Source organism: Pseudomonas sp. G(2018) (assembly GCF_005502415.1).
Taxonomy (GTDB): Bacteria; Pseudomonadota; Gammaproteobacteria; order Pseudomonadales; family Pseudomonadaceae; genus Aquipseudomonas.
In genome coordinates this window covers 1-57,671 of record NZ_SCOO01000004.1, presented here as the reverse complement: position 1 = coordinate 57,671, position 57,671 = coordinate 1, and the positions used below count along the sequence as shown (strand labels likewise).

Below are 57,671 nucleotides of genomic sequence, written 5' to 3'. Positions count from 1 at the left end.
TTCGACCGCCCCAACATTTTTTACCGCATCGTGCCCAAGGAACAGCCGCGCAAGCAGTTGCTGGCCTTCCTGGCCGAGCGGCGCAGTGATGCCGGCATCGTCTATTGCCTGTCGCGCAAAAAGGTCGAGGAAGTCGCTGCATTCCTCACTGAACAAGGCTTCCCGGCGCTGCCGTACCACGCTGGCCTGCCCAATGAGTTACGCGCCTATCACCAGAAACGCTTCCTCAACGAGGAAGGCCTGATCATGGTCGCCACCGTGGCGTTCGGCATGGGCATCGACAAGCCCAACGTGCGTTTCGTCGCGCACCTCGATTTGCCGAAATCCCTGGAGGCCTATTACCAGGAAACCGGACGTGGCGGCCGTGACGGTCTGCCGGCGGATGCCTGGATGGCCTATGGTCTGCAAGATGTGGTGATGCTCAAGCAGATGCTGCAGAACTCCGAGGGCGACGAACGCCACAAGCGCCTGGAACAGCACAAGCTCGACGCCATGCTCTCGTTGTGCGAAGAGACCCGCTGCCGTCGCCAGACCCTGCTGGCCTATTTCGATGAAGACATGCCAGAGCCTTGCGGCCACTGCGACAACTGCACCGATGGCGTGCAGACCTGGGATGCCACCGAGCCTGCGCGTCAGGCGTTGTCGGCGATCTTCCGCACCGGCCAGCGCTACGGTGTGGGGCATCTGGTGGATGTGCTGCTGGGCAAGGACAACGAGAAGGTACGCAGTTTCGGTCATCAGCACCTGTCGGTGTATGGTGTCGGCAAGGCGCTTGGCGAGAGCGAATGGCGCTCGCTGTTCCGCCAGTTGGTGGCCCGTGGCCTGGCCGACGTTGATCATGAAGGCTACGGCGGCCTGCGCTTGAGCGACACGTGCCGGCCGCTGCTCAAGGGGGAAGTGACCCTGGAACTGCGTCGCGACCTCAAGGCGCAAACCACGGCGAAAACCAGCAAGAGCCAAGCCAGCCAATTGGTGCGTGGTGAAGAGCGCGAGCAATGGGAAGCCTTGCGCGCCTTGCGTCGCAAGCTCGCCGAAGAGCATGGCGTGCCGCCGTACGTCATCTTCCCCGATTCGACCTTGCTGGAAATGCTGCGCAGCCAGCCAACCTCGCTGGCGGAAATGGCCCGGGTCAGCGGTGTCGGCGCGCGCAAGCTGGAACGCTATGGCGAGGCCTTCCTGGAAGTACTTGGCGGTCAGGTCGAAGCACCGAAGCCGGTGGCCGATGTGCGCCACGAGCTGATCACCCTGGCGCGGGCCGGCATGACACCGGTGCAAATCGCCGGTCAGTTGCAATGCTCGGAAAAAAACGTCTACACCATGCTCGCCGAGGCCATTGGCAAACAGCAGTTGTCGCTGGAGCAGGCGCTGGATTTGCCCGAAGACTTGATGGGGGAAGTCCAGGATGCATTCCTCGACGGAGAAGGCGAGCTGCCGCCGGTGGCGGAGATTTCAGCATTGTTCGCAGGACGAGTGCCGGAGGGGGTCTTGTACTGTGTTCGGGCCGCGCTGCAGTCTGAATTCGAGATTTAAGTGTCCCGTCTCACTGATGTAACGATTCAGTACAGAACAGGCCTTGCCTCCAGTCGAGGCTCATGCTTAGCTGACTAATAATTAGTATTTCTCTATTTCAGTCTAACCATGAGTGTTTTATGCCGTTAACCGATCAACACCGCTTTGGCATGCAACTGGCCCAGATGTCGCGCGGCTGGCGTGCCGAACTGGACCGCCGTCTGGCTGGCCTCGGTCTATCCCAGGCACGCTGGCTGGTGCTGCTGCATCTGGCGCGTTTCGACGAAGCCCCGACCCAGCGTGAACTGGCGCAAAGCGTCGGCGTCGAAGGGCCAACCCTGGCCCGCCTGCTCGACAGCCTGGAAAGCCAGGGCCTGGTGCAACGCCAATCGGTTCTGGAAGACCGTCGGGCGAAAAAGATTGTCCTCTGTGCTCCCGCGCTTCCTCTGATTGAACAAATTGAAACCATTGCCACCCAACTGCGTCATGAACTGTTCGAAGGCGTCGATGAGGCGGATTTGAAGGTCTGCATGCGGGTTCATGGGCACATATTGGCCAACCTGGAAAAATCTTGAGGCACAACGCCAGGCCAGACTTTTGAGAGACAGCTTTTAGCTGACTATAAGAACTACTGCGCAATATCGTGTTCGTACCGGATGTGCGATCACGTGCAAGTTGGTTCTGGTTACCTAAGGGATGCTCATGCTTGAGAGTCGGCTGGTCGTTGTACGGGGTTGCGTCAGGTGGTTGCTGGCCGGTGCTGCTGTCACTTGGTCAGCCTTGGCGCCAGCACTGGGCCTGGGTGAAATAACCCTGCATTCGGCGCTGAATCAACCGCTACGCGCCGACATCGCCCTGGTGGATGCCGCGGGTCTGGAGGAGGGCGAGCTGTCGGTCAGCCTGGCGGCGGCAGAGGAATTCAGTCGCGCAGGTGTCGAGCGGGTGTTCTTCCTCAACGACCTGAAATTTACACCTGTGCTGCGAGGCAACCGCAGCCTGATTCAGGTGACATCCAGTAAACCTGTCAACGAACCCTTCCTGAATTTCCTCGTGCAGCTCCATCAGCCCAACGGTCGCTTGCTGCGCGAGTACACGGTTTTAATCGATCCCCCGGGAAAACCGGGCATTGAGCCTGCCGCTGATGAGCCGGTGGCCAGTCTTCCGGCTTCCGCCTTTTCCAGTGTCCAGCCCGCCGTTGCGCCTGTGCCCAAGGAACCGTTGCCAAAACCTGCCGCCGCACCCGCGCCGGATCCTCTTGCCGAGCAATTGGCGGCGAGTGTCTTGCAGAGCCAGCAGTTGCAATCAACTGTCGATGAACTCAACGCGAAGCTTCAGGCACAGGATGAGCAGATCGCCGTCGAGAAAAAGCAGGTGACCGAGCTGCAAACCCGATTGGCCGAGGTCGAGCAAGCCAGAACAGAACCGGCTGCACCCGTTGCCGTGACTCCCGTACCAGTGATCGCCGAGGAACCCGGGACTGACTGGTTGTTGATCGGCGGACTGTTGGTGCTGTTGGCGTTGCTGTTGCTGGCCGTATGGGGTCGCCGTCAACGGCAACAGGTTCAGGCAACGTTCGGATCGGCAGCCGCTCAGCCGTCCCCGCATGAGCCGCTGTCCAGTCGCGCAGAACCGGTACAGCACGCTTTGGTGCTGCAATCGATGCACGCTCAGCATGAAGAGGCGCCTGCGAATGATGTGCCGGAAGCGCAGACGCAAGAAAACAGCCTGCGTAATGCCGGGTTTGATGCGCAAAAGCTTCTCGCCGTCGCGGCCTCCAGCGCATTGCCCTTCGCCCCGATACCCAAGACCATTGCCAACGACGAGTTCCATTTGAACCTGGATGATCTGTCGATGGATGCGAATTGGGACCTGATCGATCCGTTTGAAACCCCGTCATCCAGCGAACCGGCACTGCCGCAGCCCGAGATCGAATGGGCAATCGAACCAGCCTCCCGGCCTCTGGATGACAGCTTTCTCGACGAATTCAGGGCGCCAGGATCGTCACTTGAGCTTGAACCGCCAAGCCTGGGTCCGGCCGACCCCAGTAACGCGGGCAAACTGGAACAAGCCCGGACTTGCATTGATGACGGTGATATGGACAGCGCCATCGAACTGCTCAACGAGTTGCTCAAAGAAGCCAATGAGCCATTGAAACAGACGGCCCGCAGTCTGTTGGCCGGCATCGGATAATGCCGCACCGCCGTTCCCGCTTTGGTTATCATGATGGTGCCCACTGCCTCAGGAATTTCGCCGATCATGACCGCGCCAAAACCCGAAATCGTCATTACCTATTGCACCCAGTGCCAGTGGCTGTTGCGTGCAGCCTGGCTGGCCCAGGAGCTGCTCAGTACCTTTGGCGACGACCTCGGCAAGGTGTCTCTGGTGCCCGGCACCGGAGGAGTCTTTCACATTTTCTGTGACGATGCGCAGATCTGGGAGCGCAAGGCCGACGGCGGTTTCCCCGAGGCGAAGGTGCTCAAGCAGCGGGTCCGCGACCGGATCGATCCGGACCGCGACCTGGGGCACAACGACCGTACTCAGTGAGACGCTGCTTCCGCGGCAACGGCTTTCTTGCTCGAGCTGCTTGATAGCCTGCTGGACACCACGATTGCGACGATGATCAACGCACCGCCAAGCAGCATGCGCAGGGTCGGGTTTTCATTGAACAACAGCCAGGCCATGGCGATGCCATACACCGGCTCGAGGGCGAAGACCACCGCGGCGGTCCGCGCCTTGATCACCGCCAGGCTGGCGACGAACAGGCTGTGGGCGACGCCGGTGCAGAATACCCCGAGCAGGCCGATCCACAGCCAGTCGATGGTGCGCACAGCGCTCAATTGCGGTGCCGCCACCGGCAACAGGCACAGGGCAACCACCACGTTCTGACACAACGCCGCCTGCACTGGCGGGATGCGTGCGGAACTGGCGCGATTTGTCAGAGACAGTAGGGAGAACAGCAAGCCGGAAACCACCGCCCAGAGCAGACCGGTGGTGGCGCCGCTGGCCAGATCGAACTCCGGCGTAACGAGTACCAGTCCGACACTGACCAGCACCACCAGCAGTATTTCATTGGCGCGAATCCGCTCGCGGAAGATCAGCCCTTCGAGGATGACGGTAAAGGCCGGGAAGCTGGCAAAGCCCAGGGTCGCGATGGCCACGCCGGCAACCTTCACTGCAATAAAGAAACTTACCCAATGTCCGGCCAGCAACAAGCCGCTGAGCAACAATCGACGCCAATCAACGGCTTCGAGTTTTTGCCAGCGGGTGTTACTGGCCAAGCGTGCGAAGACCGCCAGCGCCAACACCGCGAACGCCGCCCGGCCGAAGACGATGATGGCCGGTGAAGCGGCGGCAAGTTTGCCGAACACACCGGTGAGGCCGAACATCAGTGCGCCGATATGCAAAGCGCCAAGGGCGGTACGGGGAGTCATGGCAATCCTTGGTAAACGTATTGAACCCGGCCATTTAACCGCGCCCGCCGCCGTTGTGTCTGTCGCCAGACTCGCGTTATTTGTCGCCAGCCTCGCGCCGCAGTTTGCCGGGCGATGCACCGAACTCGCGCAGCACCGCGGCGGCAAAAGCACTTTGGGAACTGTAGCCGACTCGACTGGCAATCTCGCCAATGGGTAGGGCAGAGTCGCGCAGCAACCCCACCGCCTTGTGCAGGCGTCGGCTGCGGATGTAATCCATCGGCGTTTGCCCGCATTCGGCCACGAACCGTGCGTGCAAGCGAGCGCTGGAGAGGCCGGCGACGCGGGCCAGATCCGCCACCTGCAACGGGTAGGCGGCGTATTGGTCGATGTGCGCATTCAGCGCCGCATAGGGCAGGCGCCGGCCGCCGACACTGTCGGGCGTGGCGTTGTTGAGGCTGGCCAGCAACAGGACCGCGCCTTGTTGCGCAATTACTGGATCATCGACCGGACTGTTGGCCAGCCAATTGACCAACTGGCTTTGTCCGGCATTCAGCGACAACCGGCCGGCGTTATCGAGCAAGCGGCGACTGGCCTCGGCATGATCGCCCAGGGACTGGCCAAGCCATTGATCACCCGGCACATCCAGCACCAGGCAACGGCTGCCATTGGTGCTGCCGCAGGCATGATGAAACCCCGAAGGGACCACCACGAAACTCTGCTGAACCACCTGGCTGCCACGCCCGTCGACCTCGAAATCCAGGGCACCCGATAGCCCGAACACCAGTTGCGCGTGTTCGTGACTGTGGACGATCAGGTCTTCGGTGTACTGGCGAAGTGTGAGGATGGGGCGCATCGCAGGTCTCCCGGTCAAGGGGGCCAGTCTACACCGAGGTGGGCTGCGCGCGTTGTCACAGGACTGACTTGCCGTTGTCATGGTCGATTAACCCGACTGGCGCAAGCTTGCCAAAACTTGTCCTGAGGGTTGCCCATGACCAGCGCCGAGCTCGCCAAACCCAGCCGTAAGCAACGTGTGCGGACCTTGTGGATTTCCGACGTGCACCTGGGCACGCGCGATTGCCAGGCCGAACACCTTTCGCAGTTTCTCAAGGGGTATCACGCGGACAAAATCTACCTGGTCGGCGATATCATCGACGGCTGGAAACTGCGTGGCGGCATGTACTGGCCGCAAGCGCACACCAACGTGATCCGGCGCCTGTTGACCATGAGCAAGCGCGGCACCGAGGTGATCTACGTCACCGGCAACCACGACGAATTCCTGCGCCGCTATTCGAAGCTGATCCTGGGCAACATCCAGTTGGTGGACGAAGCGGTGCACGTGACCGCCGATGGTCGGCATCTGCTGGTGATCCACGGCGACCAGTTCGACGTGATTACCCGCTACCACCGCTGGCTGGCGTTTCTCGGCGATTCCGCCTACGAACTCACCTTGACCCTCAACCGCTGGCTCAACCATTGGCGCGCCCGTTATGGCTACGGTTACTGGTCGCTGTCGGCGTACCTCAAGCACAAAGTGAAAACCGCAGTCAGCTTCATCAGCGACTTTGAAGAAGCTATCGCCCATGAATGCGTCAAGCGCGAGCTGCATGGCGTGGTCTGCGGGCACATTCACCATGCCGAGATTCGCAAGGTCGGCGAGGTGGACTACCTCAATTGTGGCGATTGGGTGGAGTCGTGCACGGCGTTGATTGAGCATTGGGATGGCACGATCGAGCTGTATCGGCTGGCGGATGCCCAGGCGTGTGAGGCACAGTTGAAGGCTTTGAAGGTCGGGGAACCGGTCTAGCCTGTTAGGCATGTGGTGTCAGAGCTGGCCTCTTCGCGAGCAAGCCCGCTGGATCTATCAGGCTGGCGAATGCTCCTCCATCGCCGCCTTGTAAATCGAGTTCTTCGGCTGCGCAAACAACCGCTCCATCATCGGTTCGAAAAAACTCAGCGGCAGCGTGTCATAGGCCGGATCAAACGCCGCCGCATCGTATTTGGCGCAAAATTCGATGGTCGCCTGATACTGCGGATGGCCGCTGAATTGCTCACGCAGGTGTCGGTCCATGCCCAGGTGGTGGAAGAAGTAATAGCCCTGGAAGATCCCGTGCTTCTCCACCATCCACAAATTCTCGGCGCTCACGAACGGCTTGAGGATCGCTGCGGCGATATCCGGGTGGTTGTAGGAGCCCAGGGTGTCGCCGATGTCATGGAGCAGGGCGCAGACCACGTACTCTTCATCGCGACCATCACGCCAGGCGCGGGTGGCTGTTTGCAGGGAGTGGGTCAGGCGATCCACCGGGAAGCCGCCGAAATCACCTTCCAGTAGCTTCAGGTGCGCCACGATCCGTGTCGGCAATTGTCGGGCGTAGGCACTGAAATCCGCGGCGATGATCGCCCAGTCTTCCTGCGTGCCATCCTTCATGTGGGTGAAACGGGCATTGGCATTCATCGGCAATCCTCTTTTGATCTAGAACGGCACGCGCCCCAGAATCATGTCCCGATACATGACGAAATCGCCGAGCAGGCTATAGAAGGGATGCTGGAAGGTCGCAGGACGATTTTTTTCGAAGAAGAAATGCCCAACCCAGGCAAAGCTGTAACCCGCCAGCGGCAGGGCCCACAACAGCATCCAGGCGCTTCGGCCGATGGTCAGCGCCAGAATGAAAATGACCAGCGTGGTGCCGATGAAGTGCAATCGGCGGCAGGTACTGTTGCTGTGCTCACTGAGGTAATACGGGTAAAACTCAGCGAAGCTGTTGAATCGTCTGATGTTTTCCACGACTGCGATCTCTGTGGTTATTGTTCTGACTGCAAGTTGTTCTGCGGGTAGCTTATTTAAGTCTAGAGTGATCATAGGCGTCAGCCAGTGACAATCGGCGCCACTTTAGTATCCTTCGGAAATTGGCCGTGACATGCGGCTCATCATGTAAGAACCCAAATGAGCGAACGAACGACTTCTGCAAGCTGGGCGATGGGGATTGTCAAAGCACTGGAAATGGACGGCCTGGATTGCCGGGTTCTGTTCAAACAACTGGGGCTCGACTACGCGGCACTGGATGATCCGGATGCACGCTTCCCGCAAGATTCCATGACACGACTGTGGCAGCGTGCGGTTGAGCTGTCCGGCAACCCTGCAATTGGCCTGAACATGGGCAAGGTGGTGCGACCTGCGCAGTTTCATGTAACCGGTTACGCCTTGATGTCCAGCCAGACCTTGGCCGAGGGCTTTCAGCGCCTGGTGCGTTACCAGCGGATCATTGCCGAAAGTGCCGATCTGAGTTTTCAGCTGCTGGATGAGGGCTACGCGCTGATTTTGACGGTGCATGGCGATCATTTGCCGCCGACCCGTCAAAGTGCCGAAGCCTCGCTGGCGTGCGCCCTGGCGCTGTGCGGCTGGCTGACCGGACGCACCCTGCACCCGCGTAAGGTGCTGGTGCAGGGTGACGAACCCGTCAATATCGAACCCTATAAACAAGCCTTCCATGCGCCGCTGGTGTTCAACGCGCCATACGATGCGTTGATTTTCGAACGCGCGGACATGGAAGCACCGCTACCGACCGCCAACGAGGCCATGGCGCTGCTGCATGACCGGTTTGCCGGTGAATACCTGGCGCGGTTTTCCGAGAGTCGCGTGACCCACAAGGCACGTCAGGTGCTGTGTCGTTTGTTGCCCCAGGGCGAACCCAAGCGTGATGCCGTGGCGCAGACGCTGCACCTGTCACAACGCACCTTGCAGCGACGTTTGCAGGAAGAGGGCACGAGTTTTCAGACGTTGCTCGATGACACCCGGCGAGAACTGGCCGAGCAGTATCTGGTGCAACCGGCCATGACACTGCTGGAAATTGCCTACCTGCTGGGCTTCGCCGATCCGAGCAATTTCTTCCGCGCCTTCCGCCGCTGGTTCGACACCACACCTGGTGAGTACCGGGTGCGGTTGATGCAGATGCCTGCGCCGGTCAGTGACGCCAGAACGCCGGAATACACAACACAAACACCGTAATGATCTCCAATCGGCCCAGCAGCATGCCGAACGAGAGAATCCACTTGGCGGCGTCCGGCAGCGAAGCGAAGTTGCCGGCCGGGCCGATGGTCTCGCCCAGGCCCGGGCCGACGCCGGACACGGTACTGGCCGCGCCGGTGAGGGCGGTCATCCAGTCCACGCCGAGCAGTGACAGCAACAGCGCGATCACACAGATGGTGATAGCGAAGAAGAACGAAAAAGTCAGGATCGAACGCACGATCTCTTCATCGAGACGGTGACCGTTGTACTTCTGCTTGATCACCGCGCGCGGGTGGATCAACTGGTTAAGGTTGGCCTTGAGCAGGATGTAGGCCACCTGGAAACGGAAAATCTTGATCCCGCCGGCGGTCGACCCCGAACAGCCGCCAACGAAGCCCAGATAGAAGAACAGCATCAGCGAGAAGTTGCCCCAAAGGCTGTAGTCCCCCAGGGCGAAACCGGTGGTCGTCACCACCGAGGTCACGTTCAGCGCCACATGCCGCAACGCCTCCAGCCAATGCAGCTGGGTAGTCCACCAATACCAGGTGCCCAGCACCAGCCAGGTCACCAGCAACATGCCGATCAGGCCTTGAACCTGTTCATCCTTGATCAGCGCACGGCGGTTGCCACGCAGGGTCGCCACGTACAGGGTGAACGGCAAGCTGCCGAGAATCATGATGACGATGGCCACCCAGTGCACGGCCGGTTGCGTCCACTTGGCCAGGGACAGGTCCGAGGTGGAAAAGCCACCGGTGGAAATCGCCGACATCGCATGATTGATCGCATCGAATGGACTCATCCCGGCCCACCAGAACGCCAGGCTGCCGAAAATGGTGATGCCGACGTAGGCCGCCACGATCAACCGCGCCACCATGTGCGAACGGGGCATGACTTTTTCGGAGCGGTCCGACGACTCGGTCTGAAACAGCCGCATGCCACCGATGCGCAGCAGTGGCAGGATCGCGACCGCCATGCCGATGAAGCCGATGCCGCCGATCCAGTGCAGCAACGAGCGCCACATCAGAATGCCGGGAGACATGTCGTCGAGGTGATTAAGTACCGTCGCCCCCGTGGCGGTGATGCCGGACATACTTTCGAAGAATGAGTCGGTGTAGCTGATGTGCTGGGTCAATAAAAACGGCAGCGCGGCGAAGATGCACACCACCAGCCAACTGCTGACGGTCAGCAGGTACATGTCCCTCGGCCGCAGGTGGACATGCTCGGGGCGCCCCGGAATGACCAGCGCCAGACCAGCGACAAAGGTGATCATACTGGCCCAGAGGAACGACGGCAGGTCGCCGGTGCGATCGAAGATCACCAGCGTGGCCATGGGCACGACCATGGCGATGGCCAGGGTTATCAGGAAGATGCCGATGATGAAACCAATGAGACGCAAGGTCGGCAACGCCATGTAATCCGCTCGGCTGTAGTAAGGAAGGGCGCCATTCTACCTGTGGGGCAGGGCATGTAAACGGGCATTGCCACGGTAGTTACAGCTAGAATAGCCGCACAATTTTTTCAGGAGGTGGCCGATGCAGGCTCTCGACGTTTTGCTCAACCGTGTTTCCGTCCCGCGCCTGATCGAACCGGCACCTACTCAAGCGCAGCGCGAAGTGCTGTTTGCCGCAGCGATGCGGGCACCGGATCACGGTCATTTGCAGCCGTGGCGGTTCCTGACCGTCGAAGGCGCAGCGCGTGAGCAGATGGGCGAGTTACTGGCTGAAGCGGCGAAGCTGCAGGACAGCGAAGTGACCGAAGCGGCCCTCGACAAGGCGCGCAACGGTCCTTTGCGCGCCCCCTTGGTGGTCGTGGTGATTGCCCGGTTGCAGGATCACGTCAAGTATCCGAAGTCAGAGCAGATGCTGGCGGCTGGCTGCGCGGCGCACGGGATCTTGCTGGCGGCCTATGCACAAGGCATTGGTGCGGTGTGGCGTACGGGGGATCTGGCCTATTCGCCGCATGTGGCTAAAGGGTTGGGGCTGGCGGAAGGGGAGAAAGTGATTGCGTTCCTTTACCTCGGCACGCCGCAGAAGGAGCCACGTGTAGCTGAGAAGGTGGATCTGGCGGAATTCGTCAGCGCCTGGCCCGGTAAAGCCTGAGTACCGCCGTCCAAATGTGGGAGCGGGCTTGCTCGCACAAGGGGTCAGGGTTGGGTGATGGCCCCCGGCACCAACGGCAATTCCAGACTGGCAATAAACCCACCCTCCGGATGATTGGCCAGCACCAGACTCCCTCCATGCCGTTCCGCCGCACGGCGGGCGATGGCCAGGCCCAGACCGTGCCCGGCTGCGGTCTGCCCGGGCGCCCGATAGAACGGCTCCCCAAGCTGATTCAAATGTTCAGCATTGACCCCCGGACCATGGTCACGGACGGTCACCACAATCCGCTCACCCTGGCGCAACGCCTGCATTTCAATCGGTTGCCCGCCTTCCGGGTTGAAGCGCTGGGCATTGCGCAGCAGGTTATCCACAGCGCGCTCGATCATGGTCGGCCAGCCTCTGAGGTTCAGTTGCGGCTCGGCTTCAAGCCGAACGTTCTGCTCCGGCGAACCCAGTTGTGCATCCCGTTGCAGCCCGGTGAGCAACGCATTCAGGTCCACCTCTTCGGCGCTGGCGTTGTCGGCATCAACCCGAGCCAATACCAGGATTTCACTGATCAGCGCTTCGAGTCGGTCACATTCACGGGTCAGGCGTGGCCAGAGTTTTTGCCGTTCTTCCGGTGTAGCTCGTTCGGCCAGGGCCAGCGCAATGCGCAGGCGGGCGAGGGGCGAACGCAGTTCGTGGGACACGTCCCGCAGCAGTTGCCGCTGGCTGCCGATCAGGCTTTGCAAACGCGCGCCCATGCGGTTGAAGTCATTGGCCAGCACCCCGAATTCGTCGCGGCGGTTGGCCAGTTTGACCAGGCTGTTCTGCTGGTAAGTGGTTTGCCCCAGGTCATGCACCGCCCCGCGCAAACGGCTGAGCGGACGGGTGATGGAAAAGGTCACCAACAGGCTGAACAAGGTCAGTACCACCAGGGCGATACCCAGCGCACTCAATGGCCAGAGCAGGCTTTCGCGGTGCCAGGCGTCGAGTTCCGGGTGGGGGATGCGGTAGATCAGCAGATAGGTGTCGCCGGTTTTTTCGCTGGTGTATTCAGCGGTCAGACGCCGCCATGGCAAGCGCCGATCATCATTGTTCTGGCGCGCTTCGAAGGCTGCAGCGCGGCGTGGGAAGGTGCCGCGTACCACCGGATCGCCACTTTCGTTGAGTACCTGAACGTCGATGTGATACTGGCGTTTGCGCTGTTCCAAAATGTCCTGGGCGGCTTCTTCGCCCTGGGCCTCATAGGTTTGCGTCCATTGTTCGGGCAGGGTGTTGAGGCCTGGGTGACGACTGAGAATCCACGCATCCTGGTTGAGCATGTGCCCAAGCAAAATGGACAGCCCTGCAACCAGGGCGATGGCCAGCCAGAAGCTGGCCAGGATACGCCAGAACAATGAGCGCACAGAAAATCCTCTAAAGCCGATGCAAATCCTTGTGGGAGAGAGCCTGTGTGGCGAGGGGATTTATCCCCTCGCCACACAGGCTCTCTCCCACAATAATTTGAGTGGTATCAGGCCCAACGGTGTTCAGCCGTTGGGCCCGGGTTAACGCATTATTGCGCTTTTTGCGCCTGTTGCGCTTTCCACGCCTTGAACTCGGCCCATTCGGCGCGATGTTCAGCCCGTTTTTTCTGGATCTCGTCGAATTTCTTCTGTTGATCCGGTTTCAGCAGCGCCCGCACATCAGCTTCGGCTTTCTTGTGGTTGGCGGCCATCTCGTCTTTCATGGCTTTCTGATCGGCTGGCGAGAGTTTCTCCAGGTACTTGTCGACCACTTGCTTACGCTCATGCATCTGATCGCCCATGATTTTGCGGATCTGCTCGCGCTGTTCGCGGCTCAGGTCCAGCTGGCTGTAGGGGCCTTTGCCGTGCATGCCGTGCATCTGACCTCCGTGGCGCCCTCCATCCATCGGGCCACCCATAGGACCGGCGCCTTCGGGCATGGCCATGGCAACAGTCGGCAGGGTGGCGGCGAACATCAGAGCGATAAGAGTCTTGCGCATGGTGAATCTCCTTGTCTCATTCCCGGTACGTTCCGGATGAGTACAGATTACGGAGATCAAGGTCAGCTGCGGTCAGCGGAGCGTAAAGCTTGGGTAAAGATGATTTTCCGCGGACCTGACAAAACCTACAGGCTGTAGTAATAACCGCGGCTGCGCAGTGCCACGATGCGCGGACGGCCATCGGGGTGCGGGCCGATTTTCTTGCGCAGGTTGCTCACATGCATGTCGAGGCTGCGGTCGTACAGGGTCAGCTTGCGGCCGAGGGCGATCTGCGCCAGTTCCTGTTTGTCCAAAGGTTCGCCGGGTTGCTTGAGCAGGGCTTCAAGCAGACGGCTTTCGGAAACGGTGAGGGTAAACTCCTGCTCGTCGATGCTGACCACACCGCGCACCGGGCTGAAACACAGATCGCCCAGTTCCATCTGGCTGGATACCGCCGCCGGGTGGCTGCGGCGCAGCACGGCGCGCAGGCGGGCTGTCAGTTCCCGGGGATCACAGGGTTTGGCCAGGTAATCGTCGGCACCCAGTTCCAGTCCGAGGATGCGGTCAAGCGGTTCGCCCCGGGCCGAAAGCATCAGTACCGGCAAGTCCGGGTGATCGCTGCGCAGTTGTTTGAGCAGTTCCAGGCCGCTGCCGTCCGGCAGCATGACATCCAGCACCACGGCTGCCGGGGAGGTTTCGGCCAATGCACGACGGGCGCTCTGGCCATTGTGACAGGCACGCACCTGGAAACCTTCCTGGCTCAGCCAACTGCTCAGGAGCTCACACAGCTCCTGGTCATCATCAATCAGTAACAGCTCGCTCATGACTCACTCAATTTAGCCATTGTCGACGTTTTCGATGTGCACCACTGGCGAAGATACCGCAGAGCAGGGCCAATAGCGCAACTCCGGCGCCGATGACGAACCACTGTTGCTGATCGGTCAGCAAGCGCGGAATCGAACTGCCAGCCTGGGCTTCCCGCAGTTGCAGCTTCAGACGCTGGTTTTCCTGGCGCAACCGGGCCAGCTGGGCGCTTTCGTGTTCGCCATCGGCACTCTGCAATTGTTTGTTCAATTCTTCTCGTTGCCGCTCGCTTTCTTTCAAGCGTTGCTGCAACTCGTTTATCTGGCTTCCCGCGCTCAAGGACAGCGGCGTGGAGCTGGCGCCCTCGGCGTGTTCTTCGCCGTGGGCGGGGGCCATGATCGACAACGTGACCAACATCAGACACAACGGACCTTTGCGCATCGCGACTCCTGATTCCAATACGAGTATTGGGAAGTTGTCGGCCGGCAAACGAGAATAATGAGCGATTGAGAGCGCGATGAACCGATAAGGTTCACCACGCGGGGGATTGCGAGAAGAAAGTTACGGCAGGACTTGCTTGAACGGCTTGACCAAAACGTTGGCATAGACACCGGCGGCAATGTACGGATCGGCATCGGCCCAGGCCTGGGCAGCGTTCAGGGAATCGAACTCGGCGACGATCAGGCTGCCGGTGAAACCCGCCGCGCCCGGATCATTGCTGTCGATGGCCGGGTGCGGGCCGGCCAGTACGATGCGACCTTCGCCCTTGAGTACCTGCAGGCGTTCAAGGTGGGCAGGCCGTGCGGCCAGACGGGCTTCCAGGGAGTTGGCGACGTCTGTGGCAATGATTGCGTAAAGCATGTCAGTCCTCGGTTTTAGGCGATGTGGTATCGGCGTCATGCAGGTGGCGGGACAGGTAGATGCCCTGGCCGACCAGGAAAATCAATGTCATGCCCAGGCTGCCGAAGACCTTGAAGTCGACCCAGTAGCTCTGGAAGGTAAACGCAACGAACAGGTTGGCGGCACCGCAAAACAGGAAGAAGGCGATCCAGGCGATGTTCAGGCGCGTCCAGACAGGCTCCGGCAAGGTCAGCGCGTGGCCCATGATGCGTTTGATCAGCAGGCGGTCGCCGATGAAGTGGCTGCCGATGAAACCCAGGGCAAACAGCCAGTTGACCACCGGGGCTTTCCATTTCAGGAAGGTCTCGCTGTGGAAGGCCAGGGTCAGGCTGCCGAAGACCAGGCAGGCGACAAGGGTCAGCCACTGGCTCTTCTCCAGCTTGCGCTGTTTGATGAACAGCGTGCCGTAGACCACCAGCGAACTGATGATCAGCATCGCGGTGGCGCTGTAAATACCGCCTACAGTTACCTCGTGGCCGGCAATGTCGACGACCCGTGGATCGATTTTGAAGACGATGAAAAACAGCAGGAGCGGGATGAAATCGATGAATTGTTTCACAGTGGCAGCCAGAAGCAGGATGTGGCGGCATAATAACAAACATATGGGCGCGCGATAGCGCCAGCTGATTTGAGGTTACAAAGCCCTGTGAATGTTGATTTGCACTGCCATAGCACGGCCTCCGATGGCGCCCTGGCGCCTGCGGTTCTGGTTGCGCGTGCGTTCGAGAACGGCGTGCGAGTCCTGGCCCTGACCGATCACGACACCCTTGAAGGCCTCGATGAGGCGCGACACGCTGCGAATGCGCTGGGGATGCAACTGGTCAACGGCGTCGAATTGTCCTGTACCTGGGGCGGCGCGACCATTCATGTGCTCGGCTACGGTTTCGACGTCAATGCCGCACCATTAGTCGAGGCAATTGCCAAATTGCACGATGGTCGCTGGCTTCGGTCAGAAGAAATAAGTCGCAAACTGGCGTTGAAGGGCATGCCCGGCGCGCTCGAGGGCGCCCGGGAAATCCAGCAGGCTCTGGGTGACAGCGGCAACGCACCGGCCCGGCCGCACTTCGCCGACTGGATGGTGCGCGAAGGTTTCGTCAAGGACCGCGCCGAAGCCTTTCGCAAATGGTTGGGTGCCGGCAAGCTGGGGGACGTCAAGCAACATTGGCCGACCCTGGAAGAAACCGTCGAAACCCTGCGTTCGGCCAAGGCCTGGGTCAGTCTGGCGCACCCCTGGCACTATGAATTCACCCGCAGCAAACGTCGCCGCCTGATTGCCGACTATATTCAAGCAGGGGGCCACGCGATCGAGGTGGTCAATGGTCACCAGCCTGCCGAGCAAGTGGGCAGCCTGGCGATTCTGGCCCGCGAGTTCGGTCTGCTGGTCAGCGCCGGCAGTGATTTTCATGGCCCTGGAGGCTGGTCCGAGATCGGTGAATACCGCCCGCTCCCGGAAGATCTGCCACCACTGTGGTGTCGGTTCAAACATGACCCAATTATTGCCGCCGTCTGAACAGGTAGAGAATGTGAGTCAATTTTTCCAGATTCATCCGGAAAACCCGCAAGCGCGCCTGATCAAACAGGCTGTCGAGATCATCCGCAACGGCGGGGTGGTGATTTATCCCACAGACTCTTCCTACGCAATCGGTTGCCAGATCGGCGACAAGGTTGCCGTGGAGCGTGTTCGGCGCCTGCGTCAGCTCGACGAAAAGCACAACTTCGCATTGATCTGCAGCGATCTGTCGCAACTGGGCCTGTTTGCCAAGATCGATACCGGCACCTTCCGCATTCTCAAGGCGCATCTTCCGGGGCCATACACCTTCATTCTCAACGCTACCCGCGAAGTCCCGCGGCTGCTGTTGCACCCGAAAAAACGCACCATCGGCCTGCGGGTGCCAAGCAATCCGATCGCCTTGGCCTTGCTGGCCGAGTTGGGCGAGCCGCTGATGAGCGTCAGCTTGATCATGCCCGGCGATGAAGATCCGCTCACCGATCCCTATGAAATGCGCCAGTTGCTTGAACATCAGGTCGACCTGATCATCGACGGCGGCTTTGGCGGGATCAAGGCGTCCACCGTGATCAGCCTCGCCGACGGCGAGCCGGAAGTGATCCGCGTCGGTTGCGGCGATCCTGCGCCGTTCATGGCCGAGGCCTAGATGTCCGCAGTAGAACCCGTCGACAGTCAGGCCGGAGCCCAGCAAGAGCTGCCCTTCGCCATGGTCTATGGCCAGGCGGTCATGGAAATGCCGCTGGACCTGTACATCCCGCCGGATGCGCTGGAAGTCTTTCTCGAAGCCTTCGAAGGTCCGCTCGACCTGCTGCTGTACCTGATCCGCAAGCAGAACATCAATATCCTCGATATTCCGGTGGCGGAAATCACCCGCCAGTACATGGGCTATGTCGAGTTGATGCAGTCGGTGCGCCTGGAGCTGGCCGCCGAGTACCTGGTGATGGCCGCGATGCTGGCCGAGATCAAGTCGCGAATGCTGCTGCCTCGGGCGGAAACCGTCGAGGACGAGGAAGAAGACCCGCGCGCTGAACTGATCCGTCGCTTGCAGGAATACGAACGCTTCAAGGCTGCTGCCGAAGGCATCGATGGCCTGAGCCGGGTCGGCCGCGATGTCGTGGTGCCCAAGCTCGATGCCCCCGAAGCCCGGGCGCGCAAGCTGTTGCCGGACGTGCGTTTGTCAGAATTGCTGCTGTCCATGGCCGAGGTGCTGCGCCGTGGCGACATGTTCGAAAGCCACCAGGTCAGTCGCGAGGCGCTGTCCACCCGCGAACGCATGAGCGATGTGCTCGAGAGGCTCAAGGGCGGCGGTTTCGTGCCGTTCGTCGAGCTGTTCACTGCCGAGGAAGGGCGGCTGGGCGTGGTGGTGACCTTTATGGCAGTCCTGGAGTTGGTCAAGGAATCCCTGGTCGAGCTGGTGCAGAATGAGCCGTTCGCCGCAATTCACGTGCGAGCCCGAGCCGAATAACGAGTTGAATCATGAACCTGAGTGAACCCCGCGAGCTGGCGCCGCTGCTTGAAGCCTTTCTATTGGCCTCGGGAAAACCGCAATCCCTGGAGCGCCTGTTCGAACTCTTCGAAGAAGGCGAGCGGCCGGAGCCGGCGGTTTTCAAAAAAGCGCTGACCCTCCTGGGCAAGTCCTGCGATGGCCGCGCATACGAATTGAAGGAAGTCGCTTCCGGCTATCGCCTGCAAATTCGCGAAAAGTTTTCGCCGTGGGTCGGGCGTTTGTGGGAAGAGCGCCCGCAACGTTATTCCCGGGCGATGCTCGAAACCATTGCGCTGATTGCTTATCGCCAGCCGATCACCCGAGGCGAGATCGAAGACGTACGGGGTGTAGCGGTCAACAGCCAGATCGTCAAGACGCTGATGGAGCGCGAGTGGATTCGCATCGTCGGTTACCGCGACGTGCCGGGCAAACCGGCGATGTTCGCCACCACCAAGGCGTTTCTCGATCACTTCAACCTGAAAAACCTCGACGATTTGCCACCGCTGGCCGAGTTGCGCGAGCTGGAGCCTGATCCGGTGCTTGAGTTCGACGACGCGCCGGTACCGGCCTCGTTGCAGGAACTGGCGGATGCCAGTGCCGAGCCGGAGGAGCCCAAGGAAGAAACCAGCTTCCATACTTTGCTGCTGGAGCTGGACAGCATGGAGGAGGGGCTCAAGACCGACTTCGATGATCTGTTGCGTGATGGTGAGGTGCCTGAAGTTGATCCGGAGCAGACCGACGTTGAACCGGACGTCGAACTTGCTCAAGTTGAGCCTGAGCCAGAACCCGAGCAGGGAGACGACATCCTCGGCGTTGCCGAGGCTCGTGAAAAACTGCTTGCCGCCGTTGCCGCGCTTGAACAACCCAAGCCAGAGTTGAGCGACGAAGAAGCAGAAGCCCAAGCCTTGGCTGAAGCCATCGAAGCCGAACGCCGCCAATTCGACGACTGACACCGATCCTGTGGGAGCGAGCCTGCTCGCTCCCACAGGGATTGATTTTGAAACCACCGGTCGGCGGAAAAGCCAGTAACCTTGCATCGATCAGCTAGTCTCTGATGCGCGAACGCCGACATGAGCGTATGATTCGCGACCCTTCGACGATCCCCTCGTCCAGGTTACAGTTTTCAACGTTTCAGGCGCGGCCTGAACAGACCACACCGGGAGGTGCCCAGATGAGTATCAACGACCAGAAAGACGACCAGCCAATCGGCCCAGCAGGCGAAAAGCTGCAGAAAGTCCTCGCCCGTATCGGCGTCGGCTCGCGCCGTGACGTGGAAGCCTGGATCAGCCATGGCCGAATCAAGGTCAACGGCAAAGACGCCACCCTCGGTCAGCGCGTCGATATGCATGACGCCATCACCATCGATGGCAAGGTGATCAAGCGCGAAGAAGCCGCCGAGTCGGTACGCCGCGTGATCATGTACAACAAGCCCGATGGCGAAATCTGCACCCGTGTCGACCCGGAAGGTCGTCCGACCGTGTTCGACAAGATGCCGCGTCCGAAAGAAGGTCGCTGGATCAACATCGGTCGTCTGGACATCAACACCACCGGTCTGCTGATGTTCACCACCGACGGTGAGCTGGCCAACCGCCTGATGCACCCTTCCTACGAAATGGACCGTGAGTACGCGGTGCGTGTGCGTGGCGAAGTAGACGACGAGATGATCGAGCGCCTGAAAGCGGGCGTCGTGCTCGAAGACGGCCCGGCCAAGTTCACCGACATCAAGCAGGCACCCGGTGGCGAAGGTTTCAACCACTGGTATCACTGCGTAGTGATGGAAGGCCGTAACCGTGAGGTTCGTCGTCTGTGGGAATCCCAGGGTCTGGTGGTCAGCCGTCTGAAGCGCGTGCGTTTCGGTCCGGTGTTCCTCAACTCCGACCTGCCGATGGGGCGCTGGCGTGAAATGAGCCAGTACGAAGTCGACATTCTGAGCGCTGAAGTGGGCCTGACCCCGGTGGCCATGCCGCAGATGACCGCCAAAAGCAAAGACAAGCTTGAGCGTATGCAGCGTAAATCGTCGCGGCCAATGGCCAAGACGGATCGTGTGCGGACCCTGCGTCCAGCCACCGGTGAGCCGGCTACCAGCCCGCGATCAAACCGTGAGCCACAGATCGAGGGCGAGCGTCCGGGTCGCAAGCCTGCCGCGCGCCAGGACGGTGAGCGTGGTCCACGTACTCCGCGTCCTGCCAACGGTCGCACCGAGCGTGGCGAAGGCCGTGGCGCTCCAGCCGGTCGCGGTACGCCGGTAGCGGACCGTCCGGCCGACACCAAGCGCCCGGCAAAGCCGGCGCCGAAGCGTCCGGGGATCAAGCTGGTCGATGGCGACAAACCGTCGGGCAAGCGCCGCGGTGCGCCGGCCGGTTCTGGTCAGCGTCCGGGGTTTGGGCGTCGCAAGCCTGAGTGAAGCAGCGGTAAGCTACAAGTGAAAAACGCCAGCCTTCGGGTTGGCGTTTTTTTTTGGCCCGGCTTAAGTGATGTGGTGTTTTTCAGTCCGCTTTCGCGAGCAGGCTCGCTCCCACAGGGGGGGATGTCTCTCTGAAAGAACGCATACCCATGTGGGAGCGAGCCTGCTCGCGAAGGCGTCAGCGGTAGCACCACCATGTCCAGATCGGAAAACCAACGTTACGCCATGTAAAGAAATACTTACGAATTCCATGTGTTGCCCCTGTGAAATCGTCATCTTTCCAATGCTGTAAGAAAATTCTTCCGCCTCTGTCATCCATCGATGCATTGCAGCGCTCTAACCCGCTTGTTTCCCCACCCCCGGCAAGGTGTCATGCGCGCCATGCCTGTCGTGCAGGTGCATAACAAAAAGGAGGCGCAATGAACGCCGCAATCCGTTTCAAGTTCTCAGCGTGGGCCGGTTTTCTTACCGATCCCGTCAATGGCCCGCAAAGGCCTGACTCCCTTTTTGCAGCCGCCCGAGCCTCTCGGGGCGGACACAGGCAATCCCGGCAAATGACTCACTGATCCGTGGTGTCTGGCAGCAGGGGGTTGGCGGTGTACAATGCGCCGCGTTTTACCTGTGACCTCCTGCGCATCTGCGCAAACCTCAAGGCTATCCGCCTTGTTCACTCCGCCACGTCACGAGCGTGTCGGGTTCGATTTCGTCACAGATAAAAACAAACAGGTGACGCATGACCGTTGTAAATACGCTGAACTCCTGGTGCCTGCGCTGGGGTTTGATCGGTGCCGCTTAACGTCTTTACCAAGCAGCAACGTCTACAGAACATCATCAAACCTTGCGTGAGACCCTTTTCATGAGTGGACAAAACTCGCATTCAGGCGAGCTGAAACGCGGCCTGAAAAATCGCCATATTCAACTGATCGCCCTCGGTGGCGCGATTGGTACCGGTTTGTTCCTCGGCTCGGCCGGGGTACTGAAGTCCGCCGGCCCGTCGATGATCCTCGGCTACGCCATCTGCGGCTTCATTGCCTTCATGATCATGCGCCAACTGGGCGAAATGATCGTCGAAGAGCCGGTAGCCGGTTCCTTCAGTCACTTTGCGCACAAGTACTGGGGCGGCTTTGCCGGCTTCCTGTCGGGCTGGAACTGCTGGATTCTGTACATTCTGGTGGGCATGTCGGAGCTGACCGCCGTCGGTAAATACATTCACTACTGGGCGCCGGAGATCCCGACCTGGGCTTCGGCCGCTGCCTTCTTCGTGCTGATCAACGCAATCAACCTGGCCAACGTCAAAGTCTTTGGCGAGGCCGAGTTCTGGTTCGCGATCATCAAGGTCGTAGCGATTGTCGGCATGATCGGCCTGGGCAGCTACCTGCTGGTCAGCGGTCACGGCGGCCCGGAAGCATCGGTGACCAACCTGTGGTCCCATGGTGGTTTCTTCCCGAACGGCGTCAGCGGTCTGGTGATGGCCATGGCGATCATCATGTTCTCCTTCGGCGGCCTGGAAATGCTCGGTTTCACCGCAGCGGAAGCCGACAAGCCGAAAACCGTGATCCCGAAAGCTATCAATCAGGTGATCTACCGGATCCTGATTTTCTACATCGGTGCGTTGGTTATCCTGCTTTCCCTGACCCCATGGGACAGCCTGCTGGCGACGTTGAATGCCTCCGGCGACTCCTACAGCGGCAGCCCGTTCGTCCAGGTGTTCTCGATGCTCGGCAGCAACACTGCCGCGCACATCCTCAACTTCGTGGTCCTGACCGCAGCGTTGTCGGTGTACAACAGTGGCACCTATTGCAACAGCCGCATGTTGCTGGGCATGGCCGAGCAGGGCGATGCACCGAAGGCGCTGGCGAAGATCGACAAGCGCGGCGTGCCGGTGCGTTCGATCCTGGCTTCGGCCGCGGTGACACTGATTGCGGTACTGCTGAACTACCTGATCCCGCACAGTGCGCTGGAACTGCTGATGTCCTTGGTGGTGGCCACCCTGGTGATCAACTGGGCGATGATCAGTTACTCGCACTTCAAGTTCCGCCAGCACATGAACAAGACCCGGCAGACGCCGTTGTTCAAGGCTTTGTGGTACCCGTACGGGAACTACATCTGCCTGGCGTTCGTGGTGTTCATTCTTGGCGTAATGCTGTTGATTCCGGGGATTCAGGTCTCGGTGTACGCGATTCCGGTATGGGTCGTGTTCATGTGGATCTGCTACGGCATCAAGAACAAGCGTCGTGATGCAGGTGCGGCTGTAGTGGGTTCTGCAACCCGATAAGCTGTCAGTAAAAGCAAATGCCCGTATCGCAAGATACGGGCATTTTTTATGGGCGTTCTATTTTTCAGGCTTCAGAAACGCAAATGCCCCGACACGTCGGGGCATTTGTTGTTCAGGCGTTCGGCTTACATGTTCGGGTAAGTCGGGCCGCCAGCGCCTTCCGGCGCCACCCAGGTGATGTTCTGTGCAGGGTCCTTGATGTCGCAGGTCTTGCAGTGAACACAGTTCTGGGCGTTGATCTGGAAGCGCTTCTCGCCGTCTTCCTTGGTCACCACTTCATACACGCCGGCCGGGCAGTAGCGCTGGGCAGGTTCGTCATACAGCGGCAGGTTCTTGCTGATCGGGATGCTCGCGTCGGCCAACTTCAGGTGGCACGGCTGCTCTTCTTCGTGGTTGGTGCCGGAGATGAACACCGAGCTGAGCTTGTCGAAACTGATTTTGCCATCCGGTTTCGGGTAGTCGATCTTCTTGCAGTCGGCCGCCAGTTTCAGGCAAGCGTAATCCGGCTTGGTGTCGTGCAGGGTGAACGGCAGTTTGCCGCCGAAGATGTTCTGGTCGAGCCAGTTGAAACCACCGCCGACGATGGCGCCGAACTTGTGGATCGCCGGGCCGAAGTTGCGGCTGGCGAACAGTTCGTCGTGCAGCCAGCTCTTCTTGAACGCATCGACGTAGGTGGTCAGTTCTTCGGTGCCGTCCTTGTCGGCGAACAACGCGTCAGCCACGGATTCGGCAGCGAGCATGCCCGACTTCATCGCAGTGTGGCTGCCCTTGATCTTGGCGAAGTTCAGGGTGCCGAGATCGCAACCGATCAGCGCGCCGCCCTTGAAGACCATTTTCGGCAGCGAGTTCAGACCGCCCTTGCAGATGGCGCGGGCGCCGTAGCTGATGCGCTTGCCGCCTTCCAGGTACTGCTTGAGCACCGGGTGATGCTTGAGGCGCTGGAACTCGTCGAACGGCGACAGGAAGGTGTTGCTGTAGGACAGGTCGACGATCAGACCGACCACGACCTGGTTGTTTTCCAGGTGATAGAGGAACGAACCACCGGTGTTTTCGGTGCCCATGATGTCCATCGGCCAACCAGCGGTGTGGACCACCAGGCCAGGCTGGTGCTTGGCCGGGTCGACTTCCCAGATTTCCTTGAGGCCGATGCCGTAGTGCTGTACGTCGGAATCGTTGTCGAGGTTGAAGCGCTTGATCAGCTGCTTGCCGATGTGGCCGCGGCAGCCTTCGGCGAACAACGTGTATTTGCCACGCAGCTCCATGCCCGGGGTGTACAGGCCTTCTTTCGGCTGACCTTCGCGGTCAACACCCAGGTCGCCGGTGATGATTCCGCGAACCACGCCGTTTTCGTCGAACAGCGCTTCCTGAGCGGCGAAGCCCGGGTAGATTTCAACGCCCAGGTTCTCGGCCTGCTGGGCCAGCCAGCGGCACAGGTTGCCCAGGGAGATGATGTAGTTGCCTTCGTTGTGCATGGTCTTGGGCACAAAGAAGTCTGGAATTTTCTGCGCGCTTTCGGCGTTTTTCAGCACGAAAATGTCATCGCGGGTGACCGGGGTGTTCAGCGGCGCGCCAAGTTCTTTCCAATCCGGGAACAATTCGTTCAGGGCCCGTGGTTCGAACACGGCACCGGACAGGATGTGAGCACCGACTTCGGAGCCTTTTTCAACCACGCAGACGCTGATTTCCTTACCGGCTTCGGCGGCCTTCTGCTTCAATCGGCAGGCGGCGGACAGGCCAGCGGGGCCGGCACCGACGATGACCACGTCGAATTCCATGTATTCGCGTTCCACAGGCTATCTCCTACTCAAGGCTCAACAGTTTTTTTCTAATTTTGGAGGTTAGGTGTCGCATCCATGAATCCCAGCGCAACGTCGGGAGCGGACAATCGATCAACCACCTTTCTCTTTGGGTGGCGCATTATATCTACACCACTCTCAGGGTCCAATACAAACGTTTGTTTGAATTGGCTCAAAGCCAGAGAAATCAAAGTCACGCGGGTTATGAACGGCTATTTTGCCGTATTGACCGGAATAGGTGTTCCGGTCAAGATACGGGCGGTTTTGCGCTCGCCGTAGGCTGAATGTTGGTTTCAAGAGCACCTCTAAAGACAGGGCGATGGCAGTACAAGGTGATGCGCAGTTGAGGTTAGCCGCGCAGTTTACACGCCGCGATATTGAATGACTTGTCGGTCACCACTGACGAACGGTCATGAGCATCGTGAGCGATGGTCACTTGACACGGATGCCGGCGTTTTTAGAGGTGCCCTTGCGCCCCATGAGCATCAACCGCCAGGTTCGCCTAGGCGACTTTCTTTTCACCGGAGAGTAACGAGGAATCCATGAAGGTTCTTGTAGCTGTCAAACGCGTTGTGGATTACAACGTCAAGGTCCGCGTCAAGGCGGACAATTCCGGCGTCGATCTTGCCAACGTCAAGATGTCGATGAACCCGTTCTGCGAAATCGCAGTGGAAGAAGCCGTGCGCCTGAAAGAGAAAGGTGTTGCGACTGAAATCGTCGTCGTCTCCGTCGGCCCGTCCACCGCTCAAGAGCAACTGCGCACCGCGCTGGCTCTGGGCGCCGACCGCGCCATCCTCGTCGAATCCGCCGAAGATCTGACTTCCCTGGCCGTTGCCAAACTGTTGAAAGCTGTTGTCGACAAGGAACAGCCTCAGCTGGTGATCCTTGGCAAGCAAGCCATCGACAGCGACAACAACCAGACGGGCCAGATGCTTGCCGCCTTGAGCGGTTACGGTCAGGGCACGTTCGCTTCGAAAGTCGAAATCAGCGGTGACAAGGTTGCCGTGACTCGCGAAATCGACGGCGGCGCACAGACGGTTTCCCTGAAACTGCCGGCCATCGTCACCACCGACCTGCGTTTGAACGAGCCGCGCTACGCGTCCCTGCCAAACATCATGAAAGCCAAGAAGAAGCCTCTCGAAGTGCTGACTCCGGACGCTTTGGGCGTTTCCACCGCCTCCACCAACAAAACCGTGAAAGTCGAAGCGCCTGCTGCACGCAGCGCGGGTATCAAGGTCAAGTCGGTGGCTGAACTGGTCGAGAAACTGAAAAACGAAGCGAAGGTAATCTAAATGACTATCTTGGTTATTGCTGAACACGACAACAAAGTGCTGGCCCCGGCCACGCTGAACACCGTGGCTGCCGCTGCCAAAATCGGCGGTGACATCCACGTCCTGGTTGCCGGCCAGGGCGCTGGCGCCGTGGCTGAAGCCGCTGCGAAAATCGCTGGCGTGAGCAAAGTCCTGTCCGCTGACAATGCCGCTTACGCGCATCAGCTGCCGGAAAACGTTGCGCCACTGGTTGCCGAGCTGGGCAAGGGCTACAGCCACATCCTGGCTGCCGCCACTTCCAACGGCAAAAACATCCTGCCACGCGTTGCCGCGCAGCTGGACGTTGATCAGATCTCCGAGATCATCTCGGTAGAAAGCGCTGACACCTTCAAGCGTCCAATCTATGCCGGTAACGCCATCGCTACCGTTCAGTCGAACGCTGCGGTCAAAGTGATCACCGTGCGTGCCACCGGTTTCGACCCGGTTGCCGCGGAAGGTGGTTCCGCGGCCGTTGAAGCCGTTGCCGCTGCTCACGACGCGGGTACTTCCAGCTTCGTCGGCGAAGAGCTTGCTAAATCTGATCGTCCGGAACTGACCGCTGCCAAGATCGTCGTTTCCGGCGGTCGCGGCATGCAGAACGGCGACAACTTCAAACACCTGTACGCCCTGGCCGACAAGCTGGGCGCTGCCGTCGGTGCTTCCCGCGCCGCGGTCGACGCAGGTTTCGTGCCTAACGACATGCAGGTCGGTCAGACCGGCAAGATCGTTGCGCCACAGCTGTACATCGCCGTCGGTATCTCCGGCGCGATCCAGCACCTGGCCGGCATGAAAGACTCCAAAGTGATCGTTGCGATCAACAAGGACGAAGAAGCGCCGATCTTCCAGGTGGCCGATTACGGCCTGGTGGCGGACCTGTTCGAAGCCATCCCTGAGCTGGAGAAGCTGGTCTAATCCGGCGGCTTCACTTATAAAGAGCCCGACCTTTTGGTCGGGCTTTTTTTTGTTCCGGATTTGATTGGGAGATTGTCGCCATGGATCTGCATCGCGTATCTGGCTGGTCAATGCTCGCGGGGTTGGCGTTGCTGCCGGGACTGGCCGTCGCGGCGGGCAAGTGCGAACGCCTGGTGGTGACCGGCAGCCCGGATGCACCACCGTATTTGTGGCAAGACCCGCAAAACCCCAAGCAGCTGGTTGGCGCCAGTGCCGATCTATTGCAGCACGTGGCGGCGGAGTTGGGCATCAAGGTCGAACTGCTTTATGCCGGCAAACGCGCCCAGGCCCTGGACGAAGTACGCAGCGGTCGCATGGACATGCTGGCCGATGCACCGTTGATGGCCGGCGAGCTGCAATCCCTGGACTACATTCATCCTCCGTTGCTGGAGAACGATTACCTGGTCTGGACCCGCAAGGATTCGCCACTGGTCTACAACGATGTGCAGGATCTGCATGGTCATGCCGGCGCTTTGTCGGAAAAGTCTCGAATGACCTCGGCATTCGGCACTTTCGCCGAGCAGCAATTGACCTTGTCCCGCACCGCCAACCTGACCCAGGCCTTTCAGAAATTGCTTTTGGGCGAGGTGGAATTTGTTCTCGCCGGACGCTACTCGGGCATGGCAATGGCGCAGACCCTGGGCATGGCCAACGACCTGATCGCTCGCGCGCAGCCGGTCGACAAGCCGGGACTGTATCTGGCGGTTTCCCATAACTCGGCCTGTAACGATCCGTGGTTGCGCGGACAGCTGGCCAAAAAGATGACAGAATTGCCCGCGTCCGGACTGACCGAGACCGTGCTGCAGCGCAACATCGAACGTTGGAATGCGCAGCAGAAACAATCTGTCAGTACCCCAAAACAGTAGGGATTTTTAGTGAGTATCCGACCTCTTTTCGTTGCCCTGGCCGTTCTGGCTCTGGCGGGTTGTGCAGCCGATCCGGCGCCGAATGAACAAATGCGCCTGACCGAGCAGGCACTTGAGCAAGCCAAGGCCGTTGGCGCCACGGCTGATGAAGTACCGGAAATGAAGCTGGCCCAAGACAAGTTCAACCGTGCCAAGGGCAGCATGAACGACCAATCCTTCAGGAACGCACGCATGCGGGCCGAGCAGGCCGAGCTGGATGCGCGTCTGGCTGAGGCCCGGGTCCTGACCCTCAAGAGCGAGGCGCAATTGGACGTACTCAACACCCGTATCGCCCGCCTGCGCAAGCAATTGGGGGATGCCCAATGAGCCTCGGGTCGAAAGTTGTCGGTGGTTTGATCCTGGCAGGTTGCGCGAGCCTTTACGGCTGCGCGGGTCAACATAGCGAAGCGGCGTTGCAGCAGGCGGGGGCCGACTTCCAGAAGGTCAAGGAAGACTCCAACGTGTTGCGAATCGCGCCGAAGGATGTGATTCGCGCCGGCGAGTCCCTTGCGCGCGCCGACCGTTTGTCCAGCTATTGGGGCAGCGGCTCCGACGTGGCGCATTACGCTTACCTGAGCCAGCGCTACAGCGAAATCGCCCGGGAACACACCAATCAGGTACTCAACGAAGAGCGCGCCGCGAAGCTCGAGCTGGAGAGGCAGCGCCTGCAACTGGCCTTGCGTGAATCCAAGTTGCTCAGCGTGCAGCAGCAGGGCAAATGGCTCGAAGAGCAGATAGTGGCGTTGGCCACCACCCAGACCGACCGTGGTCTGGTGATGACCCTGGGCGACGTGCTGTTCGACACCGGTGAAGCGGAGCTGAAAAACTCGGCTAACCGCGTGGTGTTGAAGATCGTGCAGTTCCTGCAGCTCAACCCCAAGCGTGTGGTGCGTATCGAAGGTTATGCCGACAGCACAGGCGGCAAACAGGAAAACCTCAAGCTGTCCCGTGACCGTGCGCAATCGGTGGCGGATGTGCTGATGGACCTGGGCATCGACGATAAGCGCATCAAGGTCGAAGGTTACGGCGATGAGTACCCGGTGGACGCCAACGCTTCCGAGCGGGGCCGGGCGCAGAACCGTCGGGTGGAAATTGTGTTCTCGGACGAAAAAGGCCAGCTCGGCGCCGCTCGCTAAGGGTTGCGTCACTGGAAAACCCGGCCTGCCAAGTCAGCGCCGGGTTTTTTTGCGCCTGCAGATACCCGTGCTTTCCGAAAAAAGCAGTACAGATTTTGCTGACACTGCACTGTATGGTCGACTATTGTGGCAACTGTCCCAGTACACTTCTAAACTGTTCCGGTATCGTTTCCGACAAGAATAAAATGCCTGTGAAATCGAGTGCTGCGTCATGACCAATCTCTTGCTCTACCAACGTATTGCTCAGCAACTGGCCGAAGACATCCGCCGAGGTGTCTATCAACCGGGGGAGCGCGTACCTTCGGTGCGCAAGATGAGCTCGCAGCTCAATGTCAGCCATGCCACCGTGTTACAGGCCTATGCCAACCTTGAAGATCAGGGGTTGATCCGTGCCCGGCCGCAGTCGGGTTACTACGTGCACCAGACGCCGGCCCTGACCGCGCCGACGCCGGACATCGCCAGGGTAGAACGCCCGGGTCTGGTCACCCGCAGCAGCATCATCCAGCAGGTATTGGTCGAATCCCGCCGCGAAGGTGTATTCCCGTTGGGTGCCGCAGTGCCGAGCGTCGATTATCTGCCGGTACGGGCCCTGCATCAGCAATTGGCCAAGGTCACCCGTTTCCATAGCCCCCGTGCCTTCAGCTATATGTTCAGCCCCGGTTTCGAGCCGCTGCGCCGACAAGTGGCAATCCGCATGCGCGATGCCGGGGTGGTGGTCGATCCGTCGGAAGTGGTGATTACCCATGGCTGTGTAGACGCCTTGCAGATGTCCTTGCGGGTGCTGACCCGGCCGGGTGATCTGATCGCCGCCGAATCGCCGACCTACTACGGTCTGCTGCAGCTGGCCGATCTGTTGGGGCTCAAGGTCATCGAGATCCCCAGCGATCCCTCCACCGGCATGAGTCTCGAAGCCCTGCAACTGGCGGCCAACCAGTGGTCGATCAAGGCGCTGGTGTTGACTACGCGCCTGAGCAATCCATTGGGCGGCACCATGCCGGAAGAGCGGCAGAAACAACTGCTGCGCCTGGCGTCGGATTTCGATATCCAGGTGGTCGAGGACGACATCTACGGCGAGCTGATGTTCGAGCAGGGGCGCACCAAGGCGCTCAAGGCCTATGACCGGCTGGACCGGGTGATCTATTGCTCGAGCTTCTCCAAAACCCTGTCGCCGGGTGTGCGAATCGGCTGGATGATCGCCGGCAAGTATCAGCAGGAAATCCAGCGCCTGCAGACCTTCAGCACCCATTCTGCCTGCAGCGTCACGCAGATGGGCATTGCTGCGTATCTGGAGAATGGCGGTTACGACCGGCATTTGCGTTACATCCGTCAGGAGTACCGCAAGAACCTCAGCGCCTTCCAGTTGGCAGTGCAGCAATATTTCCCCGAAGGCACGCAAATGACCCGGCCGACCGGCGGTTTCATTTTGTGGGTGAGCCTGCCGGGACGGGTCAATACCCAGGAGCTGCACGTGCGAGCGTTGCAACAGGGCATCAGTATCGCGCCGGGGCTGATTTTCAGTAACACCGAGCAGTTCAATCACTGTATTCGGCTGAACTGTGGCATCCCATGGAACCGGGAGGCAGAACGCGCGTTGATGACCTTGGGCATGCTGGCCACCCAACTCTGCCAGGAGACGGCCAGCGGCTTTTGACGGGCGGGCGGGTTCTTGCTGTAGGCGCTTGTCACGGCGCCTGCAACGAGCGAGCATATGTATCCTCTGTCGTTTGCGCGAAGTGCGCCGTTGGATCCATGAAACCGATTCGTACTGCCGCCTGGTTGTTGATCTGCCTGTTAGCCAGCGCTCAGCCGGTATCCGTTGTGGCCGCTTCTGCTCAGGAAAAACCGGCGGCAAGCACATCTTCGAAAAAAAATACGCCCGCAAAAAAAACTGCACCGGTCAAAAAGAAAGCGGCGGCGGTAAAAAAACGCCCACCGATTGCCGCCAAGTCGAAGCCGGCCAGTGAAGTGGTGAAGACCCAACTCCCTCCCGTTGATCTGGATTTGAGTCTGCCAAAGGACATGGCCGAGGAGTTCAAGCCGGTCGGTACTGTGCCATTACCCACGCGAGAACCGGTGTTGCCGCAAATGTTCGGTGACAAAAGCAGCCAGTTCCAGCTCAACGGTCGCTTGATCAGCAACGAAATGCAGTTGCAACTGCGCAATGAAGAGCGCCGGGAAGTCGAAGGCGCGGCGCTGGAGTTCGAGTTCAAGCGCTGAATCCAGTCCGTTTGTAACCCCGCCGGACAGACGCTTTGTCGGAGACTGGTCAGTCACACCCCCCAGTAGGGAAAAACCCACGGCCCGGTAATTTAAAACAACTGTTTTAGCGGTTACTCTGTGCCCCGTCCTTTAACACATTGCCCGTCGCGAGGAACTCGTCGTCATGAAGTGCCGTGAAGGCTGTGGCGCCTGCTGCATTGCCCCATCCATCAGTTCACCTATTCCCGGTATGCCCAATGGCAAAGCCGCCGGTGAACGTTGCCTGCAACTGTCTGCCGATAACCTGTGCAGTATTTTCGGCCAACCGGAACGTCCAGCGGTGTGTTCGGCATTCGACGCCGACCCCGAGGTGTGCGGAAGCAGTAGCGAAGAAGCGATCCGGCTGCTTGGCTGGTGGGAGCAAATGACGGCCGCGTGATGTGTGGGCTCGCACCTGCGATCACCTGCGATCACCTGCGAAAAACCTGGAGGTGATCGGAGGTGCGAGCCCAAGGAACAGAACTTCAACAATAAGGAATAAAACTATGGGTTCGCTGCATCGTATGGCTGTGCTGTGTGGGTTGTTGGCTTTATTGGCCACCCCGGTCGCCCAGGCTGAAGACTGGAAGGTCGCCAAGAATGAAGACGGCATCAAGGTGTCCCTGAGCGAAGTGGCCGGTTCCGATTACAAGGCTTACCAGGGCGTCACTCTGATGAAAACCACCGTGGCAAAACTGCGGGCATTGCAGGATGACGTGTCGGGCGCCTGTGCCTGGATTCACGAATGCAAGACCCAGAAGTTGCTCAAGCACGAGGGCGATCAGAGCTGGACCTATACCCAATTCAATACCCCATGGCCGGTCACCCCGCGTGATTCGGTGCTGCATATCACCACCCTCGAAGGCGCCGACGGCAGTCTGACCCGCAAGCTCGAAGGTGTGCCCAAGTATCTTCCTGAAGAAAAAGGTTTTGTGCGGGTCGCCAAGGTTGATGGCTTCTGGAAGTTCGTTCCGAAGGGCGATCAGGTTGAAGTGACCTATCAGGTGCACACCGAGCCGGGTGGCAGCGTACCGTCGATGGTTGCCAACAAGTTTGTGGTGGATGCGCCGTTCAATACCTTGAAAGCGCTCAAGGCTCGGGCTGAGAAGTAGGTTTTGATTTGATCGGGGGCCTCGATCAAAAGCCAAAGCGCGGCGGCCTGATAGCCGACCTCGCTTTGGCAGATGTGCTCATTTCCCTCTGGGAGCTGCGGATATGCACACAATCAAAAGCCCAGTCGCCACCAAACCACAGTCTTTAATTTGTTTCCGAATATGCGTTGCACAAAATTTTCACAAACACTCCAAGACAATTCGCGCGCGCCGGCATACCCGGACACTAATCAATGGCAATGCCGCGGTTGATCGTGCACCATTTGCGCACCGCGCAAACCCCGGGGTCGAGTACTGGCCAACAGAGGGCAGGGCGCAGCTGTTTTTTTGAAACTTCAACTTCCAATGGGTCCTAATACGACATGGCAATCCCGGACGCCCTGAGTCAGCAGCGAGCCTCGAGTCGCCTGCTGCAACCGACCGTCAAATCGCATCTGGCCTACACGCTGCTGTGCGCTCTGGTCATGATGGTGATGTTTTCCGCGCTGCGCCTCGCGCTGCTGGTCTACAACCGCGAAATGATCCTCGATACTCCAGCCTCGACCTTTATCGAAGCGTTCGCCAACGGCCTGCGTTTCGACCTGCGTCTGGTGGTCTACCTCAGCATTCCGCTGATCCTGGCACTGTTCAGTGCCCGGGCCATGGCGGCGCGTGGGTTCTTCCGTCTGTGGCTGACGGTGGCTTCCAGCATCGCGCTGTTCCTGGGCCTGATGGAGATGGACTTCTACCGTGAATTCCACCAGCGCCTCAACGGCCTGGTCTTCCAGTATGTGAAGGAAGACCCGAAAACCGTGATGAGCATGCTCTGGTACGGTTTTCCGGTGGTTCGCTACCTGCTGGCCTGGGCTGTAGGCACCTGGATCCTCAGCCTGGCGTTCAAGGGCGCCGACCGCGCCACCCGTCCCCGTGGTCCGTTCAGTGGCGGCAGCATCAGCACACGCCGGGTCGCGCCCTGGTACACACGCATTATGGTGTTCGTGGTCTGCCTGCTGATCTGCGTAGTCGCGGCCCGTGGCACTTTGCGCCAGGGCCCGCCAATGCGCTGGGGTGACGTCTACACCACCGATTCCAACTTCGCCAACCAACTGGGCCTCAACGGCACGCTGTCCCTGGTGGCGGCGGCGAAGAGCCGGATGTCCGAAGATCGCGACAACATCTGGAAAGCCACGTTGCCTCAACCGATGGCACAGCAGACCGTGCGCGACATGCTGGTGATGAAGGACGACAAACTGGTGGATGGCGAGACCGCGGCGGTGCGTCGCGACTACCTGCCACCGGCCGACAAGACCCTGCCGATCAAGAACGTCGTTGTGATCCTGATGGAAAGCATGGCCGGTCACTCGGTGGGCGCATTGGGCGCACCGGGCAACATCACGCCCTACCTCGACAAACTGTCGCAGGAAGGCCTGCTGTTCGACCGCTTCTTCTCCAACGGTACCCACACTCACCAGGGCATGTTCGCCACCATGGCGTGCTTCCCGAACCTGCCGGGTTTCGAATACCTGATGCAGACGCCGGAAGGCAGCCACAAGTTGTCTGGCCTGCCGCAGTTGCTCAGCGCCCGTGACTACGACGATGTATACGTCTACAACGGCGACTTCGCCTGGGATAACCAGTCGGGCTTCTTCAGCAATCAGGGCATGACCAACTTCATCGGGCGTAACGATTTCGTCAATCCGGTGTTCTCCGACCCGACCTGGGGCGTGTCCGACCAGGACATGTTCGACCGTGGCCTGGAAGAGCTGAAGGCTCGCGACGGCAAGGACAAGAAACCGTTCTATGCCTTGCTGCAAACGCTGTCCAACCACACCCCATACGCCTTGCCGACGCCATTGCCGGTCGAGCGCGTAACCGATCGCGGCAGTCTGAACGAACATTTGACCGCCATGCGTTACGCGGATTGGGCGCTGGGTCAGTTCTTCGAGAAGGCTCGCAAGGAGCCGTACTTCAAGGAAACCCTGTTTGTCGTTGTCGGCGACCACGGTTTCGGCAACGAGCGTCAGATCACCGAAATGGACCTGGGCCGTTTCAATGTGCCGATGCTGATGATCGCACCGGGCATCCAGGAAAAGTTCGGCAAGCTTGACCACACCGTCGGCACTCAAGTCGACATCGTGCCGACCATCATGGGCCGGATCGGCGGGGAAGTGCGCCATCAGTGCTGGGGGCGCGACCTGCTCAACCTCCCTGAGGGCGATACCGGTTTCGGCGTGATCAAGCCATCGGGCAGCGAGCAGACCACGGCCATCGTGACGGTCGACCAGATTCTGGTGCTGCCAAGGGACAAGGACATGGCGCCGAAGATGTATCGCTACGAACTGGGCGCCAAGCCGCACGCCGAAGTCGTGCCGGATGCACCGGGCACTGCCGAGATGAAAACCAGACTGGAAGCGTTCCTGCAGACGGCGACCAAAAGCCTGATCGATAACACCGCCGGTGTCATCGACGGCAAGCCGGATTAAGCCAAGCTCCGCGGGGGCTGATACCGATCAGTCAAGCCTGCGCGCCTGACCGTTAAAAGCAAAAAAACTGAATCCGATGCCTGTCCGGGCATCGGATTTTTTTATGCCTCTGTGGGACGTGATGGTTGGCAAATCAAGGCTTGTACCTGTCAACGTTGACAGTAGACAGCCCAGGGGGATGGGCGTTTTATACAGGTGCTTGCGCCACCTGAGCCGACGTTTGCAACAGCGACGTTGATAGTGTGCAGTGTGGCAAGGATGAGTGTCGATCTGTTCCTGTCTCTATGGCTTTCGGGCCATGTCTTGGTCATGCAGTGGAACCGCATTGGAAGACATTCCAATAGAAACATCGGGGTTGGCATTGGCTCTTTCTGGCCGGCCACTTCGGTTCAGGTGGTTCACCGCAGGACACCTAATCAGCAGATTTGTCCGACGGGTTGAAGCACTTGGCTGACGAGTGAGGCTTGCTTCATGACTAAGTCTGTCGGTGTGATTCGTTTGCTGTTGCTCCTGGGTCTGGTGGCGCTCGCCGCTGTCATCGCTTTGGTGATGTTCGCCAGAACATCAGATTCAACGCCCTCGCCTCAGTCCTGTACTGCGCCCCCTTATGAAAAGGGTAAGGTCTATGAACAGGGGCAACAGGTCCAGCACACCGGCCGACAGTTTGAATGCTGGAAAGATGAAGAGGCACCGCTGGGTGTCGGCAGTTGGCAATGGTGCCGGCTGCCGGTCTATGAGCCATTGGTGGTCGGCGGTCCGTGGAAGGATGCATGGAAGGAGCTCGGTGAATGCGGCGGCTTCGAGGGCAATCGCCTGACCTTGAGTTTTGCCACCCTCAGCGGCAAGGCACCCTTGAAACCGGCGGTGCCCGGTGTCGCTCGTGCCGATCAGGTGGTCACCGGTACCTTGCGCTGCAAGGCCGAGGAGATTGCAATCAGCGCGAAGGCCAACGAAACGATCCACCTCGATAACCTGAAAGCTTGCGACTACCAACTGGTCATGAACAGCGCCGATGGTTACATCCCGCTGAACACCCCGCGCATTGTCTCGTTCAAGGAGGCTCAGGGGGAAGAACAAGCGGTGGCGGTGAAGTACCGGCCGCCGGTGGAGGTGAGCAAACTCAGTGGTTTGCCGGGGATAAAAGTCGAGCTGTTTGCCCAAGGTCTTGTTCAGCCCCGGCAGATGGCCATGGGCAAGAACGTACTCTATGTCGGTTCCAGCGCGATTCCGTCGTACGTCTATGACGGAAAAATCGCCGACATGATCTACGCGCTGCCACTGGATGGGGCAGGCAAGCCGACGGGGATTTATGTGATCGCCAGCGGTCTGGAAGAACCCCATGGCGTGGCCTATCGCGATGGCGATCTGTATTACTCGACCACGGGTGGCCTGTATGTCTTGCGTAACGCGGACGACCATTACAAGGATCCGAAGCCCGAGCGGGTTTTCAACTTTCCGGCTGACGACAATCTGTTTCCCTTGCCCCCCTTGGCGTCGGGTTCGAACACGCGCATCTGGCACATGAAACACCCCTTGCGTTTCAACCCGCTCGATGCGTCGGACAAGTGGCTTTATACGGCGGTCGGTATTCCCTGCAACCTGTGCATGATCCCCGCCGATAAGCGTTATGGGACGATCTTGCGTTACTCCCTGGAAACCGGCGAGTCCGAGATTCTTGCCTCGGGGGTGCGCAATTCCGTGGGCTTCGACTGGAACCCCCAGGACGGCAAGCTATGGTTCAGCGACAACAATCGCCAGGGTTTTCCCAACCCTGATGAAGTCAACGTAATCAGCGGTCCCAGGTTACTTTTCGGCGTGCCGTATCGGTTCGGCAAAGGCACTCCCGGATTCACCCAAGAGGAATACCAGAACCCGGGCGTGATCCAGCCCCCCTTGGTGCCAGGCGCGATTGTTTCCGACAAGTCGCTCGAGCAGATCAAGCCTTCTGATTATGTGCCAGCCGCTTTTGAGTCGGGGACCAACACGGCGCCGCTCGGCGTCAAATTCTGGAGCGGTTACCCGACCACCCCCGGTACTCAGCGTTTGCTGGTCGCGGTGCATGGTGCGGGCTCCACCGCCCGCCCAGGCATGGATATCCAGATGTTGACCACTCAGGGTTCACGAGTGGTCAGCCAGATCCCGCTGATCAATGACTTTGTGCAGGATCCGGAAAAATTTGATGTCTATTGCCTGGACAACTCATGCATAGGCCGCCCCGTCGAGTTTCTTGAACTGGCCGATGGCAGCCTGCTGATCAGTGACGACGTCGCCGGGGTCATTTATCGCGTGCGTTATGACGCGACAGGGTTGCCGGCGACTCAATTGGCGTTGCTCCCGATGTTGCCCCCCGATGGGCTGGAAAACGAGATGGCCAGCGGTTACCTGATTGGACCCGATGGCAATAGCCGGCTGGTGCAAATGTCATTGAACCCGGCAGATAATGAGGCCGCGCTGGTGCTCAAGGGGCTTGCCTATGGCGAATATCAGTTGCGTCTCAATGACGTGAAAAACTGGATTCCCGTGGTGCGCAACACCTCCGTCACGCTATCGGAAACCAGCCAGAGTCAGAGCATCTATCTGCGATACCGCGAGCGGCCGATCAAGCTTGAGGTCAAGGTTACGATCAAGGCACCGGCCAAACCTGCTTCGGTCACCGACGCTCAATGGCACGTCAGCCTGGTTGACGAAAACCAAAGCAATGCCGAGCCACAGGTCATACAGGTTCCATGGGGCGGTAGTACCACGAAGCTCTTCGACTATGGCAACTACAAGGTCATCTACCCGTTTTACCGAAAAGAAAAACCCGAACCGGAACTGGAACGATTGGCCATTGATGAGTCCAGCGAGGACCAGCAGCTTCCAGCCATGGCCTATCGAAATGTCGAGAGCCTGGGCGAATCGGTCCTGGCGGGCGCCTGTACGAAATGTCACTCGGTCGAGTATTTCGACAGTGCGAGCAAGGCCTTGCTCTGGAGTGTGGCGGGGCGGGACGCGCTGGTCAGTCACATCAAGAGCATGCCGGTATCAGGGCATTGCGATACCACCTGTGCGACCGAGATCAGCAATCACTTGTTCGACTTTGTCTGGAAACGTTACCTGGATCAGGGTGAGTCCTATGGCGCACGGCAGTTGCGATTGCTGACGCCGAGTGAATACACCGCCAGCGTCAGGGACATCCTGGGTGTGGAGATCAATCCCGATAAGCTGCCGCCCGACAAATCGGAAAAAGACTTCAAGTACCCGGGTGAAGCGAACAAGGGCGTTCTGCAGGCGGAGGACGTCAAAGCGCTGTACGACGTGGCTTTGTCGGTGGCCGAAGAGGTTCCGCCAGCACGATTGAAGGCACTGGCCATCTCCCGGGCAGGGACCGATCTGGTGACCTCTCTGGGTTATCAGCTGTTCCGTCGACCCGTGACTGACGTGGAGCGTTCGCGTTACCAGGCACTTCTCGACGAGAAGGGTGCGCCCGCCCTGATTACCGCGCTCTTGATGTCGCCGCATTTTCTTTATCGCTCGGAGCTGGGGACCGCGACAGCACTGGCCAGCAACGTGTACCAGCTAACGCCGTTCGAGGTCGCGACCGCCCTCTCTTACAGCTTCCTGGGCACTACGCCGGATGCTGAACTATTGGCCAAGGCGCAGCGCAATGAATTGCAGACCTCACAACAGATCTCCGCAGAGATCGAGCGAATGATGCAGACGGATCGCGGCATCGAGCAGTTCAATCGCTTCATCAGCTATTACGTCAAAACCGTTCGCGGTGTTCAGGAAAAACCGGGACTCACCAAGCCAATGATTGAGCTCATGGCGCAGGAGCAGTATCTGCTGAGCAAAAACATGATGCTGGATTCAGGCACCCTGAGTAAGTTGTTCAATCCCGGTTTCACCTATTTGAATCAAACGCTGGCTGCGCATTATGGCATCAGCGGTGTGACGGGCAGCACGATGCAAAAGGTCGCGGTGGACGAAAAACGGGGAGGGCTGTTGCATCTGGGGCTGACTCAGGCGGCCACGTCGGACTTGGAGACCACCTCACTGGTCAAGCGCGGAATCATGATTCGCGAGCAAATGTTCTGCCGTGAGTTCGGCGCTCCGGTGGAGCCCGATCCTGTAGGTCCTGTGTATCCAGCTCGGGCCTTTACCACCCGTGAGCGCTGGGATTTGATCAACGGTGAGCAAGCGTCAGGAGGGCGCTGCTGGCAATGTCACCAATTCATGAATAACACCGGCGCCTCCATGGAGCATTACGACGCCGCCGGTCGTTATCGTACTCAGGAAAAAGCCTACAACTATGAGCAATATCCACAGATGTTGCCGATCAACGCCTCCGGTCCCTTCTTGAGTTCGACCGGTACCGAGCACGTCAATGACGTTCGCGGTATCGCCAACATTGTTCCACGGCATCCGGCATCCCAGTACTGCATGGCCGACAGTTACTTCCGGTTCATGTTCGGCAACAAATCGGATGCACAGACCTCGGGTATTGTGAGGGCAATTGCCGATGGCTTGAAAACCTCAGGTTCACTGGCAGAGATGTTACGAACCCTCGGTACTTCCAAAGCGTTCATTTACAAGACCGAGAGGAATTGATCATGGGCATTCTGAAAAGTCGTCGGCGTTTTCTGGCGGGCCTGGCTGCAGCGGGTGTCTATGGTCCCTTGACCCAATTCGGGTTGGCGCGCATGGCGTTGGCGGGGCAGTCAGAGCAAGCGCAGTTGAAGGTCTTGACTGTCGTCATACCCGACGGAACGGCGGTGGATTCCTACCAGGGCGGTGGTTTTGGGGATGGGCGAGGGTTGTGGCATCCCACCGCACAGGGCACGGATACCACGACCTTTACCTTGAATGAAGTCAGTAAAGAACTGGAGGCATATCGCAGCCAATCGTTGTACCTGCGCGGGATTATTTCGGGGCCGGGAAATTCAGGCCATAACAACTGGAACTATGTCTTGCGTGATAGCGCGCAGAGTCAATCATCGATTGATGTCTTGCTGGGGGCAGCGCTGCCGGGTACTGAACCGTCGCATCGCAGTCTCTTTTCCGGCCCCCACGCCGGGATCGACGGTACGCCCTGGTTTGTGTCATTTCAGGGGAATGCGATACGCACGCCCTACCGTGATCCCATGCTGATGGCTGAGTCGTTGTTCAAGGCCCCCTCGAAAACCCGACGTGCACTGGAGCCTGGAGCCGGAAAACTGCTGGAGGCATCCCTGGCAGATATCCTGGAAATCAAAAACAAGCTCTCCCCGGGCCAGCGGCAAAAGCTTGATACCCACCTGGATTCAGTTGAGCAGGTCATCAAGGACCTTGAGGAGACACGGCCGCCCGTGGGGGCGTGCGAGCCTATAACCCTCGAGCCGCTGGATTATCAGTCGGCCGTGCATCGCACGCGTATTCAGGCCGACCACCATAAAGTGGTGGCCACTGCCTTGAGTTGCGGGATCACCCGTGTCGCCACGATTCAGATCGGGCGTTCCGCGGAGTCGCTCAATATCGTAGATGTCAGTGCCACCAAGAATCCCCATGATTGCGCTCATCGCTACGCCGGGGAAGAACTCTGGAGGGGAACACGGCAATGGTATGTCAGGCAGGTCAAACTGTTGATGGATGAGCTGTCCAGATATGCGGACCCGGACATGCCCGGCCAAAGCCTGCTCGACTCTACTCTCGTCATAGTCACCAGCGAAATGGCTGACGGAGCCCCCGAACACTCGATCGATATGCCGCTGGTGTTGATGGGGGGCGCATGTGGCTTATTGAAATGCGGGGATGGCGCAGGACGCTATCTCAATATCACAGCGCAGGCCGATCGCACGCATCATACGGGGAACCCGGTCATCGGCAGGAACTTCGTCGACATGCAGCGAATCTGGGCAACCGTTGCCAAGGCCGCCGGAACCAGTGTGCCTTATGGCGGCAATATCAACCCGGTCAGCGGGATATTCACTAACGTATGAATCAAAAACAGCGATGCCAGTCAGGTTGACTGACTGGCATCGTTTTTTTGCGGGTTTTTGTTGGTTTTTCAGACTTTCATATCTTGCCGAGTAACAACAGGATCAGTATCACCACCAACACCACGCCGATGATACCGGACGGGCCATAACCCCAACTTCTGGAGTGCGGGAAGACCGGCAGACCACCGATCAGTAACAGGATCAGAATGATGAGTAGAATTGTGCCCATGTCTATTTCCTTGCTGTAAGAGTTCAGGAATGACCTAGTCGTTAGTGGTCAGCGGGAATGCAATTAATTCGAGCTGCTTAAAAAATCCGACTGCTGCGCGCCGAAGAAAATTCCAAGTTTTTTTAATGTTTTTCGAACAAGGGATTATTTCCTTTCCAGTGGCATTAGTTGTCGGCGACGCTTCCAGGGTTTGCCCGGGCCATTCAGCAATCTGATGGAGCGTGGGTCGGGCAGTATCCTTCGCTACACTCGACGCATCTTCCCCGGAACAACAAGGCTGTTTGCTATGCAAAATCGCATGATGATCACTGGTGCGGGCTCTGGCCTGGGTCGCGAAATCGCGCTGCGCTGGGCGCGTGAAGGCTGGCAACTGGCCTTGTCCGACGTCAGTGAGCCTGGCTTGCAGGAAACTTTGAAGTTGGTGCGTGAAGCCGGTGGCGACGGTTTTACCCAGCGTTGCGACGTGCGCGATTACAGTCAGCTGACAGCCTTTGCCCAGGCCTGCGAAGTGAAACTCGGCGGTATCGATGTGATCGTCAACAACGCGGGCGTGGCATCGGGCGGGTTCTTCAGCGAACTGTCCCTGGAAGACTGGGACTGGCAGATCGCGATCAACCTGATGGGCGTCGTCAAAGGCTGCAAGGCCTTCCTGCCGCTTCTGGAAAAGAGCAAAGGCAAGATCATCAACATCGCGTCGATGGCTGCCTTGATGCAAGGCCCGGCCATGAGCAACTACAACGTGGCCAAGGCCGGCGTGGTAGCGTTGTCCGAAAGCCTGTTGATCGAACTGGCGCACCAGGAAGTCGGTGTGCATGTGGTTTGTCCGTCATTCTTCCAGACCAACCTGCTGGACTCATTCCGCGGCCCGACCCCGGCCATGAAGGCCCAGGTCGGCAAGTTGCTGGAAAGTTCGCCCATCAGCGCTGCTGACATTGCCGACTACATCTACCGACAGGTCGCTGCCGGCGAGTTCATGATCCTGCCTCATGAGCAGGGTCGTATGGCTTGGGCGCTCAAACAGAAAAACCCGCAGCTGCTGTACAACGAAATGACCGTAATGGCCGACAAGATGCGCGCCAAGGCCAAACAAACCGCCGGCTGATCTTGCCCGCAGGCGACAGCGTCGTTAGGGTGACCGCCATCGGTCATCCTCGCGAGGCGTTCGCATGCTCAATTACCTGTGGTTTTTTCTGGCGGCGCTGTTCGAGATCGCCGGTTGCTTCGCCTTCTGGATGTGGCTGCGTCAGGGCAAGAGTGTCTGGTGGGTGGTCCCGGCGTTGCTCAGCCTGACCTTGTTCGCGCTGTTGCTGACCCGCATTGAAGCCTCCTACGCCGGTCGCGCCTATGCCGCTTACGGCGGTATCTACATCATTGCCTCGATTGGCTGGCTGGCGGTGGTCGAGCGGATTCGTCCACTGGGCTCGGACTGGATCGGCGTGGCGCTGTGCGTGATCGGGGCGAGCGTCATCCTGTTCGGTCCGCGCTTTTCCGCCTCCTGAGGGATTGCAACTTCATACACACGACCTGTCGGACGTTTCCGTCAGGGGAGTTGGTCGTGGGCTGTCAGTTCGGTCTGGATTACCGCCGTTGTCTTGAAGGCTCGCCGTACGCCGGGCATCTTCAGGGTCCGGTAACCCTGAAGGACAAAGGCCATGCTTGTACTCAGTCGCGTTGTGGGCGAATTGATTTCCATCGGTGACACCATTTCCATACGCGTCCTTGCCGTCAACGGAAACAATGTGCGTTTTGGCGTCGAGGCTCCACGGCACATCAATGTGCACCGTTGCGAGATCTACGAGCGGATCCGGCTCAAACTGCCACGCAAGAAAAAATCAGTCGAATAGATGTTTAGGCACGTCGTGCTTGAGCATCAACTGGCATTGCTCGCTTTCCGGGTCGAAGACGATCAGTGCCTGGCCTTTGGTCAGCGCCTGGCGCACGCGCAGGACACGGGTTTCCAGTGGCGTGTCATCGCCATTGTCGGTGCCGTCACGGGTGACGAAATCTTCGATCAGGCGGGTCAGGGTGTCGACTTCAAGTTGGTCGTGGGGAATCAGCATGGGGCACCTCGGCTAAGCAATGGCGCGATGCTACGGCGAATGTTGTGTTGCGGCTAGCCTGGATTCATGTGTCGTCTGATCCACCGCATCGCCGCGAAGGCGTCAGACCAGACGATGAAAATCCCGGATCAACTATCCGACCGCTGCCCCACCAGGCTATCCACCGACGGCACCCGCGTATCATTCTCCATCTGGGTATCGTGTTCGATCTGATGACTGAAGCGGTCCAGCGAGCCCGTGGCCGGTTGCGCGTCGCTGGCGAATACGGGCGGGCTGAGGATGTAAGCGCCAAGCAGACGACTGAGGGCGGCGAGGCTGTCGATGTGGGTGCGTTCGTAGCCGTGGGTCGCGTCGCAGCCGAAAGCGAGCAGGGCGGTGCGGATGTCATGGCCGGCTGTGACCGCCGAGTGGGCATCGCTGAAATAGTAACGAAACAGGTCGCGGCGTACCGGCAACTCGTTGTCGCTGGCCAGGCGCAGCAGATGCCGCGACAAGTGATAGTCATACGGCCCGCCGGAGTCCTGCATCGCAATACTCACGGCGTGTTCGCTGGAATGCTGGCCGGGCGCGACCGGTGCGATGTCGATGCCGACGAATTCGCTGACATCCCATGGCAGCGCGGCCGCCGCGCCACTCCCGGTTTCCTCGGTGATGGTGAACAGCGGGTGGCAGTCGATCAGCAATTCTTCACCGCTGTCGACGATGGCTTTCAATGCCGCCAGCAACGCCGCGACACCGGCCTTGTCGTCGAGGTGACGGGCGCTGATATGGCCGCTTTCGGTGAACTCCGGCAAGGGGTCGAAGGCCACGAAGTCGCCGACGCTGATCCCCAGTGAATCGCAATCGGCACGTGTCGCGCAGTAGGCATCCAGACGCAACTCGACATGATCCCAACTGATCGGCATTTCATCCACAGCGGTGTTGAACGCGTGCCCGGACGCCATCAGCGGCAACACGCTGCCACGGATCACGCCATTGTCGGTGAACAGGCTCACCCGACTGCCTTCGGCAAAACGACTGGACCAGCAACCCACCGGTGCGAGGGTCAGACGGCCGTTGTCCTTTACCGCACGCACGGCTGCGCCAATGGTGTCCAGGTGGGCCGACACGGCGCGGTCGGGGCTGTTCTTCCTGCCCTTGAGCGTGGCGCGGATGGTGCCGCGGCGAGTCATCTCGAACGGAATGTCCAGCTCTTCAAGTCGCTCGGCGACATAGCGCACGATGGTATCGGTGAACCCGGTGGGGCTGGGAATGGCGAGCATCTCCAGCAGGACTTTTTGCAGGTAGGTCAAGTCCGGTTCGGGATATTTAATGGTCATGGAAACTCCTGATGGGTTGAGGGCATCGATGGTTTCGATGAGGAGGAAATTCGTTGCCTGCCAGACCGCTTTCGCGAGCAGGCTCGCTCCCACAGGGAACTGCGGTCAGATGTGGGAGCGAGCCTGCTCGCGAAGGCAATGGCACGGGCAACACATCAATGTCAGGAAACCGGCTGACTGTGCGGAAACAACAAATCCACAAACCGCTCAGCCGTCGGCTGCGGTTCATGATTGGCCAGTCCGGCGCGTTCATTGGCTTCGATAAATACGTACTCCGGTTGATTGGCGGCGGACACCATCAAATCCAGGCCGACCATGGGAATGTCCAATGCCCGCGCGGCTCGCACCGCGGCATCCGCCAGGGTCGGGTGCAGAATGGCGGTGACGTCTTCGAGAATCCCACCTGTGTGCAGATTCGCCGTGCGCCGGACGAACAGATGCTCGCCAGCCGGCAGAATGCTGCCGTAGTCGTAGCCGGCGGCTTTCAGGGTGCGCTCGGTTTCCGGGTCCAGCGGGATCTTGCTTTCACCTCCCGTGGCCGCCTGTCGCCGTCGACTCTGGGCTTCGATCAGGGCACCGATGGAATGCTGACCGTCCCCCACCACTTCGGCGGGGTGACGAATCGCGGCGGCGACCACTTCGAAGCCGATCACCAGAACCCGCAGGTCGAGGCCTTCGTGGAAGCTTTCCAACAGCACGCGATTGTCGAATCGGCGAGCGGCCTCGATGGCCTGCTGGACATCTTCGATGGTCTGCAAATCCACGGCCACGCCTTGTCCCTGTTCACCGTCCAGCGGCTTGACCACCACCCTGTGATGCTCGTCGAGAAACGCCAGGTTGTCATCGGCGTTGCCCGCCAATTGCTGCGCGGGCAGGTTCAGGCCGGCAGCCTTGAGCACTTTGTGGGTCAGGCTCTTGTCCTGGCACAGCGTCATGCTGATGGCGCTGGTCAGGTCGCTAAGGGACTCGCGGCAACGCACCCGGCGTCCGCCATGGCTGAGTGTGAACATCCCGGCATCGGCGTCATCCACTTGCACGTCGATACCACGTCGGTGCGCTTCCTCGACGATGATCCGCGCATAAGGATTGAACTTGGCTTCGGGGCCGGGGCCGAGAAACAGCGGCTGGTTGATGCCGTTCTTGCGTTTGATGGCGAAGGTCGAGAGGTTGCGAAAGCCGAGTTTGGCGTAAAGGTTTTTCGCCTGGCGGTTGTCGTGCAGCACCGACAGATCGAGGTAACTCAGCCCGCGACTCATGAAATGTTCGATCAAATGCCGCACCAGCACTTCACCGACACCCGGTCGCGAACAGTGCGGATCGACCGCTAGGCACCACAGGCTGCAGCCGTTTTCCGGGTCGTTGAACGCCCTGTGATGATTGAGGCCCATGACACTGCCGATCACCGCACCGCTGTCCTCGTCCTCAGCCAGCCAGTACACCGGGCCGCCTGAGTGGCGCGGCGTCAGCAAGGTGGCATCGACCGGCAGCATGCCCCGTGCGTGATACAGCTGGTTGATTGCGTTCCAGTCGGCGTCGCTCTGCACGCGGCGGATACGAAAACCGCGAAACACCCGGGTGGCCTGGCGGTAATCGCTGAACCACAGGCGCAAGGTGTCGGACGGGTCGAGGAACAACTGCGTCGGTTCCAGGCCCAGCACTTGCTGGGGGGCGGCGACATAGAGCGCGATATCGCGTTCGCCGGGTTGCTCGTTGAGCAACTCCCGGGCGAGGCTGGCCGCATCGGCAAAGGTATGGCCGATCAGCAACCGGCCCCAACCGCAATGCACTGCGATCGGTACCGCGCCAAGTGTGCTGCCGTCTTCGGCCAGACGCGCCTGCAAACGCTCGTAAGAGGGCGCCTGACCGCGCAACAGACGTTGGTTGATCGCCGTGGCGTGGGGTTTCATCGATCAGATTCCTTGTTCGCTGAGCCACAGGTTCAGCGCCGCCAGTTGCCACAGCTTGGAGCCACGCAACGGGGTCAACTGACCTTGCGGGTCGGTCAACAGACGGTCGAGCATGGCCGGGGTGAACAGGCCGCGATCCTGGCTCGGATCGAGCAGCAAGTCGCGCACCCAGTTCAGCGTGTCACCCTGCAAATGCTTAAGGCCCGGCACCGGGAAGTAGCCTTTCTTGCGGTCGATCACCTCACTAGGGATCACCAGTCGCGCCGCTTCCTTGAGCACTTGCTTGCCGCCGCCCGGTAGCTTGAACTTGCCGGGTACCCGGGCTGACAACTCCACCAGGCGATAGTCCAGAAACGGCGTGCGCGCTTCCAGGCCCCAGGCCATGGTCATGTTGTCGACACGTTTGACCGGGTCGTCCACCAGCATCACTGTGCTGTCCAGGCGCAGGGCTTTGTCCACGGCGGCGTCGGCACCCGGCAGTGCGAAATGTTCTTTGACGAAGTCGCCGGCGGCGTCATGGGCTGTCAGCCATTTCGGTTGCACGGTGGCGGCGTAGTCGTCGTAGCTGCGGTCGAAAAACGCCTCGCGATAAGCCGCGTAAGGATCGTCGGCACCGTCGACCTGCGGATACCAGTGGTAGCCGGCGAACAGTTCGTCGGCGCCCTGGCCGCTCTGCACCACTTTGCAGTGCTTGGCCACTTCCCGCGACAGCAGGTAAAAGGCGATGCAGTCGTGGCTGACCATGGGTTCGCTCATCGCGCGGAACGCGGCGGGCAGTTGTTCGATGATCTCTTTTTCATCGATGCGCAGTTGGTGATGCTGCGTCCCGTAGTGTTGGGCGATCAGGTCCGAGTATTGAAATTCGTCGCCGCGCTCGCCGCCGGCATCCTGGAATCCGATGGAAAAGGTCGAGAGATTATCCACGCCGACTTCACGCAGCAAACCGACGAGCATGCTCGAGTCGACACCGCCGGACAGCAGCACACCGACATCGACCGCCGCCCGCTGACGAATCGCCACCGCATTGCGAGTACTGTCGAGCACCCGATCGCGCCAGTCTTCGAGGGTCAGGTTCATTTCATCGGCGCGCGGGCCATAGGGCAGGGTCCACCAGGTTTTCTGCTCGGTGGTGCCATCGGCGTCGATACGCATCCAGGTGGCGGGCGGCAGTTTTTCGATACCTGCCAGCAGGGTGCGCGGCGCGGGGACCACGGCGTGGAAGTTCAGGTAGTGGTTGAGTGCGACCGGGTCGAGGATCGGGTTGATGTCCCCACCCTTGAGCAATGCTGGCAAGGACGAGGCAAAGCGCAGGCGCTGGCCGGTGCGCGACAGGTACAGCGGCTTGACGCCGAGGCGGTCGCGGGCGATGAACAGGCGTTTGGCATCGCGATCCCAAATGGCGAACGCGAACATGCCATTGATTTTCGGCAGCAGCGCCTCACCCCAGGCGTGAAAACCTTTGAGCAGCACTTCGGTGTCGCCACCGGAATAGAAGGCATACCCCAGGCTTTCCAGCTCGGTGCGCAATTCCGGGAAGTTATAGATCGCGCCGTTGAAGGCCAAGGACAGGCCCAGTTGATGGTCGATCATCGGCTGCGCCGAGCGGTTCGACAGGTCCATGATTTTCAGGCGTCGGTGGCCCAGGGCAATTGGCCCCTGGCTGTGAAATCCCCAGGCGTCGGGGCCGCGTGGTGCCAGGTGATGGGTGATTCGCTCAACGGCTGCAAGGTTTGCAGGTTGATTGTCAAAACGTAACTCGCCAGCTAATCCGCACATAAATTCCTTACCGGTTTTTCCGTTGGGGAGGGTCACTCAATACCGCGCCAAAACGGCGGGTACTCAGAAACTGACCCGACTCGGTAACGGGAGTTTTAGATCGATCGGTTATAAGAAGGCTTTATCGTCCGAATGGCCAACGCAGCACAGATGCGGATTTCGGTGGTGGTAATTATTGAAGTGATGCATTGGAGTAGCTGCTTGGATGCGCCCCGGTTCGATCCGCTATTCGAGTTATTAATCGGCTGTTGAGCTTCATAAACTGGGGGCCTCTTAACGCAATAAGGATATTGCTCATGCCTCCTGAATTACCCAAGTCTACATCCGCGGCTGTACCCATGACCCCAGAACAACGCCTCGAGGCATTGTTGGAACACACCGGCGATCTGGACAAGGCCGAGGTGTTGCAGGCGTCTATTCCTGAATGGTTGGCCAATGCCGATCTGAAAGTGGTGCAGGCTCTGAAAGCCGCTTTCGAGCAATCATTTCTGGCTCAAGCCAAGGCCAGGACGGCGCTCGAAAAGCTCAAGCCGCTGGACGAGTTCTGCAAAGAGCAACTGACGGCTTTCCTCAAGGGTAAATGGACGATCGATTTCGACGTCGAGCGGGACACGCTGGATATCCCCAAAAAAGAATATTCGTCAACAGGACTGTTTCCTCTCGGCTACTTGAACAACGCGGACACCCTCTCACGCAGCCTGCTTCACGCGGCCATGGAAAACTTCACCTCCGGGGAAGCGAAAATTGACGGAGTGTCGGCGGGCTCAGTGATTCGGATCGATGCAAAGGTCCAGTCAGGCACTGAAATAACCCCCGATAAATTCGCAACACTCTGTCGTGAACTCGACTTGGGCGCCCGCTATCAGCGGCATATTGACGAGGCCCTGGCGTTGCCGGCCAAACCCGAAAAAGGCGCGCCTGTCGATGATCGGGCCTCTGTCGCCGACATCCGGCGGTTGAAGGTGCTGGACCTGCAAGTCGCCCTCCACATGGCCTACCTGAAAAAGGACATCACCCAAGCCGCTTACACAATGCTGCTGAACGTGATCGAACAGGACCTCCCAGCGGGTCAAACCAGGGACGCACTGTTTGATGGCGGGCCGGTGCTTTGGCAAGGGCTGATGATTCATGACACTTGCATCTGTGGGGCACTGGTATTTACCAAGGTCTCCATTGATAGCAATTCGAAGGCCCGTTGTGTGGTTTACATGCCGAACGAACCCCGACGACCGCTGTATGAATATGCCTCTCTGGATGAATTCAAGGTCTACCTGACCCTTCATTTGCAAAGCAAAAGCTACAGAAAATCTTTCGCCGAGCAGTACCTGCACGGTCACGATAAAACCGGATTCTTTACTTCATTCGATAAAGACAAGGTCTTGGGTACGCTTACCGCCACGCTCGCCGACACCTGCTTTGGCGATTTTCTCTTCGGTGCATTCGTCAAAAAGATTCAAGAAGACGCGCGAATCCTTGTCGTTTCAACCGAAGACGTCGATGAGCAACAACGGGAAAAAACTATTCAGTTATTGCTCGAAGGCGGTCTATTGCTGTTGAACGCGGCGGCTTTGTTCGTACCCGTTATCGGCCAACTGATGTTGGCGGTAGCCACTGTCGACATTGTCAGCGAGGTCTATGAAGGTGTGGTTGACTGGACGCACGGTGAGCGAAACGAGGCTTTATCTCATCTGCTGAACGTTGTTGAAAATGTCGCGCAATTGGCTGCGTTTGCGGTGGGCGGCAAAATCGTTACCGCCATCAACAACAGTGTGAAAGAGCAGGCGGCGTTCTTCGATGGATTCGAAACCGTCACCCGTATGGATGGAAAAGCCAGGTTATGGAAACCGAATCTCGAACCCTATCGGCAGTCCACGACACCGCCAGCCGACGTTCAAGCTGACCCGCAAGGGCTCTACCGGCATGCCGGGCTGACGTCGATCGTCATCGGTGGCGCGCCCTATCGAGTGTCCCGCAAAACCGAAGGGGCGCCATGGACCATCGAACACCCTGTGCGGGCCGACGCCTTCCAGCCTGCCATCGAACGAAACGTGGAGGGTGGCTGGCGGCATGTTTATGAACACGCCCACGAGTGGCACGATACGGCTTATGCATTGGGACGCACGAGCCCGCGCCTGAGCGAGCTTGACACTGACCTGGAGGCGTTGGCTGACGTCACCGACCTGTCGACCGACCAGTTGCACTACTTGCATGAAAGCAACCTTAAGTTGCCGCAGCGGCTGAACGATTGTGTCGAGCGGATAAAGCTCGACCGATCCATCACCCGGATGATCGAAGCCATGGAGCGCGCGGAGACCGCGAACACCGACTTCATCCAGGAGCAACTGCATACACTGCCCAGGCTCCCCGGCTGGCCGGAGGAGCGATTCATTGAAGTGCGCGACGAGAATGACCTGGTCGTGTCCCGCTTCCCCGAGTCAGCCCCCCACGACGATGACATCAACAGTGTGCATGTCAGCCAGGCGCAACTGGATTCGGGAGAACTGCTCGACACCGTCATCAGTGGTCTGTACCCGAAAGAAGTCGAGGCCATGATCGGCAGCACGACCACTGAATCGAAAGCGCAGTTGATGGCAAAGCAGATCGCGGCCAGTCTCAAAAGCAATCGCCGGCCGCTGCATGAGTGGCTGTATAAAACCTATGACGGCTCCGCCGCCGGTAACGTTGCGACGCTGCGCAAACAGGCACCCGACCTGCCCACCCGCGTGTGTCAGGAGTTGCTGGAGAATGCCTCTGGCAGGGATCGCCTTTTCCTGCGTGACCGCAAGATCCTGGGCATGGATCTCGCCCGTCAGGTGGCTGAGGCCAGGGCCGCGCTCAGGCAGGACCGTGCACTGACGGGGTTGCGCTTCCCGCAACTGGCCAATGCCGACACTGACAAACTGGCGCTCGGGCTGATGGACCGTGTGCAGGGCTGGGACGATGGTTACCGACTTGAACTGCGACAGGGGTCGGCGACTGGCGTCATGCTCGATAGCGTGGGTGTAGCCGATGCGCTGTCGCACGGGGTCATCGTCAAGACGACTTCCGGCTATCAGTTCACCCAACGCAATGGCAACGTGTCCTCCACCCTGACGAGCAGTACGCTGCTTCAGTCGATAGTCGATGCATTGCCTCCCACCCAACGCACCGACATGGGGCTCACGGGCGACGATTCACTGGACTTGCTGACGCTACGAGTACGGCTTTCAAGGGCGGGCGCTGGCGATCCGGCGCATACCGCGCGAGTGTTGCGGGGAGAGCGCAGTGAAACGGCGAAACATCTGGCGGCTTGTGTCCAGGCGAGTCCGCCTGCTGCGGGTTCTTACTCGAGGGGGTTGATTCGTAAAGTCAGGAAACTCTATCCGCTGTTCACGGATGCCCAGGTTTCGTCGTTTCTCGACAACGCCGGCAGTACTCAGATTGCACGGGTGAATCGAATCAACGAACTGGGGCAGCAACTGAAAAAACTGCGTGGGGTACTGCACACCTGGCTTAACGATGAAACGCAAATGAAGACATTGCCGGGGCCGCTCGACGATATTCGTGTCGGTCGTTGTCAGGTGGCCAATGCCATCGAAAATTGCTGGCGCCGGGTGGCGCGGCAAAATCAGGCCAGTACATCACTCACGCTGGACCGCAACCCGGTGGGGCCGTTACCGGCATTGACCGAGCAGGATGTGGCCCATGTGCGCACCCTCTCGATCAAGGACATGCAGGCCGGCGATGAGCTGGCGTATTTTCTCAAGCCGTTCAAAGGGCTTGTCACGCTGGAACTGGACCGCAATCAACTCACACGCTTGCCCGAAGTGTTGTCGCACATGCCCCACCTTGAGCACTTGCGGCTGGACGGCAATCAGATCCAACTGACCGAATACACCTTGCGCAAGCTGGCCGATCTGCGAAATCTGCGCACGCTGGGACTCGGCGGCAATCGCCTGGGGGCCACGATCGATGTGAGCAAAATGCTGGATTTGCAATCGCTGTTCCTGCGCGATACCCATATCACGGAACTGCCCGTTGGACTTAACCGCCCGCCGTATCTGAATATCGTGGACTTGCGGGGTAACCAGATCCGGGAGTTGCCCGATTGGCTGTTCCAGGTCACTCCACGATTCGCCCGAACGATCAACCTGCGGGATAACCCGATATCCGCAGCGAGCCGTGTGAAACTGGAAACCTTCCGTGACAACACGGGTATCGGCTTGGGGCTGCTCGACGACGATGTCTCGGTGCTCAGTGAACAACGGGCTCGAGATCTGTGGATGCCGGATCGGCGTGAAGATACCTATGCCCGTCGAAACAGTGCCTGGCTGGCGCTGAAACACGAACCCCATTCGAAGGGATTCTTTGAGCTGCTGGCCGATGTCGGAGGCACCGCGGATAACCGCTTTGAGCGCGAAGACATGACCCGGAGGGTCTGGAGTGTGATTGAGGCGACTCAGACAGATTCGGCGTTGCGCGATCAATTGCTGTCGATGGCGTTGAAAGCCCATTGCACTGACGATGCCGCGACGATCTTCAGTCATCTTGAGGTGGCGGTGGATCTCCACACGGTGGTTCGAGAGTCCGCCAATGCTCATGACCGGGCGACTCGGCTGTTGAGTCTTGGGCGACGGCTGTTCCGCCTCGATTGCCTCGACCGTCTCGCTCGGGAGCATGCCAATGCCCATCCCAAGTTCGATCCGGTGGAAGTGGCGCTGGCTTTTCGCACCGGCCTGGCCGAGACACTCAAGCTGGTCGGTCAGCCCCGGCATATGCGGTATGCATCCCTTGGCGGCGTGAAACCGGAGGATCTGGTAACGGCCCGCGACAAGGTCGTCGCCGCAGAGAACTCCCCCGAACTGCTGGCTTTTTTGAGTGATCTCACGTTCTGGGGCGATTTTCTGCGAGAGCATCACGAAAAACAGTTCACTGACCTTGCTGCACCCTTTCACGCGCGGATGGAGACCGCCACAGAAAACGAGGCGACGCTTGGCGCGGACTATCTCCCCCAGGTCGACGGCATCGCCAATGAATTCAAGCGTGCCGAGAACCTGTTGTTAAGGCGTTTGACCGAGGCGGCCATCAGGGCTGACGAGTCGCAGACTTGCTTTGCGCTGGACTGACCCTTTCAGGCCTTGCCTCGGATCAAGCGGCGCAAGGCAAAGCGGTTCGGATGACAGGCCTCTGCCACTGCTCTGGACAGGGGCAGAGGTTCGTCATCCAGCCAGGCAGCCAGCAACTCACCTGACAAGGGCGCGGTAATCAACCCTCTCGAGCCGTGACCACTGTTGACGTACAGGCCTTCGAGCCACGGGCAAGGAATGTCCGGCGTTTTCCGCGCATCCTTGCCCAGAGCGCTGTAGGTGTCAGCAAATGCCTCACCGTCAGCCAGCGGACCGATGATCGGCAGGTAGTCGGGGCTGGTGCAGCGAAACGCCGCGCGACCTTCGAGCACTTCAGGTTGCAAGGTGTTCGCGCCGAGCCGGGCGACCAGATCCAGCGAAATTTCTTCGAGCATCTGCAGGTTGCCCGCATGCTCGGCCGCTGTGGGTGTCAGATCTTCATTGTTGAAATCGAAACTGGCGCCCAGGGTATGTTCACCCAATCGGGCTGGCGCGACATAACCTTCGGCGCAGACCACGGTGCTCAGGCTTTGGCTCTGACCCGTCTGGGGCAAGCGCGTGATCTGTCCGCGAATGCGCTTGAGCGGCAGCTCGCTGCTGTACGAAAAGCGCTTGATCTCGGCGGCACCGGCCAATACCGCCACGGGCGCATCGGCCAGTAACCTGTCGCCATCCCACGCTTGCCACCGTCCGTCCACGCGACGCAGCTCCAACACATCGTGATGCGTCAGCACCTGAATGTTCGATTGCGTTGCCTGCCATTGGCACAGGGCAGGTGGATGCACCCAACCGCCTTCGGGATAAAACAGGCCGCCCGCCGGCAGCGCGATACCGGCGCGAGCCTCGGCCTGCGCTTGATCGAGTGTGTGCAGCAAGTCTTCGGGAAACGCCGCCGCCAATTGTGCCTGGCGTTCGGCTTCCTTGGCATTGAACGCCAGCTGCAGGACCCCGCAATCGTCCCAGTCCACACCGCGCTGCAAATGCTCAAGCAGGCGCCGTGTGTAGCCGAATCCACTGACAATCAGTTGCGACAATGCGGTGCCATGGGCTGACAGCTTGAGGTAAAGCACGCCTTGAGGATTGCCCGAGGCTTCCTGCGCCAGTGCGGCGTGACGCTCCAGCAAGCTGACCTGCCAGCCCCGCGTCGCGAGGCTGGCAGCTGTTGCGCAACCGGCCAGGCCGGCACCGATCACCAGTGCCCGACGTTCGCCGGTCAGCGGCGTCGGACGCGTAAACCAGGGTTTGGCCATGGCGGGCATCGGGACTTCGTCAGGCCAACCCAGGAAGGCACCTCGCAGGATTTCCCATTTGTGGCCGATGCCGGGCGTGCGCTTCATCTTGAAACCTGCTGCATTCAACAGCCTGCGTACCCAACCGGTGCTGGTGAAGGTGCTGATCGTCGTATCAGGCGCTGACAGTCGTGCCAACTCGGCAAACAGTTCGGCGGTCCACATGTCGGGGTTTTTCGCCGGAGCGAAACCGTCCAGAAACCAGGCGTCGATTTGCGCGTCCAGCTGCGGTAACTGTTCCAGGGCATCGCCGATCAGCAAGGTCAACGTCACCCGGCCGTTGGCCAGGGTCAGGCGCTGAAAGCCCTGGTGAATTGCCACGTACTGCGCGAGCAATTGATCGGCAAACACCTTGAGTTCCGGCCACAGCGCCAGGGCACGTTGCAGGTCGGCAGGGCTCAACGGGTACTTTTCGACGCTGACAAAATGCAGTCGCGCATTGGCCGTCGCATGTTGTTCGAACACCTGCCAGGCGCACAGGAAATTCAGTCCGGTCCCGAAACCGGTCTCGCCGATAACCAGCCGACCGCCATTTGGCAATGCAGCAAAGCGCTCGGCCAAACGGTTCTGTTCGATGAACACGTAGCGGGTTTCGTCCAGCCCCGATTGATCGGAGAAATACACATCATCGAACACTCGCGAATAGGGGCGACCTTGATCGTCCCAATCAAGCTGGGCGTGGGGCATTACAGGTTTCATGGCAGGCTCGGCAACGGCAAGGCGGCCATTCTAGCCGATCGCGTCGTGTTGTTCGTCCCGGACCCTGTGGGAGCGAGCTTGCTCGCGATGGACGTTCACGATAACGCGTGTTTCCTGAATGAACGCGTTGCTCTTGAATCCATCGCGGGCAAGCTCGCTCCCATAAGGTCAATCCGCTAGTCTTGCTCAGATCTGGAAAGGAGCCCCCCATGTTCGAATCCGCCGAAATCGATCACACCATCGACAAAGAAACCTACGAAGCCGAAGTGCCGGCCCTGCGCGAAGCCTTGCTCGAAGCGCAGTTCGAACTCCAGCAGCAGAAGCGCTTTCCGGTGATCATTCTGATCAACGGCATCGAAGGGGCCGGCAAGGGCGAGACGGTCAAGTTGCTCAATGAATGGATGGACCCGCGTCTCATAGAGGTCCGCACCTTCGACCAGCAAACCGACGAAGAGCTGGCGCGACCACCGGCCTGGCGTTATTGGCGGATGCTGCCGGCCAAGGGCCGCATGGGGATTTTTTTCGGCAACTGGTACAGCCAGATCCTGCAGGCCCGGGTCCATGGCGTAATCAAGGATCCCCGGCTGGACCAAGGCATCAACGGTGCCGAACGCCTGGAAAAAATGCTGTGCGATGAGGGCGCGCTGATCTTCAAGTTCTGGTTCCACCTGTCCAAGAAGCAAATGAAGGCGCGCCTCAAGGCATTGGCTGATGACCCGCTGCACAGCTGGCGCATCAGCCCGCTGGACTGGCAGCAGTCCGAAACCTACGACAGGTTCGTGAAGTTCGGCGAACGGATTCTGCGTCGCACCAGTCGTGACTATGCGCCTTGGCATGTGATCGCCGGGATGAATGCGAACTATCGCAGTCTGGCGGTAGGCAAGATTTTGCTCGAAGGCCTGCAAGGCGCGTTGAAACGTCCGAAAATCCACCCGGAGAAAGTCAGCGCCGCGCCCGTGTTCCCCAGCGTTGATCAAGTGAACCTGCTCGATAGTCTCGACCTGAACCTGCGTCTGTCCAAGGACGATTATGAAGAGCAATTGATTACCGAGCAGGCGCGGTTTTCCGGGTTGATGCGTGACAAGCGCATGCGCCGCCATGCACTGGTGGCGGTGTTCGAAGGCAACGATGCGGCGGGCAAGGGTGGGGCGATCCGCCGGGTCGCGGCGGCGCTGGATCCGCGTCAGTACAACATCGTGCCGATTGCCGCACCGACCGAAGAGGAGCGGGCGCAGCCGTACCTCTGGCGTTTCTGGCGGCATATTCCGGCGCGGGGCAAATTCACCGTGTTCGACCGCTCCTGGTATGGCCGGGTGCTGGTCGAACGGGTCGAAGGCTATTGCAGTCCGGCGGACTGGTTGCGCGCCTACAGTGAAATCAACGATTTCGAAGAACAAGTCGCCGACGCCGGGGTGATCGTGGTCAAGTTCTGGCTGGCCATCGACAAGCAGACGCAATTGGAACGCTTCCAGGAGCGCGAAGAAATCCCCTTCAAACGCTTCAAAATCACCGAGGATGACTGGCGCAATCGCGACAAATGGGATGACTACCGCGCTGCTGTCGGCGACATGGTCGATCGCACCAGCACCGAAATTTCGCCGTGGACGCTGATTGAAGCCAATGACAAGCGTTGGGCGCGGGTCAAGGTTTTGCGCACGATCAACCGCGCGTTGGAAGACGCGTTCGAAAATTCCGGCAAGCGAGAGCGCAAGGGCAAGCAGTGAGGCGATGGTTACGCATACGCGGGGTGAATGATTGTCGCGGTCGGTAATTGAGTGGGCTTATGCTCGGGCCATTCCTAACCGACAACAACAATGAGGTATGCCATGCGTGAAGTGGTGATCGTCGACAGCGTGCGGACCGGCCTGGCCAAATCCTTTCGCGGCAAGTTCAACATGACCCGTCCGGACGACATGGCGGCGCATTGTGTCGACGCCTTGCTGGCGCGCACCGGCATCGATCCGGCCAGCATCGAGGACTGCATCGTCGGCGCCGGCTCCAACGAAGGCGCTCAGGGTTACAACATCGGGCGCAACGTCGCGGTGCTGTCGGGCCTGGGGATCGGCACCGCCGGCATGACCCTCAACCGCTTCTGCTCGTCGGGCTTGCAGGCCATCGCCATCGCCGCCAACCAGATCGCTTCGGGCTGCAGCGACATTATCGTCGCCGGTGGTGTCGAGTCGATCAGCCTGACCATGAAAAGCGTCAACACCGATCACCTGATCAACCCGCTGCTCAAGGAGCAGGTGCCGGGCATCTACTTCCCGATGGGGCAGACGGCCGAAATCGTCGCGCGTCGCTACAACGTCAGCCGCGAAGAGCAGGATCTGTACGCCCTGCAAAGCCAGCAACGCACCGCCCAGGCGCAGGCTGACAGGTTGTTCGACGATGAAATCGTGCCGATGGCGGTGAAATACCGCGTTGAAGACAAAGCCACCGGTCAAGTGCAGATCCTCGATGGCATTGTTGATCGCGATGACTGCAACCGTCCCGACACCACGCTGCAAAGCCTGGCCGGATTGAAGCCGGTCTTTGCCGAAGACGGCTCGGTCACCGCCGGCAATTCTTCGCAGCTGTCCGACGGCGCGTCCATGACCCTGGTGATGAGCCTGGAAAAAGCCCTGGCGCTGGGCTTGAAGCCCAAGGCGTTCTTCCGCGGATTCACCGTGGCGGGGTGCGAGCCGGATGAAATGGGTATCGGCCCGGTGTTCTCCGTGCCGAAGCTGCTCAAGGCCAAGGGCTTGCAGATCGGCGACATCGATTTGTGGGAGCTGAACGAAGCATTCGCCTCGCAGTGCCTGTACGCGCGCAATCGGCTGGAAATCGATAGCGACAAGTACAACGTCAATGGCGGCTCGATTTCCATCGGTCATCCATTCGGCATGACCGGTTCGCGTCAGGTCGGGCACATCGTTCGCGAGTTGCAGCGGCGCAATCTGCGGTACGGCATGCGCGCCCAGGACAACGCCCCCGCCACGCACTTTCGCAGTGACCGTCTATGTCGGGTAAATGGGAAGTTGTATTTCTGCACTCGGGAAAACACGCTGGAGGGGC

The 57,671-nt window shown here is 59.5% G+C and carries 49 protein-coding genes (1 of these 49 running past the window's edge); 31 read left to right on the top strand and 18 right to left on the bottom strand.

Annotation, left to right across the window (positions count from 1 at the left end; translation table 11 throughout):
* From recQ to FFS64_RS05280, 4 genes are all read left to right on the top strand, one after another.
* Positions 1 to 1,530, top strand: the 3' portion of a protein-coding gene (gene recQ / locus FFS64_RS05295; protein ID WP_137804489.1) for a DNA helicase RecQ. The gene continues 597 nt to the left of window position 1, outside the view; 1,530 of the gene's 2,127 nt are visible here — the last part of the coding sequence; its start codon lies off the left edge, out of view; its stop codon occupies positions 1,528 to 1,530.
* A gap of 119 nt (positions 1,531 to 1,649) precedes the next feature.
* Entirely contained in the window at positions 1,650 to 2,084 is a 435-nt protein-coding gene (locus FFS64_RS05290; RefSeq protein WP_095196424.1) for a MarR family transcriptional regulator, read from the top strand.
* Positions 2,085 to 2,211: 127 nt separating this feature from the next.
* Positions 2,212 to 3,699 (top strand): FimV/HubP family polar landmark protein, encoded by a 1,488-nt coding sequence (locus FFS64_RS05285; RefSeq protein ID WP_137804488.1) that lies wholly within the window; start codon positions 2,212 to 2,214, stop codon positions 3,697 to 3,699.
* A gap of 66 nt (positions 3,700 to 3,765) precedes the next feature.
* Complete coding sequence (locus FFS64_RS05280) at positions 3,766 to 4,053, top strand: SelT/SelW/SelH family protein (RefSeq protein WP_137804487.1); 288 nt, start codon at positions 3,766 to 3,768, stop codon at positions 4,051 to 4,053.
* Here FFS64_RS05280 and FFS64_RS05275 read toward each other — a convergent pair.
* Together FFS64_RS05275 and FFS64_RS05270 are read right to left on the bottom strand one after the other, a co-directional pair.
* Positions 4,047 to 4,940, bottom strand: coding sequence for a DMT family transporter (locus FFS64_RS05275; RefSeq protein ID WP_137804486.1), 894 nt, complete (start codon positions 4,938 to 4,940; stop codon positions 4,047 to 4,049). The genes FFS64_RS05280 and FFS64_RS05275 overlap by 7 nt on opposite strands.
* Positions 4,941 to 5,016: 76 nt before the next feature.
* On the bottom strand, positions 5,017 to 5,775 hold the full coding sequence (locus tag FFS64_RS05270; protein WP_137804485.1) for an AraC family transcriptional regulator: 759 nt from the start codon (positions 5,773 to 5,775) through the stop codon (positions 5,017 to 5,019).
* A 135-nt stretch (positions 5,776 to 5,910) separates the two neighbouring features.
* On the opposite strand from FFS64_RS05270, the gene FFS64_RS05265 reads away from it, so the two are divergent.
* A complete protein-coding gene (locus FFS64_RS05265; protein ID WP_137804484.1) occupies positions 5,911 to 6,726 on the top strand; it encodes a UDP-2,3-diacylglucosamine diphosphatase in 816 nt (271 codons plus the stop codon).
* Between the two features lie 57 nt (positions 6,727 to 6,783).
* On the opposite strand, the gene FFS64_RS05260 is transcribed toward FFS64_RS05265, so the two are convergent.
* On the bottom strand, positions 6,784 to 7,374 hold the full coding sequence (locus FFS64_RS05260; RefSeq protein ID WP_137804483.1) for an HD domain-containing protein: 591 nt from the start codon (positions 7,372 to 7,374) through the stop codon (positions 6,784 to 6,786).
* A gap of 18 nt (positions 7,375 to 7,392) precedes the next feature.
* Positions 7,393 to 7,704, bottom strand: a complete 312-nt coding sequence (locus tag FFS64_RS05255) for a DUF962 domain-containing protein (RefSeq protein WP_137804482.1) — start codon at positions 7,702 to 7,704, stop codon at positions 7,393 to 7,395.
* A gap of 159 nt (positions 7,705 to 7,863) precedes the next feature.
* On the opposite strand from FFS64_RS05255, the gene FFS64_RS05250 reads away from it, so the two are divergent.
* Positions 7,864 to 8,925 carry an AraC family transcriptional regulator gene (locus FFS64_RS05250; protein WP_218571077.1) on the top strand — a complete coding sequence of 354 codons (1,062 nt, stop codon included), beginning with the start codon at positions 7,864 to 7,866 and terminating at the stop codon, positions 8,923 to 8,925.
* Here the strand turns inward: FFS64_RS05250 and FFS64_RS05245 are convergent.
* Positions 8,882 to 10,336, bottom strand: coding sequence for a TrkH family potassium uptake protein (locus tag FFS64_RS05245; RefSeq protein WP_137804481.1), 1,455 nt, complete (start codon positions 10,334 to 10,336; stop codon positions 8,882 to 8,884). The genes FFS64_RS05250 and FFS64_RS05245 overlap by 44 nt on opposite strands.
* A 121-nt stretch (positions 10,337 to 10,457) precedes the next feature.
* Here FFS64_RS05245 and FFS64_RS05240 point away from each other — a divergent pair, with 121 nt between their 5' ends.
* Positions 10,458 to 11,024 carry an NAD(P)H nitroreductase gene (locus FFS64_RS05240; RefSeq protein ID WP_137804480.1) on the top strand — a complete coding sequence of 189 codons (567 nt, stop codon included), beginning with the start codon at positions 10,458 to 10,460 and terminating at the stop codon, positions 11,022 to 11,024.
* A gap of 44 nt (positions 11,025 to 11,068) precedes the next feature.
* Here FFS64_RS05240 and FFS64_RS05235 read toward each other — a convergent pair whose 3' ends face one another.
* From FFS64_RS05235 to FFS64_RS05210, 6 genes are all read right to left on the bottom strand, one after another.
* A complete protein-coding gene (locus tag FFS64_RS05235; RefSeq protein WP_137804479.1) occupies positions 11,069 to 12,412 on the bottom strand; it encodes a HAMP domain-containing sensor histidine kinase in 1,344 nt (447 codons plus the stop codon).
* Positions 12,413 to 12,561: 149 nt separating this feature from the next.
* The gene (locus tag FFS64_RS05230) at positions 12,562 to 13,011 is read right to left on the bottom strand and encodes an LTXXQ domain protein (RefSeq protein ID WP_137804478.1); all 450 of its coding nucleotides are present in this window, start codon (positions 13,009 to 13,011) and stop codon (positions 12,562 to 12,564) included.
* A 125-nt stretch (positions 13,012 to 13,136) separates the two neighbouring features.
* Complete coding sequence (locus FFS64_RS05225; RefSeq protein ID WP_095196442.1) at positions 13,137 to 13,814, bottom strand: response regulator transcription factor; 678 nt, start codon at positions 13,812 to 13,814, stop codon at positions 13,137 to 13,139.
* A 7-nt stretch (positions 13,815 to 13,821) separates the two neighbouring features.
* Positions 13,822 to 14,235: a translation initiation factor 2 gene (locus FFS64_RS05220; RefSeq protein WP_137804477.1), complete on the bottom strand. Its 414-nt coding sequence runs from the start codon at positions 14,233 to 14,235 to the stop codon at positions 13,822 to 13,824.
* A 120-nt stretch (positions 14,236 to 14,355) separates the two neighbouring features.
* A complete protein-coding gene (locus FFS64_RS05215; protein ID WP_137804476.1) occupies positions 14,356 to 14,655 on the bottom strand; it encodes a YciI family protein in 300 nt (99 codons plus the stop codon).
* 1 nt (position 14,656) lies between these two features.
* The gene (locus FFS64_RS05210; protein WP_095196444.1) at positions 14,657 to 15,253 is read right to left on the bottom strand and encodes a septation protein A; all 597 of its coding nucleotides are present in this window, start codon (positions 15,251 to 15,253) and stop codon (positions 14,657 to 14,659) included.
* Between the two features lie 87 nt (positions 15,254 to 15,340).
* On the opposite strand from FFS64_RS05210, the gene FFS64_RS05205 reads away from it, so the two are divergent.
* The 6 genes from FFS64_RS05205 to FFS64_RS05175 all read left to right on the top strand — a co-directional run bounded on the left by FFS64_RS05205 (position 15,341) and on the right by FFS64_RS05175 (position 22,366).
* Positions 15,341 to 16,204 (top strand): PHP domain-containing protein, encoded by an 864-nt coding sequence (locus tag FFS64_RS05205; protein ID WP_137804475.1) that lies wholly within the window; start codon positions 15,341 to 15,343, stop codon positions 16,202 to 16,204.
* Between the two features lie 13 nt (positions 16,205 to 16,217).
* On the top strand, positions 16,218 to 16,847 hold the full coding sequence (locus tag FFS64_RS05200; protein ID WP_095196446.1) for an L-threonylcarbamoyladenylate synthase: 630 nt from the start codon (positions 16,218 to 16,220) through the stop codon (positions 16,845 to 16,847).
* Between the two features lie 120 nt (positions 16,848 to 16,967).
* The gene (locus tag FFS64_RS05195) at positions 16,968 to 17,666 is read left to right on the top strand and encodes a ScpA family protein (protein WP_170948721.1); all 699 of its coding nucleotides are present in this window, start codon (positions 16,968 to 16,970) and stop codon (positions 17,664 to 17,666) included.
* Between the two features lie 11 nt (positions 17,667 to 17,677).
* Positions 17,678 to 18,637, top strand: coding sequence for an SMC-Scp complex subunit ScpB (scpB, locus tag FFS64_RS05190; RefSeq protein ID WP_137804474.1), 960 nt, complete (start codon positions 17,678 to 17,680; stop codon positions 18,635 to 18,637).
* A 221-nt stretch (positions 18,638 to 18,858) separates the two neighbouring features.
* Positions 18,859 to 20,091 (top strand): 23S rRNA pseudouridine(2605) synthase RluB, encoded by a 1,233-nt coding sequence (rluB, locus tag FFS64_RS05185; protein WP_095196449.1) that lies wholly within the window; start codon positions 18,859 to 18,861, stop codon positions 20,089 to 20,091.
* Between the two features lie 856 nt (positions 20,092 to 20,947).
* Positions 20,948 to 22,366: an amino acid permease gene (locus FFS64_RS05175; RefSeq protein WP_137804472.1), complete on the top strand. Its 1,419-nt coding sequence runs from the start codon at positions 20,948 to 20,950 to the stop codon at positions 22,364 to 22,366.
* A gap of 125 nt (positions 22,367 to 22,491) precedes the next feature.
* Here FFS64_RS05175 and FFS64_RS05170 read toward each other — a convergent pair whose 3' ends face one another.
* The gene (locus FFS64_RS05170; RefSeq protein ID WP_137804471.1) at positions 22,492 to 24,156 is read right to left on the bottom strand and encodes an electron transfer flavoprotein-ubiquinone oxidoreductase; all 1,665 of its coding nucleotides are present in this window, start codon (positions 24,154 to 24,156) and stop codon (positions 22,492 to 22,494) included.
* A 548-nt stretch (positions 24,157 to 24,704) separates the two neighbouring features.
* Here FFS64_RS05170 and FFS64_RS05165 point away from each other — a divergent pair.
* The 12 genes from FFS64_RS05165 to FFS64_RS05110 all read left to right on the top strand — a co-directional run bounded on the left by FFS64_RS05165 (position 24,705) and on the right by FFS64_RS05110 (position 40,233).
* Positions 24,705 to 25,454, top strand: a complete 750-nt coding sequence (locus tag FFS64_RS05165; RefSeq protein ID WP_095196453.1) for an electron transfer flavoprotein subunit beta/FixA family protein — start codon at positions 24,705 to 24,707, stop codon at positions 25,452 to 25,454.
* The gene (locus tag FFS64_RS05160) at positions 25,455 to 26,384 is read left to right on the top strand and encodes an electron transfer flavoprotein subunit alpha/FixB family protein (RefSeq protein ID WP_137804470.1); all 930 of its coding nucleotides are present in this window, start codon (positions 25,455 to 25,457) and stop codon (positions 26,382 to 26,384) included.
* Positions 26,385 to 26,464: 80 nt separating this feature from the next.
* Entirely contained in the window at positions 26,465 to 27,289 is an 825-nt protein-coding gene (locus FFS64_RS05155; protein WP_137804469.1) for an ABC transporter substrate-binding protein, read from the top strand.
* Between the two features lie 9 nt (positions 27,290 to 27,298).
* Complete coding sequence (locus tag FFS64_RS05150) at positions 27,299 to 27,655, top strand: DUF4398 domain-containing protein (protein WP_137804468.1); 357 nt, start codon at positions 27,299 to 27,301, stop codon at positions 27,653 to 27,655.
* The gene (locus tag FFS64_RS05145) at positions 27,652 to 28,464 is read left to right on the top strand and encodes an OmpA family protein (RefSeq protein WP_137804467.1); all 813 of its coding nucleotides are present in this window, start codon (positions 27,652 to 27,654) and stop codon (positions 28,462 to 28,464) included. Before FFS64_RS05150 ends, FFS64_RS05145 begins: the two co-directional genes overlap by 4 nt.
* A 211-nt stretch (positions 28,465 to 28,675) precedes the next feature.
* Positions 28,676 to 30,115: a PLP-dependent aminotransferase family protein gene (locus tag FFS64_RS05140; protein WP_095196458.1), complete on the top strand. Its 1,440-nt coding sequence runs from the start codon at positions 28,676 to 28,678 to the stop codon at positions 30,113 to 30,115.
* Positions 30,116 to 30,213: 98 nt separating this feature from the next.
* On the top strand, positions 30,214 to 30,681 hold the full coding sequence (locus tag FFS64_RS05135) for a translation initiation factor 2 (protein ID WP_137804466.1): 468 nt from the start codon (positions 30,214 to 30,216) through the stop codon (positions 30,679 to 30,681).
* 166 nt (positions 30,682 to 30,847) lie between these two features.
* Complete coding sequence (locus FFS64_RS05130; protein WP_137804465.1) at positions 30,848 to 31,102, top strand: YkgJ family cysteine cluster protein; 255 nt, start codon at positions 30,848 to 30,850, stop codon at positions 31,100 to 31,102.
* A gap of 106 nt (positions 31,103 to 31,208) precedes the next feature.
* Positions 31,209 to 31,814, top strand: coding sequence for an START domain-containing protein (locus FFS64_RS05125; RefSeq protein WP_137804464.1), 606 nt, complete (start codon positions 31,209 to 31,211; stop codon positions 31,812 to 31,814).
* A gap of 362 nt (positions 31,815 to 32,176) precedes the next feature.
* On the top strand, positions 32,177 to 34,276 hold the full coding sequence (locus FFS64_RS05120) for an LTA synthase family protein (RefSeq protein WP_137804463.1): 2,100 nt from the start codon (positions 32,177 to 32,179) through the stop codon (positions 34,274 to 34,276).
* A gap of 471 nt (positions 34,277 to 34,747) precedes the next feature.
* Entirely contained in the window at positions 34,748 to 38,866 is a 4,119-nt protein-coding gene (locus FFS64_RS05115) for a DUF1592 domain-containing protein (RefSeq protein WP_137804462.1), read from the top strand.
* A gap of 2 nt (positions 38,867 to 38,868) precedes the next feature.
* Complete coding sequence (locus tag FFS64_RS05110) at positions 38,869 to 40,233, top strand: DUF1552 domain-containing protein (RefSeq protein WP_137804461.1); 1,365 nt, start codon at positions 38,869 to 38,871, stop codon at positions 40,231 to 40,233.
* A 76-nt stretch (positions 40,234 to 40,309) separates the two neighbouring features.
* On the opposite strand, the gene FFS64_RS05105 is transcribed toward FFS64_RS05110, so the two are convergent.
* Positions 40,310 to 40,468, bottom strand: coding sequence for a DUF3309 family protein (locus FFS64_RS05105; protein WP_170948722.1), 159 nt, complete (start codon positions 40,466 to 40,468; stop codon positions 40,310 to 40,312).
* 280 nt (positions 40,469 to 40,748) lie between these two features.
* On the opposite strand from FFS64_RS05105, the gene FFS64_RS05100 reads away from it, so the two are divergent.
* The 3 genes from FFS64_RS05100 to csrA all read left to right on the top strand — a co-directional run bounded on the left by FFS64_RS05100 (position 40,749) and on the right by csrA (position 42,306).
* Positions 40,749 to 41,564: an SDR family oxidoreductase gene (locus FFS64_RS05100; protein ID WP_137804460.1), complete on the top strand. Its 816-nt coding sequence runs from the start codon at positions 40,749 to 40,751 to the stop codon at positions 41,562 to 41,564.
* A 64-nt stretch (positions 41,565 to 41,628) separates the two neighbouring features.
* On the top strand, positions 41,629 to 41,961 hold the full coding sequence (locus tag FFS64_RS05095; protein WP_137804459.1) for a YnfA family protein: 333 nt from the start codon (positions 41,629 to 41,631) through the stop codon (positions 41,959 to 41,961).
* A gap of 153 nt (positions 41,962 to 42,114) precedes the next feature.
* The gene (gene csrA / locus FFS64_RS05090; RefSeq protein ID WP_095196466.1) at positions 42,115 to 42,306 is read left to right on the top strand and encodes a carbon storage regulator CsrA; all 192 of its coding nucleotides are present in this window, start codon (positions 42,115 to 42,117) and stop codon (positions 42,304 to 42,306) included.
* Here csrA and FFS64_RS05085 read toward each other — a convergent pair.
* The 4 genes from FFS64_RS05085 to FFS64_RS05070 all read right to left on the bottom strand — a co-directional run bounded on the left by FFS64_RS05085 (position 42,295) and on the right by FFS64_RS05070 (position 47,524).
* The gene (locus FFS64_RS05085) at positions 42,295 to 42,522 is read right to left on the bottom strand and encodes a YheU family protein (protein WP_003199186.1); all 228 of its coding nucleotides are present in this window, start codon (positions 42,520 to 42,522) and stop codon (positions 42,295 to 42,297) included. The genes csrA and FFS64_RS05085 overlap by 12 nt on opposite strands.
* Positions 42,523 to 42,650: 128 nt before the next feature.
* Positions 42,651 to 43,841 (bottom strand): osmoprotectant NAGGN system M42 family peptidase, encoded by a 1,191-nt coding sequence (locus FFS64_RS05080; protein WP_137804458.1) that lies wholly within the window; start codon positions 43,839 to 43,841, stop codon positions 42,651 to 42,653.
* Positions 43,842 to 44,002: 161 nt separating this feature from the next.
* Positions 44,003 to 45,748 (bottom strand): N-acetylglutaminylglutamine synthetase, encoded by a 1,746-nt coding sequence (gene ngg / locus FFS64_RS05075; protein WP_137804457.1) that lies wholly within the window; start codon positions 45,746 to 45,748, stop codon positions 44,003 to 44,005.
* A gap of 3 nt (positions 45,749 to 45,751) precedes the next feature.
* Positions 45,752 to 47,524 (bottom strand): N-acetylglutaminylglutamine amidotransferase, encoded by a 1,773-nt coding sequence (locus tag FFS64_RS05070; RefSeq protein ID WP_137804456.1) that lies wholly within the window; start codon positions 47,522 to 47,524, stop codon positions 45,752 to 45,754.
* Between the two features lie 338 nt (positions 47,525 to 47,862).
* Here FFS64_RS05070 and FFS64_RS05065 point away from each other — a divergent pair, with 338 nt between their 5' ends.
* A complete protein-coding gene (locus FFS64_RS05065; protein WP_256660408.1) occupies positions 47,863 to 52,629 on the top strand; it encodes an NEL-type E3 ubiquitin ligase domain-containing protein in 4,767 nt (1,588 codons plus the stop codon).
* 5 nt (positions 52,630 to 52,634) lie between these two features.
* Here the strand turns inward: FFS64_RS05065 and mnmC are convergent, their stop codons facing one another.
* A complete protein-coding gene (mnmC, locus tag FFS64_RS05060) occupies positions 52,635 to 54,617 on the bottom strand; it encodes a bifunctional tRNA (5-methylaminomethyl-2-thiouridine)(34)-methyltransferase MnmD/FAD-dependent 5-carboxymethylaminomethyl-2-thiouridine(34) oxidoreductase MnmC (RefSeq protein WP_137804454.1) in 1,983 nt (660 codons plus the stop codon).
* Positions 54,618 to 54,826: 209 nt separating this feature from the next.
* Between mnmC and pap the strand changes: the two genes are divergently transcribed.
* Both pap and FFS64_RS05045 read left to right on the top strand, forming a co-directional pair.
* Complete coding sequence (gene pap, locus FFS64_RS05050; RefSeq protein ID WP_137804452.1) at positions 54,827 to 56,341, top strand: polyphosphate:AMP phosphotransferase; 1,515 nt, start codon at positions 54,827 to 54,829, stop codon at positions 56,339 to 56,341.
* 102 nt (positions 56,342 to 56,443) lie between these two features.
* The coding region (locus FFS64_RS05045; protein ID WP_256660407.1) for an acetyl-CoA C-acyltransferase at positions 56,444 to 57,671 on the top strand (1,228 nt) is incomplete at its 3' end.

What these genes read in the sequence shown, in the direction of transcription:
- FFS64_RS05220 (WP_137804477.1), bottom strand. Translation starts at nt 14,235, where the DNA reads ATGCGCAAAGGTCCGTTGTGTCTGATGTTGGTCACGTTGTCGATCATG.
- pap (WP_137804452.1), top strand. Translation starts at nt 54,827, where the DNA reads ATGTTCGAATCCGCCGAAATCGATCACACCATCGACAAAGAAACCTAC.
- FFS64_RS05260 (WP_137804483.1), bottom strand. Translation starts at nt 7,374, where the DNA reads ATGAATGCCAATGCCCGTTTCACCCACATGAAGGATGGCACGCAGGAA.
- FFS64_RS05280 (WP_137804487.1), top strand. Translation starts at nt 3,766, where the DNA reads ATGACCGCGCCAAAACCCGAAATCGTCATTACCTATTGCACCCAGTGC.
- scpB (WP_137804474.1), top strand. Translation starts at nt 17,678, where the DNA reads ATGAACCTGAGTGAACCCCGCGAGCTGGCGCCGCTGCTTGAAGCCTTT.
- FFS64_RS05160 (WP_137804470.1), top strand. Translation starts at nt 25,455, where the DNA reads ATGACTATCTTGGTTATTGCTGAACACGACAACAAAGTGCTGGCCCCG.
- FFS64_RS05095 (WP_137804459.1), top strand. Translation starts at nt 41,629, where the DNA reads ATGCTCAATTACCTGTGGTTTTTTCTGGCGGCGCTGTTCGAGATCGCC.
- FFS64_RS05290 (WP_095196424.1), top strand. Translation starts at nt 1,650, where the DNA reads ATGCCGTTAACCGATCAACACCGCTTTGGCATGCAACTGGCCCAGATG.
- csrA (WP_095196466.1), top strand. Translation starts at nt 42,115, where the DNA reads ATGCTTGTACTCAGTCGCGTTGTGGGCGAATTGATTTCCATCGGTGAC.
- FFS64_RS05130 (WP_137804465.1), top strand. Translation starts at nt 30,848, where the DNA reads ATGAAGTGCCGTGAAGGCTGTGGCGCCTGCTGCATTGCCCCATCCATC.
- FFS64_RS05115 (WP_137804462.1), top strand. Translation starts at nt 34,748, where the DNA reads ATGACTAAGTCTGTCGGTGTGATTCGTTTGCTGTTGCTCCTGGGTCTG.
- FFS64_RS05270 (WP_137804485.1), bottom strand. Translation starts at nt 5,775, where the DNA reads ATGCGCCCCATCCTCACACTTCGCCAGTACACCGAAGACCTGATCGTC.
- FFS64_RS05275 (WP_137804486.1), bottom strand. Translation starts at nt 4,940, where the DNA reads ATGACTCCCCGTACCGCCCTTGGCGCTTTGCATATCGGCGCACTGATG.
- FFS64_RS05155 (WP_137804469.1), top strand. Translation starts at nt 26,465, where the DNA reads ATGGATCTGCATCGCGTATCTGGCTGGTCAATGCTCGCGGGGTTGGCG.
- FFS64_RS05125 (WP_137804464.1), top strand. Translation starts at nt 31,209, where the DNA reads ATGGGTTCGCTGCATCGTATGGCTGTGCTGTGTGGGTTGTTGGCTTTA.
- FFS64_RS05265 (WP_137804484.1), top strand. Translation starts at nt 5,911, where the DNA reads ATGACCAGCGCCGAGCTCGCCAAACCCAGCCGTAAGCAACGTGTGCGG.
- FFS64_RS05250 (WP_218571077.1), top strand. Translation starts at nt 7,864, where the DNA reads ATGAGCGAACGAACGACTTCTGCAAGCTGGGCGATGGGGATTGTCAAA.
- FFS64_RS05085 (WP_003199186.1), bottom strand. Translation starts at nt 42,522, where the DNA reads ATGCTGATTCCCCACGACCAACTTGAAGTCGACACCCTGACCCGCCTG.
- FFS64_RS05175 (WP_137804472.1), top strand. Translation starts at nt 20,948, where the DNA reads ATGAGTGGACAAAACTCGCATTCAGGCGAGCTGAAACGCGGCCTGAAA.
- mnmC (WP_137804454.1), bottom strand. Translation starts at nt 54,617, where the DNA reads ATGAAACCTGTAATGCCCCACGCCCAGCTTGATTGGGACGATCAAGGT.
- FFS64_RS05140 (WP_095196458.1), top strand. Translation starts at nt 28,676, where the DNA reads ATGACCAATCTCTTGCTCTACCAACGTATTGCTCAGCAACTGGCCGAA.
- FFS64_RS05285 (WP_137804488.1), top strand. Translation starts at nt 2,212, where the DNA reads ATGCTTGAGAGTCGGCTGGTCGTTGTACGGGGTTGCGTCAGGTGGTTG.
- FFS64_RS05165 (WP_095196453.1), top strand. Translation starts at nt 24,705, where the DNA reads ATGAAGGTTCTTGTAGCTGTCAAACGCGTTGTGGATTACAACGTCAAG.
- FFS64_RS05120 (WP_137804463.1), top strand. Translation starts at nt 32,177, where the DNA reads ATGGCAATCCCGGACGCCCTGAGTCAGCAGCGAGCCTCGAGTCGCCTG.
- FFS64_RS05230 (WP_137804478.1), bottom strand. Translation starts at nt 13,011, where the DNA reads ATGCGCAAGACTCTTATCGCTCTGATGTTCGCCGCCACCCTGCCGACT.
- ngg (WP_137804457.1), bottom strand. Translation starts at nt 45,748, where the DNA reads ATGAAACCCCACGCCACGGCGATCAACCAACGTCTGTTGCGCGGTCAG.
- FFS64_RS05215 (WP_137804476.1), bottom strand. Translation starts at nt 14,655, where the DNA reads ATGCTTTACGCAATCATTGCCACAGACGTCGCCAACTCCCTGGAAGCC.
- FFS64_RS05145 (WP_137804467.1), top strand. Translation starts at nt 27,652, where the DNA reads ATGAGCCTCGGGTCGAAAGTTGTCGGTGGTTTGATCCTGGCAGGTTGC.
- FFS64_RS05070 (WP_137804456.1), bottom strand. Translation starts at nt 47,524, where the DNA reads ATGTGCGGATTAGCTGGCGAGTTACGTTTTGACAATCAACCTGCAAAC.
- FFS64_RS05240 (WP_137804480.1), top strand. Translation starts at nt 10,458, where the DNA reads ATGCAGGCTCTCGACGTTTTGCTCAACCGTGTTTCCGTCCCGCGCCTG.
- FFS64_RS05080 (WP_137804458.1), bottom strand. Translation starts at nt 43,841, where the DNA reads ATGACCATTAAATATCCCGAACCGGACTTGACCTACCTGCAAAAAGTC.
- FFS64_RS05065 (WP_256660408.1), top strand. Translation starts at nt 47,863, where the DNA reads ATGACCCCAGAACAACGCCTCGAGGCATTGTTGGAACACACCGGCGAT.
- FFS64_RS05135 (WP_137804466.1), top strand. Translation starts at nt 30,214, where the DNA reads ATGAAACCGATTCGTACTGCCGCCTGGTTGTTGATCTGCCTGTTAGCC.
- FFS64_RS05225 (WP_095196442.1), bottom strand. Translation starts at nt 13,814, where the DNA reads ATGAGCGAGCTGTTACTGATTGATGATGACCAGGAGCTGTGTGAGCTC.
- FFS64_RS05100 (WP_137804460.1), top strand. Translation starts at nt 40,749, where the DNA reads ATGCAAAATCGCATGATGATCACTGGTGCGGGCTCTGGCCTGGGTCGC.
- FFS64_RS05245 (WP_137804481.1), bottom strand. Translation starts at nt 10,336, where the DNA reads ATGGCGTTGCCGACCTTGCGTCTCATTGGTTTCATCATCGGCATCTTC.
- rluB (WP_095196449.1), top strand. Translation starts at nt 18,859, where the DNA reads ATGAGTATCAACGACCAGAAAGACGACCAGCCAATCGGCCCAGCAGGC.
- FFS64_RS05110 (WP_137804461.1), top strand. Translation starts at nt 38,869, where the DNA reads ATGGGCATTCTGAAAAGTCGTCGGCGTTTTCTGGCGGGCCTGGCTGCA.